This window comes from Streptomyces sp. NPDC047085, from assembly GCF_040643735.1.
In the GTDB taxonomy this organism is placed as follows: domain Bacteria; phylum Actinomycetota; class Actinomycetes; order Streptomycetales; family Streptomycetaceae; genus Streptomyces.
On record NZ_JBEYUW010000006.1, the window covers coordinates 169,510 to 225,458 of the forward strand.

Genomic DNA, 55,949 nt, shown 5'->3' on the forward strand with positions numbered 1-55,949 from the left:
AGTATCGGTCCCCGCTGCCGCCCGGGGAGCGGGGCTCGTGCGCCCCCGGCGCGGTGTCGGCCCGCGGTCTCAGACGAGGGCGACGACCAGCAGGGTGAAGGCGGCGATGATGACGGCGACGCGGACGTAGTGGTAGCGGTCCCAGCGGCGCAGCTGCTGCTTCCAGTCGGCGGGCCGGTTCTCGGGGGTCCAGGTCTTGTTCCGGTTGTTGATCGGGACGAGCAGCAGGATCGACATGACCACGCTGACGATCAGCAGGCCGGCGGCGGTGACGACGAGCCCGGCGCCGTGATGGTGCCATCCGGCGACGGCCCAGATCGCGCTGAGGACGAGCGAGCCGATGTACCAGAACGGCATCAGGGCGCCGAGCATCCGGCCGCCGTGGGCGTGGCCGAGCTGGCCGCTGTCCTCGGGAAGGGCGTCGAGGATCCGGTTCATGATGAAGGCGACGGAGAACTCCACCCCCACCATCAGGCCGACGACCACGGTGGTGAAGACCTCGAGTGCGTTGAGTATGATGACCCCTCCTGATATCTAGCATTGCTAGCCGATGAGGCAACGCTAGTACTACTGTCGCTCGCTTGTCTAGCACTGCTAGGATCGACTCATGTCGGTACAGGAACGCAAGCAGCGCGAACGGGCGGACCGCGAGCGCCTCATCGTGGCGGCGGCCCGCGAACTCGCCGAGCAGCAGGGCTGGGACGCGGTCACCACCCGCCGGCTCGCCGAGCGCATCGAGTACAGCCAGCCCGTCCTCTACAGCCACTTCCGCGGCAAGCGCGAGATCATCGGTGCCGTCGCCCTCAAGGGCGCCACCGAGATGGCCGCGGCACTGCGGGCCGCGACCGTCGGCGCGGAAGGCCCGCGCGAGCGGGTCGCCGCCCTGGCCCGCGCCTACCTCGACTTCGCCGAGCGCAACCCGGCGGTCTACGACGCCATCTTCCAGCTCGACGGCGGCCTGGCGTACGCGCAGGAGGACACCCCGGAGCCTCTGAAGGACGCCTTCGCCGCGCTGATGGAGACCCTCGCCGAGGTCGCCGGGAACGGCATCGACCCGGGGCTGTTCACCGAGGTGTTCTGGGCGTCCCTGCACGGGATCGCCACCCTGACCCGCGCGGGCCGCCTGCTGCCCGAGTACGCCGAGCCGAGGGTGGAACTGCTGGTGGACCGGCTCGCCGTGATCTGACAGACCGTCCCAACGGGTGCCGCGGTGCTCATCGATCACGACCCGATAGATACGCGCCCTGGCCCGAATCCCGGGGGCACCCGCCGGGATTATTCGCGGGCACCCGTCGGACGGCCGGTCCTAGGATCGCCGCCATGACCGCACAGATGATCGACACGCTCCACGGCACACGCGTCCTGCGCTGCGCCCCCGACGGCCCGCCCCTGGACGGGGAGGGCGCGGCGCTCGACCTGATCGGCGACGCGTACGGGCACGACGTACAGCTGATCGCGGTGCCCGTGGAGCGGATCCCGGACGCGTTCTTCCAGCTGCGGTCCGGCGTCGCGGGCGCGGTCGTCCAGAAGTTCGTGAACTACCGCCTGTGCCTCGCCGTCCGCGGCGACATCTCCCGCCACGTCGCCGAGAGCACCGCCCTGCGGGACTTCGTGTACGAGTCCAATCAGGGGAACCAGCTGTGGTTCCTCGGGGGCGTCGAAGAGCTGGACGAGCGACTCCGGAAGTAAAGACGACAGAAGATGTCCGGCTTACCCGTGACGGTGGAGGACGACAGCAGTCGTACCGCACGGGAGGTCGGACATGTCAGGGCCGCTTGAGGGCAGGGTCGCGCTGGTCGCCGGGGCGACCCGGGGCGCCGGACGGGGGATCGCCGAGGAACTCGGTGCGGCCGGCGCCACCGTCTACGTCACCGGCCGCAGCACCCGCGCCCGCCGCTCCGAGTACGACCGCCCCGAGACCATCGAGGACACCGCCGACCTCGTCACCGCGGCCGGCGGACACGGCATCGCCGTCGCCGTCGACCACCTGGACAGGTCCGCCGTACGGGGCCTTGTGGACCGCATCACCGGCGAACAGGGCCGCCTCGACGTCCTCGTGAACGACATCTGGGGCGGCGAGAAACTCTTCGAGTGGGACACGCCGGTGTGGGAGCACGACCTCGACAACGGGCTCCACCTGCTCCGGCTCGCCGTCGAAACCCATGCCGTCACCAGCCACTTCGCGCTGCCCCTCCTGCTTCGCCACCCCGGCGGCCTGGTCGTGGAGGTCACCGACGGCACCGCCGACTACAACCGCCACAACTACCGCGTGAACCTCTTCTACGACCTCGCCAAGGCCTCCGTGCTGCGCATGGCCTTCGCCCTCGGCCACGAAGTCGGCCCGCGCGGCGCCACCGCCGTCGCGCTGACCCCCGGCTGGCTGCGCTCGGAGATCATGCTCGACGCCTACGGCGTCCGCGAGGACAACTGGCGCGACGCCCTCGACCGCGAACCGCACTTCGCCATTTCCGAGACCCCGCGCTACGTCGGCCGCGCCGTCGCCGCCCTCGCCGCCGACCCCGACGTGGCCCGCCACAACGGACAGTCCCTCTCCAGCGGCGGCCTCGCCCGGACGTACGGCTTCACCGACCTGGACGGCAGCCGCCCCGACGCCTGGCGCTACCTGGTCGAGGTACAGGACGCGGGCAAACCGGCGGACGTGACGGGATACCGGTGACCGTCTCGACTAACGGACGCCGGAAAGCCGGAGGCCGGACGCCGGATGCCCGAATGCCCGAATGCCGGAGGATCACGACGCAGACGTACGACGTCTGTCGCGGTGATCGCCCGCGCCTCTACGGTCACCCCATGACCGATCTCGACCGCTTCGCAGGACACGGAGTTCTCGTCACCGGCGCGGCCCGCGGCATCGGCGCGGCCGTCGCCCGGCGGCTGGCGCAGGAGGGCGGACGGGTCCTGGTGACCGACCAGGACGCGCCCGAGGCGGAGCGGACCGCCGCCGCCCTACGCCAACAGGGCCTCACCGCCGAGGCGTTGGCGTGCGACGTCGCGGACCGGGCGGCCGTCGAGGCGGCCGTCGCCCATGCCGTCGCCGCCTTCGGCTCGCTCGACGTGCTGGTCAACTGCGCCGCCCACTGCACCCCGGACGTACCGCTGTTCGAGGACGACCCCGACGACGCATGGGACCGCGACCTCGACATCACCCTCACCGGCGCCTACCGCTGCTGCCGCGCCGCCCTGCCGTACCTCGCCGCGTCCGGACGCGGCGCCGTCGTCGGCATCGGCTCCGTCAACGGCCTCCAGGACTTCGGCAACCACGCCTACGGCGCGGGAAAGGCCGGCCTCGGCTCCCTCACCCGGACCCTCGCCGGGCACGCGGCCGCCCGGGGTGTCCGGGTGAACCTCGTGGTGCCGGGCACGGTCCGCACCTCCGCCTGGGAAGGGCGCGAGGACGAACTCGACGCCGTACGCCCGCTGTACCCGCTCGGCCGGGTCGGCGAACCCGAGGACATCGCGGCCGCGGTGGCCTTCCTCGCCTCCCGCGACGCCGCCTGGATCACCGGCACGACGCTCGTGGTCGACGGCGGACTCACGGCCGTGAACACCGGGTTCCGTACGACTCTCAGGCAGCCCGGAGCCTGAAGTTCACTGTTTCGTCACAGCGTGGCCGGAACCACAACCGTCCGGCCGGGGGACGGGTCTAGTAGGCGGAGACCGCGGGAATCGCGCAGGGACACACCCCGGGGCAGGCCCCGGGGACATGGGGAGAAGGGGAAGAGGGCGAGATGGGGGACATACGTAGGAGAGGTGTCGTCGCGCTGGGCGTCACCGGGCTGATGGCGCCGCTCACGCTCGCGTTGGGCGCGGCACCGGCGCAGGCCGCGAGCTGCACCACGCAGGCGGGGCCGTACCAGAAGCAGGTGGAGAAGTTCCTCGGCCGGCCGGTCGACGGCAAGCAGTCCGCCGCCGACTGCAAGGCCATCCAGGCCTTCCAGAACAAGCACGGCATCACGCCCAACATCGGCTACGCGGGTCCCGTCACCTGGGGCGTGATGGACCTGATGAACAAGCAGAAGGCCGTCGGGACGAACCCGAACAAGGACGGCAAGTGCCCGGTGAACAAGGGCCGTATCGCCTGCGTGAACCTCACGCTCCAGCTGAGCTGGGTCCAGGACGGCAACAAGCTCGTCTACGGCCCGGTGCCGGTGCGCACCGGACGCAACGGGTACGAGACCCGCACCGGTCTGAAGAAGATCTACTGGCGGGACATCGACCACGTCTCGAACATCTACAACGTGCCGATGCCGTACAGCCAGTTCTTCGACGGAGGCCAGGCCTTCCACTCGGTGAACCTCAGCATGTGGAACCCGCCGGGCTCGCACGGCTGCGTCAACATGACCACGACGGACGCCAAGAAGTACTGGTCGCTGCTGAAGACGGGCGACGACGTCTTCGTGTACGGCCGCAAGCCGGGCACCTGATCCGGACCGGGCGCCCGGCAGCCGAGCCCGCCCGGGTTCGGCTGCCGGGCGCGTCGGATGGCGGGACTCCTGGATGTGGCGGGTGCCACAGCGCGCGAGTGGAGTGGCGGGAGACACACTGCGCGGGATCATCCGCGCCTGGTCCTGGGGTCGGCGCGCACCTGAACTCCCGCTGCCGTTGGACACATTGACGTGATGAGTAACACGGTCCGAAATGTCCGCATCGGGTGTACTTACTCACAGCGCCTTCACCTCGGTCGGCATATGCTTCACAGCATGTCCACCACTGTTGAAGCCGTCTCCGAGCGATCGGCCGCGGAGGTCAACGAGGAGATCCGGGCCCTGTGGCGCCGGTCGGGCGGGACACTGACCACCGAGCAGCGCGCGGAGTACCAGCGCCTCGTGATGGAGTGGGCCGCCGCGGCCCCGCAGTCCAACCGGGCGGCGTGAACCCCGCGGGCCCTGAGGGCCGCACCGCCACCCTCCCGTCCGGAAGGCCTTGAAGGCCCCCGCCGCCGTTCGCCGCCGTTTCGTCAGCTCTAGATCACCGATCAGTGTCAGATCACTGGTCAGCCCCAGATCACTGGTGGCCGCAGATCATCGATCAGCCCCAGGTCGTCGAGTAGTACCGCTGGTAGGCCCTGCGGTCCTGCTCGGCGCGGATGTACCGGGTCGCCACCAGGGCGATCAGACTGCCCGCGACGACCAGCAGCCCGGGACCGACGTTCCGGGTGTCCGTGAGCCGTGCCAGCAGCGTCTGCCCCTGCGTGGTGCCCGTCACCGGTGCCGCGGAGCCGGGGGAGACCGCGTTCGACGCGCCCGCGCCCTGCGTGGCCGGTGCCGAGGGGGCGGGGGAGGCACCCTGCGCGCCGCCGGCGCTACGCGCTGCGACGAGGAGCCGCACGTTCAGCGCCGACAGCGCCTTGGTCACCGGCTGGAAGAACGTCGTCCCGCCCGTGGTGCAGTCGCCGTTTCCGCCCGAGGTGACCCCGAGCGCGACCCCCTCCGAGAACAGCGGGCCGCCGCTGTCGCCCGGCTCGGCGCACACGTCGGTCTGGATCAGCCCGGTGACGGTGCCCTCGGGATAGTTCACGGTCGCGTTCAGCGCGGTCACCTGGCCGTCGTGCAGCCCGCTGGTGCTGCCGCTGCGGAACACCCGCTGCCCGACGGCCGGATCGGCCAGCCCGGTGATCAGCACTCCCTTGCCGCCGCCGATCGCGACCACGTCCGCGCCCTCACCGGCCTTCCCGGAGGCGTACTGGACGAGCGAGAAGTCGTTGCCGGGGAACGCGCTGTTCACCGTCCGGCCCAACTGCTGGTTGCCCTGGTTGTCGGCGAACCAGATGGATCCGGACGGTCCGCAGTGTCCGGCCGTGAGAATGAAGTCCCGCTGACCGTCGGTGACGTTGAAGCCCGCCGAGCAGCGGCCACCGGTCGACAGGATGGGCTGGGCCCCGTTGAGCCGCGTGGTGAACGTGCCCTGCGTGCGCTCCATGTGCACGAAACCGCCGATGCCCGCGGCGACCCGCGTCATCCGGGACCAGTCGTCCGCCGACACCGTGCGGTCCGCGAGGACGACGACACGGTTGGTGCGGTAGTCCACCGACCACGCGGTGCCCGCCACGCGCGGAGCCGAACGGAGCGTGGCGGTGGCCGACTTCAGCTCGTTCATGCTGTGGTCCACGACCTTCGCCACCGCCCCGGCCCGCTGTACCTCCGCGGCGGCCGTCGGGTCCGTGACCGCCACGACCGGCCGGCCGTCGGCACCGATCCAGCTGCCCGCCGTCCGTGCCGCGCCGAGCCTCGCCACCAGGGCGGCGCCCGGGTCACCCGCCGAACCGGCCGAGCCCGTCGAACCGAGCGTCCTCGCGGACGCCGGGGGAGTCTCGCTCGCCATGGCCGCCTGGGCGACCATCGCACCTCCCAGAAGGAGTCCGCCGACCGCCGCCAGCCGTGTCACTCGCCGGACGACCCGTCGTCGTGCGTGCCTCATGCATGGCTCCCGAACCCCGAACGCACGGTGCCCCTGCCGGCACCGCGGGGCCCTCCGGTCGTCGAGCGCCCGGACAGTGGTACGTGCGCCGGGCCGACGGCGTTCACCGACGACGTTGACCGATGACGTGAACCGACGGCGTGAACCGATGACGTGAACCGATGGCGTTCAGCGACGACGTTCACCGACGGCGACGGACTTCCCGACGCCCGGCACGCCGCCGGGACGCCCGCGCGATCAGTTCTTGCGTGCGACCCCGCCGAACATGGCGACCTCCTCCGGCTCGGGGTCCTGGTCGCCCTCCGGGCGCCAGCGCGAGCAGGACACCACGCCCGGCTCCAGCAGGTCGAGGCCGTCGAAGAAGCGGGCCACGGCCTCGGGGGTGCGCTGGGTCAGCTTCGGCGTGCCGTGCTCGTTCCAGAACTTCACCGCCTCGTCCACGTCCGGCATCGAGGGGCTGGTGATGGTGTGCGACAGCACCAGGTGGCTGCCGGACGGCAGCCGGTCCGTCAACTGCCGTACCAGGCCGAACGGGTCCTCGTCGTCGCCGATGAAGATGACGACGCCCAGCAGCATCAGCGCCACCGGCTGACTGAAGTCCAGTGTCTTCGCCGCGTGTTCGAAGATGGCGTCGACGTTGCGCAGGTCCTCGTCCAGGTAGTCCGTACGGCCCTCGGGCGTGCTGGTGAGCAGGGCGCGGGCGTGCGCGAGGACCAGCGGGTCGTTGTCGACGTACACGATCCGGGCGTCCGGCGCGACGCTCTGGGCGACCTCGTGCGTGTTGTCGGCGGTGGGCAGCCCGGTCCCGATGTCCAGGAACTGCCGTATGCCCACATCGCCGACCAGATGGCGCACGGCACGGCCCAGGAACAGCCGGTCGGCGCGTGCGTACTCGCCGATGCCCGGATGGAGTTGGCGGATCTGGTCGCCGGCGGCGCGGTCGACCTCGTAGTTGTCCTTGCCGCCGAGCCAGTAGTTCCAGATCCGGGCGGTGTGCGGCTGGTCGGTCTTGATACGGGCGCGCAGCGACACGGCCACGTCGTTGGTGGCGGCCGGGTTGTCGGTCACGTGGGTCAGCTCCTGGATGCCGGAAGAGACAGGGACGCCGTTCAAGACGCAATCTAGACGGCCGAGTTGATCTCTGCCGCACGTCCGGGGCATTCCGCGCCCGCGCCGAGCCGCGACCGGCGGCCACGCCGGTACTGCCCCGTGGTGGCTCCGCGGCGGATCACCGGCGGATCACCGGCGGTCCGGCCCCGTTTCCGGTGGGACCCCGGCCGCCTATCTTGGGCCTCATGACCAGCATCCCGCAGGAGACACCCGGTGAACCGGACCCGCTGCGCGCGCTCAGCCTGGAGCGGCTGCGACGTCGTACGAGCATGAAGTGGCGCGACGTGCTGCCGCTGTGGGTGGCCGAGATGGACGTTCCGCTCGCCGAACCCGTCGTCCGCGCCGTCACCGACGCCCTCGCCCTCGGCGACACCGGCTACCCGGCCGGCACCGCCTACGCCGAGGCGCTGGCCGGCTTCGCCGCCAAGCGCTGGAACTGGGACGGGGTCGCCGTGGAGCGCACCGCGATCGTTCCGGACGTCATGCTCGGCGTGGTCGAGATGCTCAAACTGGTCACCGGACCGGGCGATCCGGTCATCGTGAACGCGCCGGTGTACCCGCCGTTCTACCAGTTCATCGCCCACATGGACCGCCGGGTGGTGGACGCCCCGCTCGGCGCCGACCTGCGCATCGACCTCGACGTCCTGGAGGAGACGTTCCGGACGGCTACCGCGACCGCGGACAGCGGCCGGGCGGCCTTCCTGCTGTGCAGCCCGCACAACCCCACCGGCACCGTGCACACCGCCGCCGAACTGGCCGCCGTCGCCGACCTCGCCGAACGCCACGGCGTCCGCGTGGTCGCGGACGAGATCCACGCCCCGCTCGTCGCCCCTGCCGTCACCTACGTGCCGTACCTGAGCGTCCCGGGCGCCGAACGCGGCCTGTCGCTGATGTCCGCATCCAAGGGCTGGAACCTGGCCGGCCTCAAGGCCGCGCTCGCCCTCGCCGGACCCGGGGCCGCCGCCGACCTCGCGCGGATGCCCGAAGAGGTCAGCCACGGCCCCAGCCACCTCGGCGTCATCGCCCACACCGCCGCCCTGAGCGAGGGCAGCGGGTGGCTGGACGCCCTGCTCGCCGGCATCGACGCCAACCGGCGCCTGCTCACCGCCCTGCTCGCCGAGCACCTGCCCGGGATCCGTCACCGTCCTGCCGAGGCCACCTATCTCGCCTGGCTGGACTGCCGGGCCCTCGGCCTCGGCGACGACCCGGCCCAGGCCTTCCTCGACCGCGGTCGCGTCGCCCTCAGCTCCGGCCTCCCCTTCGGCACCGGCGGCACCGGGCACGTGCGCCTGAACCTGGGGACCTCGCCCGAGATCCTCACCGAGGCGGTACGGCGCATGGCGACGGCACTGGACTGACCGGGCAGGGGACCGCGCGGCACACGCCCCACCGCGGCGGGAGCGTGCCGCCTCCTAGACTGCGGGCATGGACGACACGCTCCTGGCCCGGCTCGGCGCGGGCAAGTACCTGCTGGTCACCAGCTATCGCAAGGACGGCACCCCCGTCGCCACCCCGGTGTGGGTCGTCCAGGACGGCGACGGCCTCGGCGTGTGGACGGCCGCCGACAGCTGGAAGGTCAAGCGGATCCGGCGCCGCGCCGACGTCCTCGTCGGCCCCTGTGACCTGCGCGGCCGCCCCACCGGAGACCCGGTCCCGGCCACCGCCGAGATCGCCGACCCGGCCACCACCGCCCGCTACCGCTCCCTCATCGCCCGCAAGTACGGCATCGTCGGCCGCCTCACCCTGCTGGGCAGCAGGCTGCGGCGCGGCCTGGACGGCACCGTCGGGATCCGGGTGACCCTGAAGCCCTGAGGAGGCCGCCGCCTCCCCAGGGCTCCGGGCGGCTACGACGCGTCGAGCACCGTGCCGTTCAACTCCAGCCCGCCGGGCTGCGGTTCACCCGTCCGCTCGTCGAGCTGCTGGAACCGGACCGACTCGGCGGACTCCCGCACCCGGTCCTTGACCGTGGGGATGGTGACGTCCGCGCTGGTGCTGCCCGCCGGGATGTTCACCCACAGGTAGAGACCGCCCTCGACCTTGGACAGGGGCCGCTCCGGGTCCGGCGAGGCGCCGGTCGTGTCCCGCAGCCAGCGCGCGGACACGTCCTTGGTGGACAGCTCGGGGGAGACCGGGACGGCGGCGAACAGCGCGCCCATGTCCACGTCGACGGCCTCGGACAGCGACACCCGCCACTTCAGGGACTGCCCCTCGGTCACCCGGTCGGCGAGCGGCGTGACGGTCATCTTCGGCGCCGGGTCGTCGTCGTGCACGGTGATCCCGCCCCGGTACGAGCCGACCACCGCGCCCCGGACCGCCTTGACGAGGACGTCGTACGACACGTCGGTGCCGTAGCGCGTGTTGCCCTTCACCTCGATCGGCACGTCGATGTCGTGGCCGCCCGCATGCACCGTGACCAGCCGGTCCCTGACCCGGCCGGTGGCCGGGTCCACGACGTACACCCGGACCTGACCGCTGCCGTGCCCCGACACCTCGACCGGCACCCGGTACGTGCGCACACCCGAGTCGCCCTCGTCCACGGTCGCCCGGCCGACGTCCACCCGCGGCAGATCGGCGGCCTTGACCGCCGGAAGACCGGAACGCCAGCCCCATGCGTCCATCAGCCAGGCCCGGCCGGAGGCCGAACGCGGGGTCAGCTCAAGGGACTTGATCCGGTGCAGGTCGAGCCCGGCCCGGCCGGCCGCCGTCAGCGGCACCCTGATCTCGCGCGCCCAGTACGACGCGGTGCGCTCGCTGCCGGGCAGCCCGTCGACCGTGACCTTGCCGAGGACCGCCTTGCGGCCGGCGCTGTCGGTGACGGACACGTCCAGACGCGTGCCGCGGGAGTTCGGCGGCACGAACAGCCGCAGCGCCAGACTCTTGTCACCGGCCAGCGACAACGGGGCCTTCGGGCTCACCCGCACCGGAGTGCCGGCGTGCGTCCAGTGCAGCGCGACCGCGTTCCGGCCGGCCTCCCGGTCCGTCTCCCACTGCGCGAAGTGCGGCGAACTGCCCTTGGCGCCCTGGCCCAGACAGGCCTTGGCCGGGGCCGGATCCACCGCCGCGCACAGCTTGCCGCCGGTCACCGACACCCCGGCGTCCGGCAGGAACCCCGCATCGCGGCGCCCCCCCACCGCGTGGGTGAGGACACGGGCCGGGTCCGCCGACGGCGCCCGCCTGCCGGAACCGTCCAGCAGCGGCCGTACCTTGTCGTCACCGGCGAGGAACAGCCGGGCGGCGGCCGCGATGTACGTCGAACCGGCCCGGTGCTGCTGGTCCGCGGTCAGCCGGGTGGCGGCCCGCTTGCCGCACACCGGGTCGTGGTGCTGCGGGTCGTCGGAGAAGTCGTCCTCGGCGGGCGCGGCCGCCTGCCCCGGCGTCCACTCGGAGTTGAAGAAGTTGTGGTTGGCGCCGATGACGTAGACGGCACTGTGCAGCGCGGTGCCACCGCTGACCGCGCGCGTACCGTCGACGTACACCTCGCCCTGCAGGTCGGAGACGTCACCGTCGCAGCCCGGCAGGATCGTCGCCGACGGCACGTCGGGGACCGGGTTCTGACCGAACACGGTGGGGCCGATCAGGACCAGACCGCGGATCTTCCAGCGCACCGGCCCGTGGTAGCCGTCCTGGGCGGCGGGCGGCGGGTACAGGCTGTCCATCGCGGCCCGGCTCACGCCCTCGCCGCCGCGCGAGTGCCCGACCAGCAGCACCTTGGACAGGTCGGCGCGGGGCGCGTTCCTTACGACGTCCGGTGCCGTCCCGGGATGCGCGGCCCAGTCGGCCCAGCGCGCCAGGTGCAGCCGGACCAGCGTCGAACGCGCCTGGGCGCCGCCGTCCTCGGCCGCCCAGTCCTGGCCGTTGATGCCGTTGGCGGAGATCGACACGGTCATATAGCCCTGGGAGGCCAGGAGTTTCTGGTCGCGCAGGTAACCGCGGTGGCTGGGCACCGGCTTGGTGCCGGGCTTGCAGGGCCAGTCGCCGCTGGTGTCCTGCCCCTTGTAGCAGGTGTAGTGGCGGCCGTGCAGGAACAGCGCGAGCGGGCGGGGGCCACGGGCGCCGGTGGGTGCGACGACCACGGCACGCATCTCCACCGGCGCGGACAGCCCCGGTATGCGGACCGGGTCGAGCCGGTACTCCCCGGTCGTGGTGCGGTACGAACCCGGCTTGCCCGGGTCGACGCCGTTGGCCGGCAGTGGCGCGGGCGGCTGGACCGCGGGGGTCGTCGAGGCGCTGTGCCCGCTGTCCAACCGCCGTCCACCGGACCAGACCTGCAGGCCGTGCAGCTCACCGGCCCGGGGCGCGGCGAGCGGGAGCCGGAAGGTCCGCCCGTCCGGGCCCGGCCGCGGAATCCCCAACAGGCGCCCACCCGAACGGAACTCGACGCGTGCGTCGCCCATCGGTATCGGCCGGTCCGAGCGCCACACCAGCTGCGGCGCCGAGCGTCCGTTCGCGATCCCCCACCCTGGTGGCAGTGTCCCGTCGTCCGCGGCCGTCAACACCCTTGTCACCGACGATGGTTGGTTCTGCGCGACTGCCACCCCTGGAGACGCGCCCGCCACCGCGAGTAACGCGGCGGCGGAGACCCATATGCGCCGGGCACGGACCACTGTTCCTCCTCGAACCCCGACCTCGGGCATCCCGGCCGTCCCGGGACGCCCCTCGCCCCCGGAGGACGGGAGGAGGGGTCTGTGGGTTGCCTGTGAAGAGGAAGTGATGGATCACATCGGCATGTTGGAAGGGACCGTATGCCGCGCGTGGAGGCTACGGCCGCTCGGTCCCGGGCGGCACCGGAGTGGCCTGGTGGTAGTACATCCGCCAGCCCGACTCCGCGTCGCGCAGGCGCCAGAGGGAGCTGCGGCGGACGTGCCGGCCCTCGATGACGGTCTCGTAGGTGAGGTGCACGAGGCCCGGGGCAAGGAGGACGCCCTCGATGTCCGAGGGCTCGTAGAGGGGGCCCTCCTCCGTGCTGCCCGCCAGGTCCGGCAGCGCGGCCAGCATGTCCGCGAGCGTCCAACGCCTGCCCGAGGCGCCGACCTCGACGAACTCCGGATCGAGCAGCTGCCGGGCCAGGTCCCGCGAGGCGCGCACCCGCGGGTCCATGAGCCGGAGTTCACCCTCGATCGCCGCGCCGACCTGCTCCGCTTCGGATGCCGCTGCCGTTGCCTTGTTCATGGCCGCATCTTTGTGCAGGTCGCCGGGCGGGCGCGAGTCCGCCCGGGGGGTGGCGGGTACGAAATGGAATATTCAGGGACTTATGGTACGAAAGGGGCGCAGGTGGGCGCGGGGTGCGTGCGTGTCAGGTCCAGGCGCGGTACGGCTCGTCGACCAGCTGGAAGACCGGCTCGCCCCGGACCGGGTCCTTGGCCGTGGACAGGCGCACCCGGTCACCGCTGTGGATGCCGACCGGCGGTCCCATGACCCGGCCGCGCACGACGAAGCCTTCGCTCATCTCGATCAGCGACACGTTGCGGGCCGCGGGCGTGTTCCGATGCACCACGGTGGAGTGGCGGACCGTGCCGGTGCCCTCGCTTCGTTCCGTGCGCAGTTCGCTGCCCTGGCACACGGGACACAGCAGCCGGTGGTACATGGCGGTGCCGCACCAGGTGCAGCGCTGGAAGTGGATGGCGTCCCTGGAGTCCGCGGAAACGGGGTCGAGGAGACCCGTCGCGAAGCCGGCCGCCGGATGCGCGGTGCTTGCTGAGTGGTGGTACACGCTGGTCAACTCCCTGCGCTCGGCCGGAATCCCACGTGCGGGCGCGAACCGCGCACGCGTGTGCTCGGTTGTCGTGCCGCCGTGCACGTCCGACAGAGTATGGCACTCAGTGTCACTCGTAAAGGCACTGCGTACCCCGAATCTGCGAAGTTTCAGGGGACGCGGGGATCCGGCGCCGAGGAGCGGGGGTGAGGAGAGTAAGGGGGTGGGGAGAAGCCCGCGCCGGGGAATCAGGCGCGGCCCACCACGGACTCGAACTCCTGCACCACCCGCCACAGTGGAGCGTCCCGCCGGGTGACGAGGACGACCACGTCGTCCGGACCCTCGGCCCATTCGCTCCCGGGCACAGGCGTCGCACTGCCCGGCGCGAGGCCGGAGGCGGGGGAGGGGGCGACGGCGGAGACGGCGACGGGAGAGAGCGTGGCGGCGCGAGCCGGCCGGCCGAACGTGGTCTGGACATACCGAAGTGCGTGATCCACCGTGGCGCCCGCGTCGCCCGTGCCGTCCGACCGCAGCCAGGAGCGCAGGGCGTTGTTGTGCGCGGCGACGACCGCGGCCGCGATCACGTCCGCGTGCAGGGTTCCGTCGGGGCGGCCGGCGAAGCGCTCCCTCAGGTATTCGGCGAGCGCGCGCTCGTAGCGCCACACCACCGACAACTCGTAGGCGCGCAGCCCGGGCACCTGCTTGGTGAGGCGGTAGCGCTGTACCGAGAAGGTCGGGTTCTCCGCGTACATCCGCAGCACCAGCCGGGCCGCGTCGCACACCCGCCGCACCGGCTCGGCGTCCTCGGCGCTCGCGGCCAGGAACGCGGTCATGTCGGCCAGGCACCGCTCGTGGTCGGGGAAGACCACATCCTCCTTCGAGGGGAAGTAGCGGAAGAACGAGCGGCGCCCCACTCCCGCCAGCGCCACGATGTCGTCCACAGTGGTCTGTTCGTACCCGCGTTCCAGAAAGAGCTGGAAGGCCGCCGCGACCAGGGCGTCCCGCATCGGCGGCTTCGCGGTCGGTGCCGCGCTGCTGGAGCTCATGAACGGGAACGTAGCACCCGAAGCGCCGGCGTGACACTCAGTGCAATTCCAGAGCCGTCGTGGGGGAACTGAGTGCTGCCAGGCGCTCAGGGCGAGCCCACCGTCCCAGCACCCTGGGCCCGCCCTGAGCAGCCACCCGAGCACCGGAACGATCGAATTGATTGAAAACGATCGATACGATTGCGGGCGTAGAGTGAGCCCACTCGGGATCACCGTTCCGGATCACTGTTCCAGGGGGAGCCCCATGCGACTGCACGTCGACCAGCGCCACGAGCGGGTGCTCGAACTCGTCCGGGAGCGGGGCAGTATCCGTGTCGCCGAACTGGCCGCCGAACTCGGTGTCTCCGCCGTCACCTTGAGGCGTGACGTGGAGACCCTGGCGACCCAGGGCCGGGTGCAGCGGCTGCACGGTGCCGTGGTCTGGCCGGGGGACAGCGAACCCGCCCCCGAACGGCGGCCCGAGCCCGCCGAGGGCGCCGTGGTCGGCATGATCGTGCCGACCACGAACTACATCTTCGCCGAGATCGTGCGCGGCGCCCGCGAGGCCGTCGGGGCCATGGGGGGCCGGCTGGTGCTCGGAGTCTCCGGCTATGTCGACACCGAGGACTCCGTCCAGGCCGAACACCTGGTCGCGGGCGGTGTCCAGGGGCTGCTGGTGGCGCCCAGCTGGTTCGGTGGCGTCCCCGAGGACGGGCAGGAGAAGTGGCTCATGGAGTGCGGGGTGCCCGCCGTCCTGGTCGAGCGCTTCGCCCGCCCCGGCAATCCCGCCGCGGAACTCGACCGGGTCCGCACCGACCGCGCCCAGGGCGCCGCCGTCGCCGTCGGTCACTTCGCCGCCCTCGGGCACCGCCGGATCACCGCCGTCCTCCAGGAAGGGCCCCACGCCGACCAGATCAGCGCCGGCCTTCAGGCGGCCGTGCGCTCGCGCGGCATTGAGGTCGACACGGACGCCCCGAGCGTCCGCGAACGCGGCGACTACGACGTGTCCGTCGAATACCTGGTCCAGGCGGTGCGCAAGCGCGGCGTCACCGCCGCCCTCGTGCACAGCGACGAGGACGCGATCGTGCTCGTGCCCCGCCTCCAGGCGCGCGGCGTACGCGTCCCCGACGACCTCGCTCTCATCGCCTACGACGACGAGGTCGCCGGACTCGCCGACGTCCCCCTCACCGCCATCGCCCCGCCCAAGCGCTCGGTGGGCGAACTCGCCGCGAACCTCCTGCTGCGCCGCATCGCCGAGCGGGCCGGCGCACAGCCGCCGAGCCCGCGGCAGCACATCGACCTGCTCCCGGAGCTGCGGATCCGCTCCTCCTGCGGCGGCCGGACGGCGGGCGCCGACCGTCTCTGACCGCACCGGTCAGCCGTGCGAGCGAATCGATCGTCCAGCGATTGTATTGATTATTTCGCACGAACGCTCTTGACGTTGATCGTGTCTGCACAAAAGATGTCCTGCGACCGCCTCTTCCCGTACGAGGTCTCGTAGGAGCCGTGCCATGACGCGTACGTCACGTTCGCTCGGGGCTGACCGCCGGCGCGGTGAAGTGACGGTGACCGTGACCCACACCCCCAGCCATGACCCCACCCGCCCCCGCACCGTCCTCGCCATGGGCACCGACATCCACCGCTCCCTCCTCACCGACGGCGCCCTCGACCGACTGCACACCGTCGCCCGCGTCGACACGACCACAACGATCACGACGATCATCGACGCGAGCCCTGCCGAAGCACTCCGACTCGCCCACGCCGAAGTGCTCTTCACCCACTGGGGCGCGCCCCCGCTCACCGAGGAGGCACTGCACCGCATGCCCCGGCTGCGGGCCGTCGTCCACGCGGCCGGCTCAGTGAAACACCATGTCACCGACGCCGTCTGGCAGCGCGGCATCACCGTCTCCTCCGCGGCCGCCGCCAACGCCCTCCCGGTCGCCGAATTCACCCTCGCCGCCATCCTGTTCAGCGGCAAGCGCGTCCTCGACATCGCCCGCGCCTACACCCGCGCCCGCCGACAGCCCGACGTGCTGCCGTACTTCAGCGGCCACGGCAACCACCACCGCACCGTCGGCGTCGTCGGCGCCTCCCGCGTCGGCCGCCGCGTGATCGAGCTGCTCCGCCCGTTCGACCTGCACGTCCTGCTCCACGACCCGTACGTCGACCCCGCCGAGGCCCGCGCCCTCGGCGCCGAACCCGTCGGCCTGGACGAACTCGCCGCCCGCAGCCACGTGGTGACCATCCACGCCCCCGAACTCCCCGAGACCCGGCACATGTTCGACGCCCGGCGCCTCGGCCTCCTCCAGGACGGCGCCACCCTCGTCAACACCGCCCGCGGCTCCCTGGTCGACACCGACACCCTCACCGCGCACCTGCTCACCGGACGCATCGACGCCGTCCTCGACGTCACCGAACCCGACGTACCACCCGCCGACTCACCCCTCTACACGCTGCCGAACGTGCTGCTCACCCCGCACATCGCCGGCTCCCTCGGCAACGAACTGGGGCGTATGACCGACTGGGCGGTCGACGAGGTCGCCCGTTACGCCCGCGGCCTGCCCTTCGCGCACGACATCGGCCCCGAGGAACTGACCCGCTCCGCCTGAGCCCGACAACGACACTCCCACCCTGTCCGGCCCCTGCCTGGCCGCAGCCAGCGTCCTCGCCGTCCCGTCGTACACGCCGATCACCCCGGCACCCCGCCGCACCGTCCGCCGCGGCCTCACGGGCATCGGCGTCGAGGACCTGTGGGCGGCCGGACTGGCCACCGCGCCCGCGTGACGGACCGCACCCGCGTGACGGACGGGCCCCGTGACGGACCGGGCCTGCCGGTGGACACCTGCACCCTGCGACGTAACCTTTCTGCACCATCTTTCCCGCACCGCCGTCGCCGCCCGGCCCAGCGCCCGTACCGGCCCGCCCGAGGAGACCCCATGCCCGCCGACCGCCCCCGCCTGCTCTACGTCACCGACCTGGCGTACCCGGCCCGCGGGCGCCGCTACGGCGACGAGGACGTCTTCCTCACCTCCCGGCTGCGCGCCCACTTCGACCTGGCCCTGTGCCACCCGCTCGACGCGGCCGCGCTCATGGACGGCTACGACGGCGTCGTCGTCCGCAACAGCGGACCCGTGCTCGGCTACCAGAAGGAGTACGACGCCTTCCGCGCCCGGGCGCTGAGCAGCGGAACCCGGGTGTACAACCCGCTCACCGGCAAGGCCGACATGGCCGGCAAGCAGTACCTGCTGGACCTGACCGAGGCCGGCCACCCGGTCATCCCCACGGTCGACCGTGCCGCCGACCTGCACCGGCTGCCATCGGCCCGGCGCTACGTGGTCAAGCCCAAGTTCGGCGCGGACTCCCTCGGCCTGCGCACGCTGCCCGCCGCCCGGATCGCCGACGCACCCCTCGCGGACGGCAGCGTCCTCGTCCAGCCGTACGTCGACTTCACCTACGAGGTCTCCTTCTACTTCGTCGACGACGACTTCCAGTACGCCCTGTACGCCCCCGACCCCAAGCGCCGCTGGGAGCTGAAGCCCTACGCGGCCACCGCCGCCGACCTGGGGTTCGCCCGCCGGTTCATCGACTGGAACGGGCTCGGCCACGGCATCCAGCGCGTCGACGCCTGTCGCACCCCGGAGGGCGACCTGCTGCTGGTCGAGCTGGAGGACCTCAACCCGTATCTGTCCCTGGACGCCCTCCCGGAGGCGGACCGGGATGCCTTCGTGAGCGCGCTGACGGCGTCCCTGAGCCGCTTCGTCCAGGGGGCGGTCAGCCCAGCCTGACGGTGATCCGCTGGGTCGCGCCCGCCGTCCGGGTCAGATCCCCGGCGAGGCCGGTCAGGACGGCGTCGCGGAGACCGCTGTCGCCGGTGAGGCCGGTGCCGGGCTGGCAGTAGGCCTGCGCGAGGGTGTCGAGACGGGTGTAACTGGTGTTCATATTGCCCGAGAAGCCGTACGACTCCCGGTCGGTGTCCGGGTCGGGGTCGGTGTACACCAGGTCGGGCCAGAGCGAGCCCGGGGGCCGGGGCCATCGTGGCGAGCAGTCCGCTCGCCGTGGTCCCGAGGTCGGTCAGCCGGGACGTGAAGGGTTCGGCGGCGGGGTCGAAGCCCTCGCCGAGGATCAGGGTGCGCCACTTCGCTCGGAGCGTCGCGAATTCGTCCGGTGCCGCGAACGCCCGGGGGTGAGCCGAACTTGGACTCAAACGCCGGGCAACACCTTGGAAAAGTACCGCCGAGAACCGGCCGGAGGCCTCATCATGGGCAGTTGCCCCGCGGCTCACCGCCGGGCGCACCTCGCTGCACGTACGTCGCAACACGTACGTGGCAGCACGCACCTCGCACCTTGCACCTCGTACCACGATCGAAGGCCACGCCGATGACCGGCTCCCGCATCCCGGGCCTGCTGATGCCCGCCGCCTTCCTGCTGGCCCTGGTCGTCGGCCTCGTCTGGTACTGGTGGCACCGCGACGACTGATCGAGGCTCAGCGGCCCGGGCCGCGGGAGGCCAGCGCCTCGGAGACCGCGCGGACACTGCGCGCGATGTGCTGAAGCTGCATCAGCTCGGCGGCGTACAGCTTGATCGTGTGCTCGATGACGGACTCGGGCAGCCCGAGGACGGGCAGTTCGGCGCGCGCGGTCTGCAGGGCCGTCCGCGCCACCCGGATCTCCTGCTGGACCTGGATCTGCGCGTGCCGGGCGAGCAGCACGGGGTGCCGGATCAGCGCCGGATAACTGGCGTAGCGGGCGGGGATCAGGTCGCGCAGCCACTTGGCCGCCGAGCGTTCCCAGTCGTAGCTGCCGGGCGTCTTGACCTGGCAGGGCCAGTCGGGACTGATGCGCGTGGTGGTCAAGGGCATGGTCATCGCTTCCGGTGTGCGGCGTCGAGGGGGTGGTCCGACGGGTCTTGGGGCGGCCCCGGCCTAGGGGATGACCGGGACCGCCACGGGCGCCTCGCCTGGGCGACGCGCCTGCGAACACCCCGTGCGCCGCCGTGGGTAGGGAACGGCGGCCCTGGGTGTCCGTTCGAGGGCCCCGGGCGTCGGGAACCGGCACCGCTGGTGTGCTTGCGTGCGCATCGGCTGTCCGTCGGCTTTCTCGGGGCGGTGGCGAGCGGTGAGCTCGTCGGTGCGGACCACGCCCCTGAGTTCGACCGGGTGCGATCCGTGAGCAGTATTTATATATGCCGACCGCTTTGCAAGACGTATGAAAACATTCATGCGCGCTTTGTGGTGGATGATCCCCGTACGCGCCCCGGAAGCTCAGTCCTTCATGAAGAACTGCTGCTGGTCGGCCACCTGCTCGTACTTCTCCAGACGGCCCTGAGTGCGCTCCGGATCGGCGTCGGTCATGGCCTGCAGCAGCGCGGCGGCCATCAAGCCGGGCGCGGCGTAGGAGTCGAAGACCAGACGGGAACCGGTGCCGGTGGCGAAGATGACGTCGGCCTCGTCGGCGAGCGGGCCGAGCGCCAGATCCGTGATCAGCGCGACCTTCAGGCCCGCCTCGCGGGCGACCCGCAGCGCGGTGAGCGTCTCCTGCGCGTGCCGGGGCATCGCGAACGCCAGCACCCAGGTCCCGCCGGCCTCGCGGGACTGGAGCAGCGCGTCGTAGGCCACGCTGCCGCCCCGGGTCACCAGCCGCACATCGGGGTGGATACGGCGGGCGGCATAGCCGAAGTACTCCGCCAGCGACACCGAGATGCGCAGACCCAGCACGGTCAGCGGGGTGGAGCGGGAGAGCTCGCGGCCGACGCGGATCACCCGGTCGGGGTCGGCGAAGTCGCGGCGCAGGTTCTCCAGGTTCTGGATCTCGGCGTCGACGGCCGCCTGGAGTTCGTTGGCGCGGTTCTCCTCGCCGGCGCCGCCGGGCAGCGTGCTCAGCGCGATCGACTGGAGCTTCTCACGCAGGGCCGGGTAGCCGCTGAAGCCGACGGCGGCGGCGAAGCGGGTGACGGAGGGCTGGCTGACGCCGACGCGGTCCGCCAGCTCGGTGATCGACAGGAACGCGGCCTCGGTGATGTGCTCGATCAGGTACTGGGCGACGCGACGCTGCCCCGGGGACAGGCGGGGGCCGTCGAAGAGTTCCCTCAGCTGGGAGGTCGGCGACGCCTCGGCCTCCGGGGCGGTTTTGCCCGAAGTGATCGCCGATGCCTGGGCGCGTGCCTGCTGCGGTGAGGGTACTGGTCCGTCAACTTTGTCTCCCACGATCATTCAACATAGCTCACCGACCACAACGATTAGGGAGTTGTGATCGGTCGGCGGGCTCATCGCCGGTACAAGGTGATCGAATGACCCACTTGATCGACCGGACGGCTCGTTTCGATCAGTTCGGCCAGCTCGCCCCGTGCCTTGGCGACCGCGGAGTCCGACACGACCAGCAGCCCGTGCACCCGGTCCGGGGGCACCGCCCGCGGATCGGAAGCGTGGATGCCGTAGTACGACGGCACCCCGCTGCCCTTGTAGACCAGCCACACCCGCTCGCCCCGGTAGCGCTCCCGGAGCCGGTCGGCGAGCCGGCCCAGGTCCTGCCCCCAGTCCACGTTCGCGTCGTGCAACAGCCGATGGGTGTGCGCCGGCCCGCCGAAGGCCTCGCTGGAGTACGGCAGGTAGTACGGGAACGCGCGCAGCGAACTCACCGCCACCAACAGCACCAGAGCCCCGGTCAGCGGCCCCGCCCACCGTCGGCGCAGCGTGAGCACGCACGGCCCCGCCACCGCGAGGAACATCGGCACGAACAGCGCGTACCGGGTCCCGAAGTCCCGCGAGCCCGTCATCGCCGCGGCCAGCAGTACCGCGGGCGGCAGCACCAGGTACGGCGCCGCCGGGCGCAGCCGTCGTACCGCCACGGCCGCCACGCACCCCGTCACACCCAGCGCGAGCAGCCCGAGCGGTGTCTTCACCAGGAGAGCGGCCGGCAGGTAGTACCAGAGCGAGCCGGTGTAGAGCCGGCCGAACAGAAAGCCCTGCCACGGCTGGTCCTCCAGGGCGAACTGCACCCTCATACCGGCCCGGTACGCCGGCGGCAGCGGCAGCAGTTCCGTCAGGCGCCCGCGCAGCCCGTGCAGCCCGCGCAGTGCGTGAACGGCCGGCACCGGCTCGGCGGGGGTGAACCGCAGCCGGGGATCGACCGCCAGATACGCGGCCCACACCACGGCGACCGCCACCAGCGCCACGACCACCGCACCCGCGAGCCCCGTCAGCACCCTGCGCCGACGCCGGACGTCCGGCCGGGCCCACACCGACACGAGCGCGAGTCCCATCACCACAGGCACCGCCGGCAGCGCGCTCATCTTGGTCGCCACCGCCGCACCGAGGGCAGCACCGGCCAACGGCACGTACAGCACCGGCCGCCGCCGCGCCCGCCACACCAGCCAGGCCGACGTCAGCACGAACCCGGCCGCCGGCACGTCCAGCGTGGCCAGCGAGCCGTGCGCGATCACGTCGGGGGAGAAGGCGTACAGGGCGAGCGCCACGAGCCCGCCCGCCTCCGTACCCGCCACCTCACGCGCGAACCGCCACACGACCAGCCCGAACAGCAGCGTCAGGGTGATCACCGGCAGCCGTGCCCACAGCACCAACCGCCAGGGATCGTTGCCCGACTCGTACAGCAGATGCCGGCCCACGTCACCCTGGGTGCCCGGGTACGACGGGTCGTAGTGCGGGTCGGCCACCGCGACTCCGGCCGCGATCAGCAGCTTGCCGAGCGGCGGGTGCTCGGGGTTGTACCGCAGCCGGTGCTCGTGGAGGTAGTCGGTGGCGGTGGCCACGTACACCGGCTCGTCGATCGTGGGCGTCTGCTCGACGGCTGTCGTGATCATCGCGGCGGCCATCTGGGCCAGCAGCAGCCCCACGAGCACCGGTACCAGCCACCGCCTGCGGCGGCGCAGCCCGGCATACGCCGCGTGCAGACGGCCCCGGAGCGAGCTCGGGGCGGGATCGTGGGCGCCGGAAGCCCTGGGTGCGTCGAGAGCCTCGGGCACATCACATGCCTCGGGCGCATCACGTGCCTCGGCCGGCAGGACCGTCTGTCCTGCGGCTGAGACCGTGCGCTGTTCGCTCGCCATCATCCGCCCCGCGAGTCGTCCTCGTACCGACAGACCTTCTGCCGCGCCTACGGGTACGGCCCGCACCGGGGCGCGGTTCACCAGCCCCTCAGGGTTCCCCGGCCCCTCGGGCGGTGACGGGGACGGGGACAGGCACGGAAGCCGGTCAGCCCTGCCCGGCGGCCGACCGGGTCGGCGGCACCGCGCACGGCGAGGGGAGCGCGCCGGCCGGGACCACCAGGTCGGCCCGGTCCCGTGTCGTCGCGATCAGGTCGGCGTTGCGCTCGTCCGTGCCCAGGACCCAGGCCAATGCCGCCTCGGGGCCCTTGCCGAACTCCTCGTGCCGGGCCACCAGCCGCCGTACCCGCTCCTCCTCGTCGATCTCGCAGAACCACACCTCGTCCAGGCACGGCCGCACCCGGGCCCACGAACCCTCGCGCAGGAGAAGGTAGTTGCCCTCGGTCACCACCAGTCGTGCGGTCGGCGGCACCGGAATGGCGCCCGCGATCGGCTGCTCCAGCACCCGCTCGAACCCGGGCGCGTACACCACCTCGTCGGTGTCCTCGCGCAGCCGCCGCAGCAGCGCCGCGTAGCCGGCCGCGTCGAAGGTGTCCGGCGCGCCCTTGCGGTCCCGCAGGCCCAGCCGGTCCAGTTCGACGTCGGCGAGGTGGAAACCGTCCATGGGCACGTGCGCCACCCAGGGCGGCCCGCCGTCGTTCAGGGCGCGCACCAGCCGCTCGGCCAGTGTCGTCTTGCCCGAGCCCGGACTGCCCGCGATGCCGAGGAGCGCGCGCCGCCCGTCCCGGGTGAGGGCGCGGGCACGCAGGAGAAGGTCGTCGAAGGTCAGCGCCACAGTGGAGAGTGTGTCACCGGCGCCCCGCACGACGCAGGGCGCCCGCCACCCACCACCCGCGCCCGCGTGGTGCGGGGACGCGGAGAGACGCGCGGGGAAGAGTGCTGGGTATGACTCACCTCGGTCTGCCCGACACCATCCTGGCCTGTCTCTTCGACCTCGACGGCGTCGTCACCAAGACGGCCGTGGTGCACGCGGCCGCCTGGAAGGAGACCTTCGACGCGTTCCTGCGTGCCTACGAGGGCGAGTGGGCGCGGCCGTTCGACGAGGTCGCCGACTACGACGAGTACGTCGACGGACGCCCGCGCGCCGACGGAGTCCGCGCCTTCCTCGACGCGCGCGGCATCCACCTGCCCGAGGGCACCCCCGACGACCCGCCGGACACCCCGACCGTGCACGGCATCGGCAACCGCAAGAACGCCCTGCTGCTGGAGAAGATCCGGTCCGGCGGGGTCGAGGCCTACGACGGCACGCTGCGGTACGTGGACGCGGTCCGCGCGCAGGGCCTGCGCACCGCGATCGTGTCCTCCAGCGCCAACTGCCGCGAGGTGCTGCGGGCCGTCGCTTCCGAGGACCGCTTCGACGTACGGATCGACGGCGTGGTCGCCGCCGAGCGGAACCTGCCGGGCAAGCCCCGCCCCGACACCTTCCTGGCCGCCGCCCACGACCTGGGCGTCGAGCCGGCACGGGCGGCGGTCTTCGAGGACGCGCTGGCCGGCATGGACGCGGGCCGCGCGGGCGGCTTCGGGTACGTCGTCGGCGTCGACCGCACCGGACAGGCCGACGCGCTCTACGCGCACGGCGCGAGCATCGTCGTGAAGGACCTCGCCGAGCTGGGAGACGAGCGGTGATCGCGGACCGGTGGACCGGTCACGCGCTCAGGTCAGCACGCTCGTCAGGAGGGTGAGCAGGTCGCGGGTGGCGTCGGCGGCGCCGAGGGCCGGGAGAACGCCGAGGGCGAGGACGGCCAGGGCGGCGGATCGCAGATGCGGGGGCGGTGCCGTCTGCAGGGCGGCGATGCGGCGGGTGACGGCGCGGTCGGTGAAGTTCAGGGCGCAGCCGGGCCGGGCGCCGCCCGCGGTGAGCGCGGCGCGGGCCAGGGCGCGGGCGGTCGTGCGCCGGTCCCCGACGTCGTCCGCGGCCCGCTCGTCCGCCCACCGCTCCACGAGGAAGGTCACGGCGGCACGGACCGGGGCGAGCAGCGGGTTGGCCGCGGCGGCCAGTGTCGTCGCGGTCACCAGCGTGCCGTGCCGGTACGCGAGATGGGCCCGCTCGTGCGCGAGCAGCACCCGTCGCTCGGCCGGTTCCAGCGCGCACAGCATCGCCGAGGTCACCACGATCCGGCCCGGCCGGCCGGGAACGGCGAACGCCTGCGGCACCGGGGACGCGGCGACGACCAGCTCGGTGTCGGCCGGCTGGCCCGCGCACAGGCGCCGCAGGGCCCGCCGCGTGGCGCGCTCGCAGCGGATCGCCCGGTACACCCGGTGGACGACGACCAGGAGGGCGACAAGCGCCGCGACGCCGACCAGTTCGGGCACCGGGTCGACCAGCCGGCGGCCGTCCTCCCGGGCCTCCGCGATCACCGGCGGAGCGTCTCCGAGCAGCGCGGCGGCCAGCAGCATCAACGACCAGGTGGTCGCCGCGGCGGTCAGCACGGCGGCGCAGGCCAGCACGCGCGCGGCGAGCGCGGGGGCCACGCGCCGGCCGATCACCGGGCTGACCAGGGGAAGCAGCACGGACAGCAGCAGCGGGGTGTAGACGTCGAACCTCATGCGCCGCCTCCGGCGAGCAGTTCGCGCAGCGCCCGCTCCTCCTCGGCACTCAGCCCGGTCACGAACTGCTGGAGCGCCGCGATCGGGTCCGGACCCCGGTCCAGGGCCTCGTGCATTGCCTCGGCGGTCAGCTCCGCCGCGTTCTTCGCCGGCCGGTACGCGCCGCGCCGCCCGTCGGCGTCCCGCAGCACGAGCCCCTTGTCGTACAGCCGCTTGAGGATGGTGTGCACGGTGTTGTAGGCGAGCCCGCCGCCGATCTCAGCCTGGATCTCCGCCGGGGTCAGCGGCCGCTCGGTGGCCCAGAGGGCGGCCAGCACCTCGCTCTCCAGCGCCCCGGCGCTGCGCCGTTCCGCTCTGCCGGGGGACCCTGTGCCAGCCATGCCCCAACCTTACAGCGCGTAGGGCCGTGGCCCGGATGGCGGTATGTGTCCGGCGGACGCGCGCGATCCACGCTAGTTTGTCCATGTTTTCCCTGAGCTCTTGCGTTCCCGAGTTCTTCCCTCGCTTTGCCCCCTCGTTTCTCCTGCGTCCTGCTTCCTTCGGGTCTCCCCGAGCCTCCCCTCGGCCCTACAGGCTGTAGGGTGACAACGGCCCTACAAGGTGTAGGGGTTGAGGGGTGATGATGGCCGACAGCGCGCACGCCACACTCGACGCCGCCCGGCGCGAGCGCTCGCGCCGCATGTCCGCGGGCACCGCGCGCGACCGCGCCACCCGGCCCCTCGCCCTGGTCGCCGCCGCCTTCGCTCTCGCCCAACTCGTCCTCGTCCGCCCGGGCATGGGCCTCGGCTGGGACGAGACGGTCTACGTCAGCCAGGTCAGCGGACACGCCCCCGCGGCCTTCTTCAGCGCACCCCGCGCGCGGGGCGTCTCCCTGCTCGTCGCACCGATCGCCTCCTGGTCGTCCTCCACCGCCCTGCTGCGCGTCTACCTCGCCGTCCTGTCCGGCCTGGCCCTGTTCCTGGCCCTGCGCGCCTGGCGGGGCCTGTTCCCGGCACGCGTCCTCGCCCTGGCCGGCGCCCTGTTCGCCTCCCTGTGGGTGACGCTCTTCTACGGCCCCCAGGCCATGCCCAACTACTGGGTGGCCGTCGGCGCCCTCGCCGCCGTCGCCTGCTTCCTGCGCGCCGGAGCCGACCGGGGCGCGTGGTGGGGCCTGGTCGCGAGCGGGGCGCTGATGGCGTGGATGCGGCCCACGGACGCGGTCTGGGCCACGCTGCCGCTGCTCGCCCTCGGCCTCGCCCGCCGCCACCGGCGGGCCCTGCTCGCCCTCCTCGCCGGCCTCGTGGCCGGTGCCGCCGAGTGGGTGATCGAGGCGTACGTCGCCTACGGCGGCCTCGTCCGGCGCCTGTCCGACGGCTCGGCGATCCAGGGCGGCCTCGGCTTCCACCTCGCCGTCGTCGACCAGCTGCGCAGCCTCGGCGGGCGGGCCCTGTGCCGGCCGTGCACCGGCGCGCTGCCCCACCCCCTGGTCACCGTGTGGTGGTTCGCGCTGCCCGTGTTCGCCGCGCTCGCCCTGGCGTTCGCGGTCCGCGCCCGGCGCACGACGCCCACCCTGCTTCCCCTCGCCTGCGCCGCGACGGCCGCGGTGCCCTACCTGTTCCTGATCGGCTACGCGGCGCCCCGCTTCCTGCAGCCCGCCTACGCCCTGCTCGCGATCCCCGTCGCCGACGCGCTCGTCCGCCTGACGACCGCGCCCGACGGGGGCCGGCGGCGGCTCGCGACGGCCCTGGTGGCGCTCGGGCTCGCCGTCCACCTCGCGGTGCAACTGGGCGTGCTCGTGAGCCTCGTGGACCGCACCACCGCCGCCCACCAAGCCTGGTCCCGCACCGCCATCACCCTGCACAGCCTCGGCGTGCGCCCGCCCTGTCTGCTCACCGGGCACGAGGCCATCCCGGTCGCGTTCTACACCGGCTGTTCCTCGGCCGCCACGTCCGGGCACAACGCCAACAGCACGGCACAGGCCATCGCCGACACCGCACGCCACAGCCCGGTGGCCACCCTGGTGGCCCAGGGCGACCGGCCACCCGGGTACGCCCGGCACTGGCCGTCCGTGCCGCTCGACGGACTGCGCCTCTACTACGCCGTACCCGAGGCCGGTTGATGACCGGGCACGCCGAGGAGGCGGCAGCGGAGGACGCCGATGAGCGATGCCGATGAACGACGCCGATGAACGACACCGGGTGGAGGCCGTATGAGTCGGCAGGTGGCGGAGGCCGCGGGTGACCGGCCAGCGGTCGCGGAGGCCGCACAGGGCACGGTGAGGCTGGGTGGAGGTCGGCGCATGACTCGACACGCCGGGTGGAGGCAGGGGATGAACCGTCAGGTGGCGCATGGCCGAGGGGTGACCCGTGAGGTGGTGCGGAACCGCCGGGTGACCCGGCCATGGTCGCACCGGCCGGCATGGTCGCACCGGCCGGCATGGTCGCACCGGCCGGCATGGTCGCACCGCCCGGAATGCTCGTACCGCCCGGGATGGTCGCACCGGCCGGGATGCTCGTACCGGTTGGAGTGCTCGTACCGGCCGGGCAGGACACGGCAGGGCGCGGCGGGGGCCTTCGCGTGAGCGGGCCGGTCGCGGCGGAAGCCGCTCACGAGGAGCTCCGGCCCGCCGAGGGCCCGCTGCTCGCGTCCCCCGGGGGCCTCGCCGGGGTCGGCCTCGGGCGGCGGCGGGCCTACTGGCACAGTGCCGTCTGTCTCGGTGTGCTGCTCTGCGCGGTCTACGTGGGGCGGCGGCACTGGCCCGCGGTGCGGACCGGGGCGGAGCGGCTGGCCGTCGCCGACCAGGGGTGGCTGCTGGTCGGCGCCCTGGCGGCCATGGGCACGTGGGCGGCCTCGGCGCTCGCCCAGCAGGGTGCGGTCACCCGGCGGCTGCCCGGACCGCGGTTGGTCGCCGCGCAGTTCGCGGCCTCGGCCGCCAACCACCTGCTGCCGGCCGGAGTCGGCGCGGGCGCGGTGAACCTTCGGTTCCTGATGCGCTGCGGGTTGCCCGCCTGCCGCTCGGCCGGCGCGCTCGCCGTCAAGGCCGGCGCCGGCGCGGTGGTCCGCCTGGCGCTGATCGTGCTGCTCGCCCTCGCCTGCCCCGGCCTGCTGCGCGTCCCGCACGTCTCGCCGGCCGCGCTCGCCGCCGGGCTCGGCGCGGTCGCCCTGCTCGCCGCGCTGGTGGCCGGCCCGCTGTGGCCGCGCTGCCACCGCGCGGTGACGAGCGTGCTCGCCGACATCCGCGCCGTGCACGCCTGCCCTACCCGCGCGGCGGCCCTGTGGGGCGGCTCGCTCGCCTTCGCCGCCTTGCACTCCGTGGTGGTCATCGCCGTCGCCCAGGCCGTCGAACTGCCGTTGCCCCCGCTGCAGACGGCCCTGCTCTACCTCGCCGCGAGCAGCGCGGCCGCCCTGCTGCCCACCCCCGGCGGCCTCGGCTCACTGGACGCCGCGCTCGCCTTCGCGCTGACCGCGTCCGGCGCCCCCGCCGCCACGGCCGCCTCCGCCGTGCTCGGCTACCGCCTGCTCACCGTCTGGCTGCCCCTGGTGCCGGGCCTGGTGGTGCTCGCGGTACTGGTCCGGCGCAAGGCGCTGTGAACGGGCGGGAGTTTCCCCGCCCCCCGCACCAGGTAGGACACCGGTGTCGCGATGCGCCACAGGGATGCGCCACAGGAGGGGGAGCGACATGTCGGGACACGACACAGGGACGCGGCCGGCCGGGGAGTTCTTCACGCCCGGGAGCTCGTCCTTCACCGAGTTCCTGGCCGCCCACCGGCCCGGACTGCTGCCGACCGCACCGCCGTTCCCGGACGGCGTCCGTGCGGCGCCCGACCGGTTCCCGCACGGCACCACGGTGCTCGCCCTGACCTTCCGCGACGGCGTCCTGATCGCCGGCGACCGCCGCGCCACCATGGGCAACCTCATAGCCCAGCGCGACCTGGAGAAGGTGCACCCCGCGGACGATCACACCGCCGTCGCCTTCGCCGGCACCGTCGGGCTCGCCGTGGACATGGTGAAGCTCTACCGGGTCGAACTGACCCACTTCGAGAAGATCGAGGGCACCCCCATGACCCTCAACGCCAAGGCGACCCGCCTGGCCACCATGATCCGCCAGAACCTCGGCCAGGCCATGCAGGGCCTCGCCGTCGTCCCGCTGCTCGTCGGCTACGACCTCACGGCCCCCGATGGCGCACACGGCCGCATCTTCGGCTTCGACGTGGCCGGCGGCCTGTACGAGAAGCGGGACTTCCACGCCGAGGGCTCCGGCTCGCCGTACGCCCGGGGCGCGCTGAAGAAGCTGTTCACCCGGGGGATGTCCCGCCGGGAAGCCGCCCTGGCCGCCCTCCACGCGCTGTACGACGCCGCCGACGACGACTCGGCCACCGGCGGCCCCGACCTGAACCGCCGTATCTATCCCATCGTCTCGGTCATCACAGAGGACGGATTCGAGCGGCTGCCGCAGGCGGAGACGGAGGAGCTGAGCCGCGAGACGGTCGCCCAGCGCCAGGACCGCCCGGACGGACCGCACGCCACTCCCTGACACCGCTCCTTCTCGGACACCTGACCCACCCGCCGGTCCTTCCCGCGTGTCGGCGGTCAGGATGCGTTCAGGAAACCGGTGGCAGCGTCGGTGCCATGACATCAGAGACCTCTCCGGCCTCCGTGGCCGACGCCGGAATCACGGCCCCGGGGCGCCGGGGCCGCTGGAACAAGGTGCCCGAAGTCACCGTCTACTTCTGGGTGATCAAGGTGCTGTGCACCACCGTCGGCGAGACCGCCGCCGACCTGCTGAACGAGAAGGCGGGCCTCGACCTGACCGGCGTATCGCTGCTGATGAGCGCACTGCTCGCGGTCGTGCTCGTGGTGCAGTTCCGCACCAAGGCCTACCGCGCCGGCGTGTACTGGACGGCCGTCGCCCTGATCAGCGTCGTCGGCACCCTGGTCAGCGACAACCTCACCGACAACATGGGCGTGGCGCTGGAGACGACCACCACCGTCTTCGGGATCGCCCTCGTGATCGTCTTCGCCGCCTGGTACCGGGTCGAGCGCACCCTGTCGATCCACCACATCGACACCGGCCGTCGCGAGGCCTTCTACTGGCTGGCCGTGCTGTTCACCTTCGCGCTCGGCACGTCGGCCGGCGACCTGGTCGCGGAGCGGATGGACCTCGGCTACTGGGTGTCCGCCCTGCTGTTCGCCGCGGCGATCGCCGCGGTCGCGATATCCCGGTTCACACTCGGCCTGAACGCCGTGTGGAGCTTCTGGATCGCCTACGTACTCACCCGCCCGCTCGGCGCCTCCGTCGGCGACTACCTCTCCCAGCCGACCGGCGACGGCGGCCTGGGCCTGGGCACCGTGGTGACCAGCGCGCTGTTCCTCGCCGTCATCCTCGGCCTCGTCGTCTTCCTGTCGGTGACCCGCAAGGACGTCACCGAGGAGCGGGCCGCCGAGCAGGCCGTGCGGCAGGCCGCCTGACGGGCCCGTGGCGCGGAGCTTGCGGCGCAGACGGGTCAGGTACTGGTCCAGGGTGTTGTCGCTGACCCGCGCGCCCTCCGGCCAGCCCGCGCGGACCAGGTCGCGGCGGCGGACGAGATCGCCGCCCGCCGCCGCGAGCGCGGCCAGCAGCCGGAACTCGGTCGGTGTCAGCTCGATCCGGGTGCCGTTCACGGCGGCGCTGTGGCGTACGGCGTCCAGGACGAGGCCGCCGGCCGCGGCGGACGCCCCTGGGGGAGCGGACCGGCGCAGGGCGGCCCGCAGCCGGGCGGCCAGCTCGGCGAGGTGGAACGGCTTGGGCAGATAGTCGTCGCCGCCGGCGGAGAAGCCGGACAGCCGGTCCGTCAGCCCGTGCCGCGCGGTCAGGAAGACCACCGGGCCGAGGAAGCCGTTCGCCCGCATCGCCTGGCACACGTCCCTGCCGTCCGCGTCCGGCAGTCCGACGTCGAGCACGGCGGCGGCCACGTCGGAGCCGGCCAGCCGCAGGGCCGTGGCACCGTCGGCGGCGGTCAGCGTGTCGAACTCCTCGTCGTGCAGTCCGCGGCGCAGCACGTCACGCAGGGCGTGATCGTCCTCGACGACCAGGATCTTGGGGCGCATGCTTCTCCAACGGCGCGTCGGCCGTGCCGGGGTCGGGGGAGTGATCCGGCTCGCCGGCGGCGCCCACGCCACCGGTGCCGGTGAGGAGGCGGTCCGGCAGCCACCAGACCGCGGCGCACAGGCACGTGCCGAGCCAGCCCACGGCGAACAGCCAGCCGCCGAGCACATCGGTGAACCAGTGCACGCCGAGGAAGACCCGGGTCAGGCCGACCCCGGCGCCCCAGCAGCCCACCGCCAGACACAGCGGAAGGCGGCCGCGCCGGGCGCGCAGGCACAGCGCGAGGATCACCAGACCGGCCGTCAGGGCCGACGTGGTGGTGTGCCCGGAGGGGAAGGACCAGCCGGAGGCCTCGGTGCGCCACTCGAAGGACGGCGGGCGGGGCCGGTCCACCAGCTTCATGACGCCGTACCGCACGGCCTGGCCGGCGGCCAGACACGCGGCCGCGAGCAGCGCGGCCATCAGCCGCTGCCGCCGGGTCCGGCCCGTGAGCAGCCCGGCCAGCACGACCACCGCGTACGGCACGAGCCCGGTGCCCGTGTTCGTCAGTCCCCGGGCCGCGGCCACCGCCATCGCCGGGCGGTGGGCGACGGACCAGTTCAGCAGGCCGCTGTCCAGGAACAGCGGCGCACCGCCGCGGCCCGAGACGACCAGCGCCAGCACGGCGAACGCCGCCCAGGCGCCGAGCGCGGCACTCCCCGCCAGTTCCGCGATGCCCTTGCGGTTCATGACAGCAGCAGCGGGCGCAGCCAGGTCCCCGCCAGTCGTCCGGTCAGCCCGCGCGGCGCGTGCCGCAGCACGGTCATCACGAGGAAGGCGACCAGACCGCCGACGGCGGCCCCGAAGAGCACGTCGTGCGGGTAATGGACCCCCACCCAGACCCGGGAGGCCGCCATGGCCACGGCGCACACGGCGGCCACTACGCCCAGCCGGCGGGAGACGAAGAAGAGGGCGACGGCGGCCGCGGCCGCGATCGCGGCGTGATTGCTCGGGAAGGCGTAGTCACCCCGCGCCGGGCACGCCTCCAGCGTGCGGAAGGGCAGATGCCGGCAGGGGCGGTCCTCCCTGACCAGCAGCTTCAGCCCGGCGTCGGCGCCGTACGCCACCACGACCGCCACCGGGACGGCCAGCGCCGTCATGGCCGCGTCGGCGCCGGCCCGCCGGGCCCGCCACCAGCCCACGACCATGAGCAGCGCGAACACGGCCAGGCCGAAGTCCGACCACACCGTCACGACACCGTCCAGCCAGCCGGGCGTGCGGCGGGCGAGGTCCACCAGGCCCCGGTACAGCGAGCCGTCGACCGACGAGCCCGTGAGCGCGAGGTTCATCAACGAACCTCCCGTGCGGCCTTGCGGGAGCGCAGCACCTCGGCGGCGAGCGGGATCAGCGACACGAGCACGATCAGCGCGACCATCGGCAGCAAGTACTTGTCGACATTCGGGATCGACGAGCCCAGCGCGTACCCGCCCAGCGTGAGGCCGAGGCTCCACACCAGGCCGCCGGCCACCTGCCAGAAGGTGAACGTGCGGGCCGGCACGCCGAGCGCACCCGCCATCGGGTTCAGCACCGTGCGCACCACCGGCACGAAGCGGGCCAGGACGATCGCCTTCGCGTATCCGTACCGCTCCAGCAGGACCTCGGCGCGCTGCGCGCCCTCGTGCAGGCGGGCCGACCGGCTGCGGGCCAGCAGGGCCCCGCCCGCCTTTCTGCCCAGGAGATACCCGCACTGCGAGCCGACCAGGGCGCCCACGGCCGCCGCGACGAGCAGCGGCCCGAGCGACAGGTGCAGCCCCTGACCGGAGGTGCCCGTGCACAGCAGGCCCGCCGTGAACAGCAGGGAGTCTCCCGGCAGGAAGAAGCCGATCAGCAGGCCGGTCTCGGCGAACAGCACCACGCCGACGCCCACCACCCCGAAGGCGGCGAGCAGGGAGTGGGCGTCGAGCACGTTGACCGCGAGCTGCGACGACAGGTCTGAGGGAGTGGCCATCGCCGCACGCCCTTTCCTTTTGCCTCGACTACGTGGTTCGACAGCATCCGACTACACATGTGTAGACGGTCTACCGAACTGTAGACGACTCGCGGCCCAGGAAGGTTCCGGCGCGCTTTCCCTTCTCGTAAGAAAGGCCTGCCGCAGGCTTCACTGCGCATGACCGCGGCTCCATGACGCGGCAGGAGTGGACCGGGGGCGGCGGCATGGCCGCCTCCGTCCTCGCGCCGCACGCCCGGATCACTCGCCGAGATGGTCGATCTGCCGCAGCTTGTTCGTCGCGTCCAGCGCGGCCACCTTGTACGACTCCGCCAGCGTCGGGTAGTTGAACACCGCGTCGACCAGATAGTCCACCGTGCCCCCGCACCCCATCACGGACTGCCCGATGTGGATCAGCTCGGTCGCCCCGGAGCCGAAGCAGTGCACGCCGAGCAGCGTGCGGTCCACCGGTGAGACCAGCAGCTTCAGCATGCCGTGGGAGTCCCCGATGATCTGCCCCCGCGCCAGCTCCCGGTATCGGGCGATGCCCACCTCGAACGGCACCCGGTCCTCGGTGAGCTGGTCCTCGGTCCGCCCGACGAAGCTGATCTCCGGGATCGTGTAGATGCCGATCGGCTGCAGGTTGTGCATCCGCCCGACCGGCTCCCCGCAGGCGTGGTACGCGGCCGCCCGGCCCTGCTCCATGGAGGTCGCCGCGAGCGCCGGGAAGCCGATGACGTCACCGACGGCGTAGATGTGCCCGACCTCGGTGCGGTAGTGCTCGTCGACCGTGATCCGGCCGCGCGCGTCGGCCGTCAGCCCCGCCTTGTCCAGGTCGAGGCCGGCGGTCAGTCCCTGGCGGCCCGCCGAGTACATGACCGTGTCGGCGGGGATCTTCTTGCCGCTCTCCAGCACGGTGAGGGTGCCCCGGGAATGCCGTTCGACGGCCGCCACGGTCTCCCCGAAGCGGAACGTCACCGCCAGGTCCCGCAGGTGGTACTTGAGCGACTCCACCACCTCGAGATCGCACAGGTCCAGCATCCCGGGCCGCTTCTCGACCACCGTCACCTTGCTGCCCAGCGCGGCGAACATGCTGGCGTACTCCATGCCGATGACACCGGCGCCCACGATCACCATGGAGCGCGGCACCCGCTCCAGCGAGAGCACGTTGTCGGAGTCCATGATGGTCCGCCCGTCGAACTCCACGCTCTCCGGACGGGCCGGCCGGGTGCCGGTGGCGATGACGATGTGCTCGGCGCTCAGCAGCCGGTCCTCGCCGGTGGCGTCGTCGCGCAGGGCAACGGTGTGCGGATCGACGAAGCGGCCCGTGCCGGAGTACACGGCCACGTGGTTGCGGGAGAGCTGGCTGCGGACCACGTCCACCTCGCGGCCGACCACGTGCCGGGTGCGCGCGGTCAGGTCTGCGACGGTGATGTCCTCCTTGAGGCGGTAGCTCTGCCCGTACAGATCGCGCTGGGTGAGACCGGTCAGATAGAGCACGGCCTCGCGCAGGGTCTTGGACGGGATGGTGCCGGTGTGCAGGGAGACGCCGCCGAGCATGTCGGGGCGGTCGACGACGGCGACCCGGCGGCCGAGCTTGGCCGCGGCGATGGCGGCCTTCTGCCCGCCGGGTCCGGATCCGATGACGAGCATGTCGAAGTCGGGCACCCTCGGGAGTCTGGCAGCCGCCGTGCTCCCCACGGAAGGCCCCTGCGCCGCACAGCCTGCTCTCAGTGGCCGATGCAGCCGACTCTGCTGACGCGCACGGCCTCCTCAGCCGCGTGCACCCGCTCAGCAGCTGTGTGCGGGCGCACGCCTCAGCAGCCGTGCGCCGGTACACCTCCGCAGCCGTGTCCGCGCACGCCTCAGCAGCCGAATGCCCGCACACCTCAGCAGCCCTGTCTGCGCACACCTGGGCAGCCGTTGCGCACCCTCGGCATCCGACGCGCGCACCGATGCCCGGAGCGGGCCGGTGCCGGCGTGCCGGACACCGCGGGCTCGCCCGGTCAGGCCCCCGTTGTCGTGTGGTTCCCGGACCGCCCTACGGCAGCAGCCTCTCCACGGCCGCCGGGCCCTCGGTCTCCAGCTTGCGCCGCGCCCAGTCGAGGTTCTTCGGAGTGACGTCCCTGCCCGCCGCCATGACCAGGTCCTCCGGGGTCACATTCTTCGGGGGAGCGGAGTGGAGCAGGGCGTCCGGGGTGATGTGGTCCTCGGATGAACGGGACCCTTCGGGTGTTGTCATCGACATGATGCCTCCTCCTCGGTCCGGATGACCGCATCCGTGCCGGTGCCGCCGAACGGGGCACACTCTCACCATTGCCCTCCTCGGCGCACCCTGCATCCGGAGGGCGCCGCGGGCCAGGTGAGGAGCGCTTGCCCGGGCCGCGGGAATTCACACACATCTAAGCTGGAAACAGCCCGCCCACCACACCGGGAGGCCGCAGCGATGGCCGAGACGTTCTTCCAGCCGGATCTGTCCGGGATGCCCCGCTACCTGCCGATCGCCGAGCACGGCCTCATCGGCGACCTGCGCAGTGTCGCCCTCGTCGGCAGCAACGGCACCATCGACTGGTACTGCTGCGGGTCCTTCGACGCCCCCAGCGTCTTCGCGGCCGTCCTGGACGCCGAGCGCGGCGGCCGCTTCGAACTGGCCGCGGCGGTACCGGCGCGCACCAAGCAGTTCTACTTCCCCGACACCAACGTGCTGATCACCCGGTTCTTCACCGAGGACGGCGTCGGCGAGGTGCAGGACTTCATGCCGGTCAGCGGCGCGGAGTGCGGCGCGGAGGTCCGGCACCGGCTGATCCGGCGCGTGGTGTGCGTCCGCGGCACCGTGCCCTTCCGGGCGCTGATCGCCCCCCGCTTCAACTACGGCGCCGACCCGCACACCCTGCGCGATCTGGGCGGCCTGGTGGTCTTCGACTCCGCCGACCTGTCCCTGGCGCTCACCGCAACGGTCGCCCTGGAGTACGACGGCCGGGACGCGTGGGCCGACTTCAAGCTCAGCGAGGGCGAGACCACCGTGTTCGCCCTGGACCAGGTCGGCGAGCACGTGCCCCCGCGCGGCTGCGCGCACCAGGAGGCGGAGCACGAGTTCAACGCGACCGTCGCCTACTGGCGGCGCTGGCTGCAGCAGTCCCGCTACCGCGGCCGCTGGCGCGAGATGGTGCACCGCTCCGCGCTCACCCTCAAGCTGCTCACCTACGCCCCCACCGGCGCCATCGTCGCCGCGCCCACCACCAGCCTGCCCGAGCAGCTCGGCGGCGAGCGCAACTGGGACTACCGCTATGTGTGGGTGCGCGACGCCGCCTTCGCCGTCTACGCGCTGCTGCGGCTCGGCTTCAGCAGCGAGGCGGAAGCCTTCATGAAGTTCCTGACCACCCACATCAGCCACGGCGACGGCGCCGCCTCCGGCCCGCTCCAGATCATGTACGGCATCGACGGCCGCGCCGATCTGCCCGAACGCGAACTGCCCCACCTGGAGGGACACCAGGGCTCCGCCCCGGTCCGGGTCGGCAACGCCGCCGCCGACCAGCTCCAGCTCGACATCTACGGCGCCCTGATCGACTCGATCTACCTCTACGACAAGTGGGCCCAGCCCATCTCCAGCGGCCAGTGGGACGACGTGTGCCACCTCGTCGACTGGGTGTGCGACCACTGGGACCAGCCCGACGAGGGCGTGTGGGAGACCCGCGGCGGCCGCAAGAACTTCCTGTACTCGCGGCTGATGTGCTGGGTCGCGATCGAGCGGGCCATCCGCCTCGCCACCCACCGCGGGCTGCCCGCCGACCATCGCCGCTGGCGCCAGGCGCGCGACGCCATCTACCGGCGGATCATGGACCGCGGCTGGTCGGAGCAGCGGGGCGCCTTCATGCAGACCGAGGACGGCGACGTGCTCGACGCCTCCGTGCTGATGATGCCGCTCGCCAAGTTCATCGCCCCCACCGACCCCAAGTGGCTGTCCACCCTGGACGCGCTCACCGAGGACCTGGTCTCCGACTCCCTCGTCTACCGCTACGACCCCCAGGCCAGCCCCGACGGACTCCGCGGCGACGAGGGCACCTTCTCCATCTGCTCCTTCTGGTACGTCGAGGCACTGGTCCGGGCCGGCCGGCTCGACGAGGCCCGGCTGGCCTTCGAGAAGATGCTCACCTACGCCAACCATCTCGGCCTGTACGCCGAGGAGATCGGCCGTACCGGCGAGCAACAGGGCAACTTCCCGCAGGCGTTCACCCATCTCTCCCTGATCAGCGCCGCGTTCAACCTCGACCGCGCCCTCGGCTGACCGCCGCCCCGCTCAGCCGAACCGGGAACTCGGCACCGGCCCGGCCGAGTCGAGGCGCCGCCGCGCGCCGGACAGCCAGGTACCGCGCACGGCCGCGGCGAACGCGGCGAACGCCTCGTCGGGATCGGCGGGGCCCTCGCCGTCCCCGGGATCGGCGGCGGGATCGGCCGCCACGATCCCGGCGGCGATCTCCGCCTCCGGGCGGTCGTCCGCCGGGCCCCGCTCGACCCCGCCGTCCGCGCCCTGCCGCAGCCGCTCGCCCCAGGGCGCCACCACCGACTGGTGCAGCAGCGCCACGCTGTCCGCCGCGACGGGCGGGGCGTCCGTCCAGCAGCTCGCGTGCTCGTGCAGCACCTGCCCCGGCACCCGCTCGACCAGCTGCCCGAGGATCTCGGGGCCGTCGTCGTGGGCCGCCAGCGCGTTGAGGTCGTACGCGACGACCACCGTGTCCTGCCGGTCGGGCGCGAACGGCTCGCCCGGAAGCTCCAGCACCCGCGCGGCGGCCAGGCCGAGGATCCGGGAGTCGCGATCGGGCAGCAGCGACACCGACCGCGGCCGCGCCTCGGCCGCCGCCAGCAGCGCCCGCAGCCGCAACAGGCCCCGCAGGCACAGCGCCGGGTCGTCCTGCAGCCAGGCGTACCGGCCGGTCATGCCCGCCGCGAAACCGAACGGGGAGAGCGTCCCGAGGACCGTGCCGCCGATCACGTACTGCCAGCCGCGCAGATCGGTCAGGTCCAGGGAGCCCGCCCGCTCGGCGTCGGCCGCGCGCAGCAGCATCCGGTTCTGCCGGTCGCGCGTCGGCTGCCACAGGGCGTCCTCCGGGTCGTCCAGCAGCGCGTGGTGGTGGCGGGCCATGGCCAGATCGCCCGCCATGAGCGCGTTGAACACCAGCAGATAGCGGTCCGGCCACGCGGTGAACCGGTCCTCGTGCCGGGCCAGTTCGGCCATCGCCTCCCGGTGCCGGCCCTCGTCCTCGTACGCCGACACCAGCTCCCGCAGCGCCGCGAGCGAGCCCTCGCTGCGGCGCAGGGCCTCGCGCAGGGCGGGGATCGCCAGATACGACACGCCGCGTTCGACGCAGGCGTACCCGAAGTCGTAGAGCGCCTGGGCCCGTTCGGGGGCGGCGGTCAGCGCGGCCGCCGCCTCAGCCAGGTCGTCGAAGCCGGCCGCGGCGGCGGCCCGCCCCACCACCAGCGCCACCTCGCCGAGCGGCTGCTCCTCCCCGGCGGCCCGCAACTGCCGCAGCGCGCCCGGCACATCACCGGAGTCCAGGGATTCCCAGGCCTTGAGGAGTTCGGGGGACTTCGGTCGGCGATTCCTGCGCGAGAACATGGCGGAGATCATCACCCGCCCGACGTCATGTCCTCAACACAATTCCCGCGCAGGGCTACGGCAGCGGCTGCTCCGCCCAGATGATCTTGCCGGTGGGGGTGTAGCGGGTGCCCCAGCGGTCGGCGAGCTGGGCGACCAGGAACAGGCCCCGGCCGCCCTCGTCGGTGGTCGCCGCGTACCGCAGATGCGGCGAGGTGGTGCTGTGGTCGGAGACCTCGCAGATCAGCGTGCGGTCGCGCAGCAGCCGTACGCCGATCGGGGGGCGGCCGTAGCGGATGGCGTTGGTGACCAGCTCGCTCAGGATCAGCTCCGTCGTGAACGACAGCTCCTCAAGACCCCACTCGGCCAGCTGCGCGGTGATCGCGGAGCGCACCTCCGAGACGGCCGCCGGGTCGGACTTCACCTGCCACTCGGCGACCCGGTCGGGGCCGAGGACACGGGTGCGGGCCACGATCAGCGCGACGTCGTCGCTGGGCCGGGCCGGGAGCCGGTCGAGCACCGTGCGGCAGGTGTCCTCCGGCGAGGCGCCCGGCGCGCGGCCGAGCGCGTCCCGCAGCAGTTCCAGACCCTCGTCGATGTCCCGGTCCCGGTCCTCCACCAGCCCGTCGGTGTACAGCACCAGCCGGCTGCCCTCCGCCAGCTCCAGGTCGGCGGTCTCGAACGGCAGCCCGCCCAGGCCCAGCGGGGGCCCGGCGGGCACGTCCGGGAACTCCACGGTGCCGTCCGGGTGCACCAGTGCGGGCGGCGGATGACCGGCCCGGGCGATGGTGCAGTGCCGGGACACCGGGTCGTACACCGCGTACAGGCAGGTCGCCCCGGTGACGGCGGCGGCGCCGTCGGCCGGGGTCTCGTCCTGGTCGATACGGCCCACCAGCTCGTCCAGCAGGCCGAGCAGTTCGTCCGGCGGCAGGTCCAGCGCGGAGAAGTTGTGCACGGCCGTGCGCAGCCGGCCCATCGTCGCCGCCGCGTGCAGCCCGTGCCCCACGACGTCCCCCACCACGAGGGCGATCCGGGTGCCGGACAGCGGCAGCACGTCGAACCAGTCGCCGCCCACCCCCGCCTGTGCCGGCAGATAGCGGTAGGCGATCTCCAGGGCGTCCTGCTCGGGCAGCGACCGCGGCAGCAGGCTGCGCTGGAGCGTCACCGCCATGCTGTGCTCGCGGGTGTAGCGGCGGGCGTTGTCGATGGACACGGCGGCCCGCGCCGCCAGCTCCTCGGCGAGGGCCAACTCCTCGGCGTCGAACGGCTGCGGCTTCTCCGACCGCCAGAAGGTGGCCACCCCGAGGACCAGGCTGCCCGCCCGCAGCGGCACGGTGATCAGCGAGTGGATGCCGTACGCGATGATCTGCTCGGTGCGCTCCAGGTCCTGGGCCTGCCAGCCGGGCGCCTCGCTCAGCCGGGGCTCCACCACGGACTGGCCCGTCGTCAGACTGCGGGCCTGAGGCGAGGTCGCCACGAACCGGATGCGCTCGCCCACCGGGTACAGCGGGACGTCCTCGCGGATGCCGCTGCGGGCGGCCCGGCGCAGGGCGGTACCGGGTTTGGGCTCCTCGCCGTTCAGCACCGCGTCGAACAGGTCCACGGTGGCGAAGTCCGCGAACCGCGGTACGGCGAGCCGGGCCAGCTCCTCGGCGGTACGGGACACGTCCAGGCTGGTGCCGATGCCCACCCCGGCGTCGTACAGCATGTTCAGCCGCTCGCGGGCCACCTCGGCCCGGCCGGACACGGCGCGCAGCTCCGTGGAGTCGCGCAGCGTGGTGACGCTGCCGGGCGGGCCGCCGCGCAGGTCCGTGGGGCGCTGGTTGATGGCCAGCAGCCGGTCCTTGACCAGGTGCACCTCGTCGGTGGCGACCCGCCCGGAGGCGAGCAGCCCCGCCGTCTCGTCGTCCAGCCCCAGGTCCAGCACATGCCGCTGCTCGGCGTCCTCGGGCAGCTCCAGCAGCCGCTGGGCCTCGTCGTTGGCGAGCAGCAGCCGGCCGTCCCCGCCGACGATGAGCACGCCCTCGCGCACGGCGTGCAGCACCGCGTCGTGGTGCTCGTACATCCGGGTCATCTCGTACGGGCCGAGCCCGTGCGTCTGGCGCAGCAGCCGTCTGCTGACCAGGGCGGTGCCGGCGGTGGCCAGCGCGAGGGCGGCGGCGGCCGCCGCGAGCAGCAGCGGCACCTGCTGTTCGGCGGCCCCGCCGACGTGCGCGGTGGTGATACCGGCCGACACCAGGCCGACGACCTTGCCGCCGGCGTCCTTCACGGGCACCACGACCTGCACGAGCGGGCCCAGGGTCCCGTTGACCTCCTCCACGACCGTGCCGCCGGCCAGGGCCGGCCCGATGGTGCCGACGAACTTCTTGCCGATCCGGTCCGGCTTGGGGTGCGTGTAGCGGATGCCGTCGGTGTTCATCACGACGACGAAGTCCACGCCGGATCCCTTGCGGGCGGCCTCGGCACGCGGCTGGAGGATCGCGGTCGGGTCGGGGGCGCGCAGCGCGGCGGCCGTGCCGGGCGCGTTGGCGAACGTCTCGGCGACGGCCAGGGAGCGGTTGCGGGCCTCCAGATCGCTGTCGTGCCGCACTTGGAGGACCTGCGCCACCACGGCCGCGACGACCAGCAGCAGCACGATCACGACCTGCAGCACGAACACCTGTCCGGCGACGCTCCGCCCGGTCACCGCCGCGCGCAGCACCCCGGGCCGGCCACCGTTCGGCCGCTGCGGGGAGAGCGGCGCACGCGGATGCCCGAACGGACGGGGCGGCCGCGTGTCGGGCCGGCCGGGCAGTCGCACCATGAGCCCATGTCTACACTGCTCCGCCGCGACAGGCGAGGGCGTTGACAGAGGTGAGGGTGAGATCGGGGACGGCTGTCGGGCGGGCGGGTGGAGCGACCGTTTGGCGGGACGGGTGATCACGGCTGGGGCGGGCGGTGGGGGGCGTGACCGGTGGCGCGTGATCATGGCCGGGGCGGGCGGTGGGGGCGGCCGGTTGCACGTGATCATGGGTGGGGCCGGACCGGCGCCTCGTGGGCAGCGCGCGTGGGCGGACGGGGCGTGGCGGTGGGCGGCGTGCCGTGCTGGGGCTGCGGCTGTCGGGGGGGGAACGGGGTCGCGCCGGGCCGCGCCGTCTGTCGGTGGGGCGTGTTGTGGGGCCGGGGTGCGGTGTGCGTCGGTGGGGCGTGTTGCGGGGCCGGGGTGCGGTGTGGGTCGGTGGGTTGCGTGTGTCGGGCCGCGGCGGGCGTCCGGGGTGGGTGGGGTCAGGGTCTGTGGGGGGCTGCGGGGCGGCGGGTGGCGAGGAGGAGGGCCACGTCGTCGGGGCGGTCCTTGGCGTGGCGGGGGGCCGCGGTGAGGCGGTCGGCCACGCCCGCGAGAGACCGGCCGCCGCGTCGGCCCGAGGTCGCGCCGGCCCGGGCCAGGGCCAGGCGGAGCGCGGTGATGCCGTCGTCGATGTCGATGCCGGGGCGTTCCACCAGGCCGTCGGTGTAGAGGGCGAGGATCGCGTACGGCTCCAGCGTCAGCTCGGCCACCGGGTAACGGGCGTGCGGGTCCACGCCCAGGACCACGCCGCCCGGCAGGTCCAGCACCCAGGTGTGCCCGTCGGGGGAGCGCAGCAGCGGCGGCGGATGGCCCGCCCGGGCCGCCCGGGCGCGGCCGGTGCCCGGGTCCAGCCGGACGTAGCAACAGCTCGCGAACTGGCCGGGGTCGAGGTCGATGAGCAGGTGGTTCGTCCCGCTCATCACCTCGTCCGGCGGCCGGTCGCCGAGCGCGAAGGCGCGTACGGCGCTGCGCAGCTGGCCCATGGTGGCCGCCGCCTGCACGCCGTGTCCCTGGACGTCCCCGATGACCAGCGCCAGCCCGTCGCCGGACTCGACGACGTCGTACCAGTCGCCGCCCACGTCCATCCCCTGAGTCCCCGGCAGATAGCGGCCCGCGGTCTCCACCTGCGGGTGGGCCGACAGCCGCCGGGGCAGCAGGGCCTGCTGGAGCCCGCGGGCGAGGGCGGCCTCGCTGTCGTAGCGCTGCGCCCGTTCCATCGCGTGCGCGATCAGGCCGGCGAGCGCGGTGAGGACCGTACGCTCCTCGGTGCTGAAGCCGCGCGGCCGGTCGAAGCCGAGGATGCAGGTGCCGACCGGGCGGCCGGAGGCGATCAGCGGCAGGAAGGCGCGGGCGCCCTGCTCGGCGTCCAGCGCCAGCCCCGGGTAGGCGGCGGCCAGTTGCGGCATGGACTCGAAGAACAGCGGCCGGCCGGTGGTGAGGGTCTCCACGCCCGGGATCTTCGCGTCCAGGCTGACGCCCTCGAAGGGCGCGAGGAAGCCCTGCGGGAACCCGGTCTCCCACGCCAGGTAGAAATGGCGGTCCTGGAGCAGGTAGATGGCCAGGCGGCCGCCGCCGAACGCGGGCAGCAGCTCCTTCATCACGACCGCCGACACCTGCCGGGCGGTCACGGCGTCCGTGAGGGCGATGGCGAGGGCGATGGGCCGGTACACCGGCGCCATCGAGTGATCGCCGGGCATGGTGTCCTCGGGGGCGTGCCCGGGGAGCGGGGCGGGTTCCCCGGGGACCGGCTCGACGGTGGCGTCCACGCGGCTGGCCGGGACCATCGTGCAGGTGAGGATGTCGGGGCCGGGGTGGACCGACAGCGCGAGCCAGTCACCCTCGTCGGGCGTGTCCCCACCGTTCGACGGCCGCCGGACGTGGAAGTGCACCGGCTCCGGGGACAGGTGCGCGCCGCGCAGATGGTCGTCGTACGGCGACCCGGCGAGCCACGGCATCGCGTCCCACAGCGTCTGCCCGAGCAGCCGGGCCCGGTCCTGTCCCGTCAGGCGTGCCGCGGCCGGATTGGCGTAGACGACGTGCCCGAGCCGGTCCAGGCAGAACACCCCCTGCGGCAGCAGATCGGCGGCGGCGTCCGCCGACGCGGACGGACCCGGGTCCAGTACGACCCCGCCGACCAGCGTTCCGCCGCCCCCCTCCGGCCACAGGTCCAGCAGCCGCAGCGAGCCGTCCTCCGCACGCAGGCTCAGCGGTGCGGGCGGCGCCTTCCCCGCGGCGGTCTCGCGCAGTGCGGCCAGGACCTCGTGGGCCTCGGAGGGGGACACCGCCTCCGCGAACGCCGGCCCGGTGCCGGTGAACTCGCCGGGCGGCAGGCCGAGGAGCGTGTGCAGCCGGTCGTCCGCGTGCACCTCCGAGGTCGCCGGGTCCCAGGTGAAGCGGCCCACGCGGGCCTGCGCCGAGCGGGTGGCGGGCGGCCGTGCGCACAGCGGTGCGCCGTCCCAGGCGACCACCGTCTCGTCCCCGTCGGCGAGGCCCAGCAGCTCCGCCCCGAGCCCCTCGGCGAGCCGGGTGAGCACCTCCCGGTCCGGCAGCTCGTCCACGGTCTCCGTCGTCGAGGGCCGCAGCACCGACAGCACGCCCAGCGGCTCGGATCCGCCCGGCACGGGCAGGTGCACCGACCCGAACGGGAAGGGCAGGCCCGCCGCGAACTGGGGGTACCGGCGCACCGTCTCCGTCGCGTTCGGCAGCACCACCTGCACGCCGAGGCGATAGGCGTCGGCCATCGGGAACGGCCGGTCGACCTGGAGCCGCCACCAGGGCCGGAACAGCGGCCCCGGCAGCCCCACGAGCACCGCGAGACGCAGCAGCCCTGGGGTGCCGGCGCGCAGATAGATGCCCGCCACGCGGCCCCCGGCCGTGTCGAGCGCGCCGGTCGAGGCCTCGACCAGCAGCGCGGCCAGCCGGGCGCGCGTACGGTCCGCCAGCTCCCCACTCCCAGTCATCGGACCTACCTTGTCCCGCGCACCGTCGGGTGGGTGACAAGGCAAGAATGCGCCACCTGAGCGGCGGAACGCACCTGGGGCCGTCTCGGAGGCCGCACCGCGGCCGGCCACCCGGCCCCCGCCTGCACCGTCACGCCCTGCGTCATGCCGCGTGCCGTAACGCTGAGGCGCCGGTGCGGCCCGCAACCTTCTCCTGGAGCCGAGATGACCACCCGCTCTTCGACCACCCGTTCCGACGACTCGGACATAGTCGCCGACCGTCCCCTGGAGGACGTCGTCCGGCTCATCACCCTGCTGGAACGCTCGCCCGAGCATGCCGCGGCCTGGGCCGACACCCTGCGCGCGGCGGGCGTCGACCGGTCCGTCGAGGAACTCGCCGAGCTGATCGGCCGGCTGGCAGAGGGGCGCCCCGAGGACGCCCCCACCGAACCGAACCCGCCACCGGAGCCCCCCGCCTCCCTGAGTCCACGCCCCCGCCCGCAGCGCCCCTGCCTGTGGCGCCGCTGCCTGCGGCTCCCTTGTCGGCGGCGCCCAAGCCCGCCACCTCCTCGACCGCCAACTCACGACTGCCGTGCCTGCGAACGGCGGTCCCATGAACGGCAAGCCTGCGAACGGCACGCCGTCGACGGACAAGCCCGCGAACAGCAAGCCCTCGGCCGGGAGGCCAACGTCCTCCGCGTCCGCACCCTCCACGCGCGGCCCGGAGACCGGCACGGCGAAGGGCGCCCAGGCCTCCACGGCCCTGGCCTGGTGCGCGCGTGTGGCCGCGCCGGCCGTGCTCCTGTGCGGGGTGGCCCACGCTCCGCGCTACCGGACGGGACCGACCCCCGGCGTCCTGACGGCCACTCTGCTCGCGTCCGGGTCCTGTGCGCTGCCGGCCCTCGCGCTGCTGGTGCGGGCGTCGCAGGTCCGGCTGGTGGCGGCGGCGGCCGCGCTCGCGTCCCTGGCGGTGCTGCTGACCGGGCTCACCGCAGTGAACATCCGCCGCGGCGACGGTACTTGAGTCAGCCTCCGTCCGTCGCGCCCACCGGGCGCAGCACCAGGTGGCCGTCCTCGCGGGCGGCAGCCATGGCGAACGGGAAAGTGTCCGCCTCCAGGCACATCGCCGCGTCCCCGGGGTGGACACCCGCCCAGCCCAGCCGCACGGCCTCGGCGAGCCGGGCCGCGCCGTCGGAGTGCCGGGCCCGGTCGAGGTACGGCGCGGGGTCGGCCTCGGCCGAGGCGGCGCGGGCCGCGATGTACTGGGCGCAGGCCAGATCCTCCTCGGCCCGCCCGCCGTCCCCGGTGACGACGAAGGTCACCGCGTCCGGGCCGACCCGCCGCAGCACCTCGGCCGTCGCGCCGGCCACCACGAAGCTCGCGCACAGCAGCAGCCGCGCGTCCGCGACCGCCAGCGCACCGGCCGTTCCGGCGGTGGTCTTCTGTACGACCGTACGGCCGCGCACGTCGAGGGAGCGCAGCTGGACGGGCGAGTTGGCCAGGTCGAAACCCGGCACCGGCGCACCGTCCTGGAAGGCCAGCCAGCCAGGATGACGGGCCTTCAGATCCAGGGCCTCCTCCTGCGTGCCGGTGAAGACGATCTTCTCCGCGCCGCGCCGGAACGCCCAGGCGGCCACGGTGAACGCGCGCATCACGTCGACGACCACGGCGACGTCCGGTGATGCCGGAGCGGAGGCTATGCCGGTGTAGGTGGGCTGCATCGATCGATTGTGCGACACACGGGACCCGCCGCGTCAGGGAGCGGCTGTCCCGGCGCCGTTCAGAATTCGCCGGCCTCCGGTGGCAGCGGCCGCGCGGCGCGCAGGCTGCGCAGCGCGAGGAGCAAGACGCCGATGTCGTCCAGGTAGACCGGGTCGGGCAGCAGATCGGCGGGCAGCACCAGGTACAGGACCGCACCCCAGAACACCCAGCGCGGCCCCGTGGGCAGCCCGGCCCGTTGCAGGGTGCGCCGGGTCCGGACCAGCCGCACCAGCAGGACGACGGCGAGGGCCAGCAGCAGCACCGCGACGACGACGGCGGCGGCGATCAGCAGCTGGATCGTGGTCGCATCCATGCGGCCTCCTGTCCTTCGGGTCCTGCGGGTCCTGCGGGCGCCGGACCGGCTCCCCTCGATTGTCCTCGCCCGTCCCGGCTACGACGGCCGGTCCGTGCCCTCGTCACCGGGCGCGTCGTCCGGCGGGGGTGCCGGGCGCGGCGTCCTGGGCGTGAACCGGAGCCGTTCGAACGTCCGCGTCAGCTGGTGCAGCGGCGAGGGCGTCCGGGCGGTGCCGGGCCGCTGCTGGGGCAGGGCCGGTGCGGGCGTGTCGCGGTATGCGGCCAGCGCCTCGTGGGCCTGCTCGGCGGCCTGCCGGTACAGGTCCCGGGACTTCGTCATGGCGTCCAGCGCCTCGGCGTACATCGCCACCCGCCGCCGCTCGCGCTCCAGCTCCTCCTGGACGGTCATCAGCGTCCAGTTCTCGCGCAGGTCCGTCAGCGCCTCCTCGGCGCCCTGCGGCAGTGGCCGGGGAAGCGCGACGAAGTGCCGTACGGCGTCGAAGAGTTCGGTGGGCTCGGAGCCGTCGAGGAAGACGCTGCGCACACGGTGCTCCCGGCCGTCGTAGCCGTCCGGGGCGGGGTCCGGGGGCAGCAGGACGGCGCCGCCGCGCGGCACTTCGACGCCGAGGTCCTTCAGGGCCCAGTTGACGGCGCGCAGCTGCTGCGGTGCCGCCCGGTGTTCCACCACGCGGTGCCGCAGCCCCGGCGGCAGCAGCCGGGCCAGCGGCAGTCTGCCCTGCTCGTCCGGGGTCATCGCCTCGTGCACGACCAGGTTGACGCACCAGGCCTCGCGGGCCGCCTCGCGCAGCCGGCGCCGCATGTCCTTGTCGTCCTCGGGCAGCGCGTTGACCTGCCGGAAGCGCAGCCCGGGGACGGTGGGGTGATGGTCCCAGTCACCGTCGTAGCCCGGCGCCGGGCCGCCCTCCGGCCAGAACAGGGTGGCGGGCGAGGGCCACGCCTCGTCCCACGGCCGTTCCGCCTCCGCGACCAGCGTCCACGCGTACTCCTCGCGGCGGCTCTGCCCCGGTACGAGGGTGAGCCGGGCCCGCACGGTGACCGTACCGGCGGCCCGCCAGCGCGCCTCGAAGATCCGGTCCGCCGAACCCTCGGGCACGGGCGGCTCGGCGAAGTCGTCGATGTCCCCGCTCTCTCTGTGCCGGCGCAGTGTGCGGCGGACGAGGTCCTCGGTGGCGGGGCCCGTGTGGCGGCCGCGGGCCGCCCAGAGGGTCGGAGGGATGGTGGCGCGGTCGGTGGCGGAGTTCGACATGAGCCAATCTGCTGATGGGGGCGGGTGCGCCTCCAGTATCACCGTTAGGGGGTGCGCCGGGTCGGCCGGGTCCCTCGGGCGGCGCGTCGTGTCGGACGTACGCCCCCGCGTACGGCGCCCGCGCAGACACCGCCGCGCGCGGCACGCTGCCCCCGCGCGCCCCGCGTACCACGTGCGCGCCGCGCACCCGGGGAGCGCGGCACGCACATCGGGCGACCGCTCTTCACACGTCCCCGGCCCGTCGCCCGGCGCCCAGAATGGTCCGGCGAACGGGGCCCGTCCACCCATCCGCTTCGGGACGGGCCCCGTTCCCCGTGCGCGGCGGGCGGCCGCCCCACGTGGCGTGAGTGGCGGAAAGCCGTCGGCCTGTCTGCTCGATATATATCGGAAGCCGAGATATTCTGGCCGCATGGCATCGAGGAACATGACCCGAGCGGCGTTCTTCGTCCTCACCGCGCTCGCCGACCAGCCGCGGCACGGCTACGGCATCCTGCGCGAGGTGGAGGAACTGTCCGACGGGGAGGTGCAGTTGAGAGTCGGCACCCTGTACGGGGTGCTGGACCGGCTGACCGCCGACGGACTGATCGTGCTGGACCGGGAGGAGGTGCAGCAGGGCCGCCTGCGGCGCTACTACCGGCTCACCGACGACGGAGTGGCCGCGCTCGACGCGGAGGCGGAGCGCATGGCCGCCGGTGCCGGCGCGGCCAAGCGGCGCATCGCCGAGGGCCGCCGCGCCGGCGGCACCGCCGATCCGGCCCCCGGGTCCGCGACCGGCCTCGAACACCCCACGGCACCCGGACTCGCGGGAGGCTTCGCATGACCACACTGCTGGAAGCCCGCTACCGGGCCGTTCTCCGTCTGCTCCCCGCCTACTACCGGCGCGAGCGGGAGGAGGAGATGGTCGAGACGTACCTGTGGGACATCGACCGGGACACCCAGGACCAGAGCCGCCCCACCCTGGGCGAGGTGGCGAGCGTCGCGGCCCTCGCCGTGCGCAGCCGGCTCGGTGCCCCCGGCGCGCCCCACCGCTACGCCACCCTCGGCTCGGCCGTCCGCCTCTTCGCCCTGTCCGCGATCCTGCTCCAGGCGGCCTCGGCGGTCGTCGAACTGGTCCTGGAGGTGACCTGGGCGGCCAGCCGGGGCGGTACGGGCCGGCATCTGCTGCTGTCGGAGTTCACCGACCACGGCGTGCGCGCGGCAGTGATCACCGCGGCGCAGTGGTTCCTGCCGCTGCTGTGGGCGGCCGCGTACTTCGCCCTCCTCCACGACCGCCGCCGGCTCGCCCGGACGTGCGCCCTGATCGCCGCGCTGCCCAGCCTCTGGCCCCTGCTCGGCTCGCTCGTGAGTGACATGGTCCCGGCGGACCCGCTGTTCGCGGTCGCGTTCGCGCTGTTCGCCTGGCTGCCGGCCCTCGCGCTCTGTGCCGCCCACCACCGCGACGCACCCCCGGCGCGGCTGCCCGCGGGCTCACCCGGGCTGGTCTTCATGGCCAGTTGTGTGCTGATGGGCGCCTCCACCGTGATGCTTCCCGCCCTGCCCGACCTGGCCTGGGCGCCGGCGAACTGCTTCCTCGTCGGCGCGCTCGGCTGGCTGGTGTGGCAGGCCCGCCGTAGGGACGGTGCCTCGTCGGGCGGCGCGTTCGCCCTGGCCGCTCTCGGCCTGCTCGTGCTCGCGGTACGGATCGTGAGCCTCTACCCCTGGCTCCATGTGTCCGTACCCGGCGCGTTCGTCGGCGGCGCGCTCGGCCAGGCCGCGGCGCTCGCTCTGCTGATCGTGGCGCTGGCGGTGGTCGGCCGCCGGGATCTCACCACCCGCTGACCCGGCTGACTCCTTCGTCTCCGGGGGTGGCTGACCCCTGTGTCCCTTGGGTGGCTGAGCCTTGTGTCCCCGGGTGTACCCGCTCCGGTTCAGTGCGGATACGCCCGGGGCGGCCGCTGCCGGGGCAGCTCCTCGCGGAACTCCGCGATCACCGAGCTGATCTGCCGCATCAGCACCGTCCCCTCCAGCCGGTCCAGGTAGAGGTTGCGGCGGGCCAGGGCGGGCAGGTCGACGCAGAAGTACAGCGCCATCAGCGGGTTCACGAACAGCTCGCTGCCACGCGTGCGCTCGGTGAACCGGACGTCCCCGAAGTCCCCACGTACGGCCGCCGCGACGGAGCCGTGGACGATGCTGGGGTGACCCGCGTGGCATCGCTGGGCGTGATCCACCGCGTCGAGGTAGAGGGCGCCCTCGTGGCTGTCCCGGGGCAGCGAGAACGCGCCCAGATAGCCGCCCTCGCGGTCCAGGGCGGCGAGGTTCTCCAGCACCAGGGCGTGGTTGACGCCGTGATACGCGTCCACCCCGAAGCCCAGGCAGGCCACCAGCCGGTGCGGGACCTCCTCCAGCCCCGCCACCGCGGCCAGGCTCGCCATGTCCTCCTCCGGCGTGCCGAGCCCGTGCTCGTCGCCGCGCATGAGGATGTCGGTCCCGCCGTCCACCAGGACGATCGCGTCCACCCCGCCCAGGTGTGAGAGCAGCTCCCGGTAGGCGGCCCGCAGGGGATCGACACCCGTCTGCGGAAAGGCGTACACGGTGTCCGGCAGTTCCCGCTCGCCGAGCCACCGGGCGAGCGCGCGCTCGGGGAAGTAGTCGCCGCGCAGCGGGGTGTCCGGGCGGACGGCGGCGACGTCCGGCGCCACCCAGGAGTCCGGTCCGAGCCCGTACAGGTCGGCGAAGGACAGGTTGGCCAGATGGACGTCCTTGCCGGCCGCCCGCAGCGCGAATGCCAGGGGCAGGCCGGCGTAGACGTCGAAGCCGCCGCCTGCGCCGGCGACGAGGATCCGGCGCGCCTCGCGCAGACGGCTGAAGAGCGCGGGTTCATGGAGAGAGAACACCGCTGGACCCTAACAAGGCCGATCGGCGGCCCAGTTGGGGTCCAGCGGTGACGATGACGCTCCAGCGGTGAGGGGGCGACCGAGGAGGGGCTTGCGCGCCGGGGGCCTACGCGCCGCTCTCCCGCAGCATGTCCTCGCGCTCGACGATCTTCACGCGCTCGCGGCCCTGCGGCTCGCCCAGCGCCCGCTCGGCGGCGTCCAGCTTGTACCAGCCCTCCCAGGTGGTGAAGCGGACCTCCCGCTCGGCGAAGAAGGCGTCCACGGCCTCCGGCTCGGGCGAGGCGGGGGTGTGCAGGCGGCCGTTCGCGAAGTCGTCCAGCAGGTTGGCCACGGTCTCGTTGGCGTCGCCCTTGGTGTGGCCGATGAGGCCGATCGGGCCGCGCCGGATCCAACCGGTGACGTACGTCGACTGCAGGTGGGTTCCGCCCTCCTCGACGACCCGGCCGCCCTCGTCCGGGACGGTGCCGGAGTCGGCGTCCCACGGCAGCTTGGGCAGCTCCTCGGACAGGTACCCCACGGCCCGGTAGACGGCGGTGACGTCCCAGTCCTTGAACTCGCCGGTGCCCTTGACGTTGCCGGTGCCGTCGAGGGCGGTCCGCTCGGTGCGCAGGCCGGTGACCTTGCCGTCCTCGCCGAGGATCTCCGCGGGCGACTCGAAGAAGTGCAGGAACAGCTTGTGCGGCCGGTCGCCGATGTCGCGGATGGCCCAGTTCTCCAGGGTCTTGGCGACCATGTCGGCCTGCTTGTTGCCGCGCCGGGTCTCGATCGAGCCCGCGTCGTAGTCGATGTCCTCGGGGTCGACGATGACCTCGATGTTGGGGGAGTGGTCCAGCTCCCGCAGCTCCATCGGGGAGAACTTCGCCTGCGCCGGGCCGCGGCGGCCGAAGACGTGGATCTCCAGCGCCTTGTTCGCCTTCAGGCCGTCGTACACGTTCGGCGGGATCTCGGTGGGCAGCAGCTCGTCCGCCGTCTTGGCGAGGATCCGGGCCACGTCGAGGGCCACGTTGCCGACACCGAGCACGGCGACCTTCTCGGCCTCCAGCGGCCAGGTGCGCGGCACGTCCGGGTGGCCGTCGTACCAGGACACGAAGTCGGCGGCGCCGTAGGAGCCGTCCAGGTCGATGCCGGGTATGGACAGCGCGCGGTCGGCCATGGCGCCGGTGGAGAAGATCACCGCGTCGTAGAAGGCACGCAGGTCGTCCAGGCTGATGTCGGTGGGGTAGTCGACGTTGCCGAAGAGACGGATCTGCGGCTTGTCGAGCACCTGGTGCAGGGCGGTGATGATGCCCTTGATGCGGGGGTGGTCGGGGGCGACGCCGTACCGGATCAGGCCGAACGGGGCGGGCATCCGCTCGAAGAGGTCGATGGACACGCCGGGGTCGGCGGCCACCTCGGACTTGAGCAGGGCGTCGGCGGCGTAGATCCCGGCGGGGCCGGCTCCGACGATGGCTACCCGCAGCGGGCGCGGCATGATCAGGTTCCCTTCGAGCGTGAAACATCGACTCGTCGGGAAGCCTAAACTAAGGCAGCCCTAAGTTAGTACGCGGGTCCGGTCTATGACCCCATAAGTCGATCTTATGAGATGTCCAGTGGATGCTTATGGCTCGTGAGTGGCCGACGCTTGGTCGCGGCCATCGCGTGCGTCACGCGGGCCGGATCACCCGATGGATCGCCTGCTCGCCGGCGCCGTAGATCGACTCCTCGCGGATGGACGACCCCGGGCCCGGGGCGTGCACCATCATGCCGCCGCCGACGTACAGGCCGACGTGCCGGTCGTCGTCGAAGAACAGCACCAGGTCCCCGGGCTGGATGCCGGCGAGGGTGATCGGGGTGCCCGCCAGCGCCTGCTGGTGCGCGGCGCGGGGCAGCGTGACGCCGGCCGCCTTCCAGGCTCCCTGGGTGAGGCTGGAGCAGTCGTAGGAGTCCGGCCCGGTCGCTCCCCACACGCAGGGCTTGCCGATCTGTGCGCGGGCGAAGTCGATGGCCTTCGCGGCGGGCGTGAGGGGGCTGGGGGCGGGGGTGAGGGCGAAGGAGCCCGTGTCGGTGAGGGGGTCCGGCTCGGGGACGGGGGTAGGGGCGGCGACAGGGATGGGTGTGGGGGCGGGGATGGACTCGGGGCCGGGGACGGGGATGGACTCGGGGGCGGGGGTGGCCCAGGTGTCCTGCGTGGGTGCGGTCAGGGCGGCGGCCGGGAAAGGGGTGGACAGTTGGGCGGCGTACCGGGACAACAGATCCTGGGCAGCCGCGAGTTTGCGCCGGTTGGTCGCCTTGGCGTCCGAGAGGGAGGGGCGCTGGGGCGCGTTGACGGGAAGCATGGCCGTCCCCGACGCACCCGTGCCGAGGGGTGCCGGCGCGGTGAGTCCGAGGGGCTCCGCCCGGCCCGAGTCGGCCGGCTGCACCGCGTCAACGGCCGGCAACTCCGCGTACATGCCGGGGAGTTCCATGGATCGACCGACGGGAAGCTCCGCCGGTCGGCCGGGAGGCAGTTCCGCGGGCGCTGTGCTCGGCAGGCTTGTGGTCCCTGCCTTCAGCGCGAGCGGTGATTGTGCGCTCGGCTCCGCGGGGGAGTCGCCCGCCGTCAGCTCGGCCACCGCGCGGCCTCCGCCGCGTCCGGTGGACCCGGCGGGCAGGGCGGGCAGTCCGCCGGCCGGGAGCTCCCGCCCGGTGCCCGGGCGGCCGTCGTCCGAGCGGTTGCCGGTGCGGGCCGGACGCGCGGAGTTTTCGGGCAGCCGGTCGGCGGGCAGGACGGCCGGCATCGTCGGGCCGAGCTTCGTACGGGCCGCGTCGAACCACTGCCGGGCCACCGCGTCGAGCGCGGGATCCGAGGGCCGGCCGGGACGCTTGGCCAGAGGTACGCCCCGCCCGCGCGTGGCCACCGCCATCGCCCGGGTCGCGTTGTACATCCCCGTCGCGTTCTCGGCCTGGTTGTAGAGGGAGTCGATCCGCTGCCGCACCTCGTCGCGCTCCGGCCCCATGGGAGACGCACTCCTTCCTTGCCCCGTAAGGCAGTCGGGCCGATGTACCGGGAGTCGGTCGAGTCTCCCGTCCCGGACGTCGCTGCGGTCTCACGAGCAGCGGGAGCCGGGCGGCCTGCCGGGCGTCAACCTAGCCAACTTGTGTCCCTCGTGTGAAGGTTGAAGGGCGGAATGTCCGATACATATTTGTGATGTTCGCCGTGGTGTTCGAGGGGGAAGACTGGGCGCTCCATAGGGCGGGTCCGGCCGGCCGGGCGTCGTGCGGTGGGTGACTGCGGGTGGTGTGACCCGGTTTGCCTGTGAGGTCTGCGTGAATTCCCGATCCGGTTGAACACCGGTGCGCCGCCCCGCGTATGGGTGCGGGGGACCCCCATGCCCGGCCGCCGTCCGCACGACGTCCGACCGGCGCCCGACCGACCACGACACACAGGGGAACGACCTTGGAACGCAACCGGCGCAGACGCCCGACCGGCGTACGACGCGCGACCTTCGCCGCGGTCGCCCTGATGCTGGGCGGGGGTGGCCTCGTCGCGGCGAACGTCTACGCCTCGGCCACGGAAGGCGGTTGGGGCGGACAGTCCGGCCCCGACGCGACCGGACAGGTCAGGTCCGCGGGCATGGCGACGATCGACTGCCCCGACGTCGGCAGCAGGCTCACGGCGGTGCCGGACGGGGCCCGTGCGGACGTCGACCGTGAACTCGCCCAGCTGGACCAGCAGATCGCGGCGGCCTACCAGCAACTCCAGGGTTCGGCCCAGGCCGTCGCCCAGGACCCCGGCGCCGCCGACGAGCCGATCATGAACCCGCTGAAGGAGAAGCGGGCGGAGACCCTCGCGCGGATCGCCGACGCCATCGACCGGGTGGGGGACCGGCCGGAGGGGCTCGACGCGCTGGCCGCCTGCACCCTGCGCCCCGCCGAGAACGGCACGGGTACGGGCGACACGGGCAGCGGCGGGGACGGCGGCAGCGGCCAGGCCACCGCGAGCCCGGGCGACGGCGCCCAACAGAACGGCGGCCAGGGCCAGAACGGCGATGCCGGCGCGCCCGGCGCGGGCCAGGGCGGCAACGGACCCGTCGTCTCCGACTACGCCGACATCACCTCCGTACAGCCCAATGTGCCCAACCCGCCCCAGCAGGCCGACGCCTCGCGCGGCACCTTCACCTCCGACTGCGGCGTCAACGCGAACGGCCTGTTCAACTCGGACAACGTGATCGTGGCGCCCGGCGTCTCCAACGGCGCCCACCACTTCCACGACTACATCGGCAACCAGTCGAACAACGCCTTCGCCAGCGACCAGGACCTGGCGAACGCCAAGACCAGCTGCGTGGACCAGGGCGACAAGTCCACGTACTACTGGCCGGTCCTGCGCCTGCAGAACGGCACGCAGGAGCGGGACGCCGGCGCTCCGGGCGGCGGCACCGAGGGCAACGCGGGCCAGATCGTCACGCCGAAGCAGGTGACGCTGACGTTCGTGGGCAACCCGCGCGGCAAGGTCACGGAGATGCCGCGCCTGCTGCGCATCATCACCGGCGACGCCAAGGCCTTCGTCAACGGGCCCGGCAACGCCAACGCCTCCTGGAGCTGCACCGGTTACGAGGACCGGCAGCTGAAGGACAAGTACCCGCTGTGCCCGTCCGGCAGCGACGTCGTGCGCACCTTCCGCTTCCAGAGCTGCTGGGACGGCCGGAACACCGACAGCGCCAACCACCGCACCCACGTGGCCTTCGCCGCCCCCGACGGCTCCTGCCCGGCGGGCTTCGAGCCCATCCCGCAGCTGGTGCAGCGCATCGTCTACGACGTCTCCGCGCCGAGCCTGGACGACGGCGGGCGGACGGTACCGCTCTTCGCGGTGGACTCCTTCCCGGAGCAGCTGCACAAGCCGGTCACCGACCACGGCGACTTCATCAACGTCTTCGACGACGGCCTCATGCGCGAGATGGTCGACTGCATCAACTCCGGCCGCACCTGCGGCCCGCGCGGCGGCGACGACTCCGGTACGACGGCGAGCCCGAGCGCCGACCCGGGTACGAGCACCGCTCCGGACACGAGCACCGCTCCGACCACGGCACCCGCCTCCCCCGACCCGGCCCAGAGCCCCGCCGAGGAGCCGAGGACCGACCAGTCCAGCGCACCGGCCAACACCACCAAGCACGATCAGCGGGGCGGCGACGGCGGGAAGGGCACGAACCAGCAGCCCCGCAAGCCGTCCGCGTCCACCGACTCCGACAGGGGGCGGGGGTCCGCCTCGTCCGCCTCACCCGCCCGGTCCACAGGGTCCGGGTCGGGCGGAGGCGAGGTCGGTCAGGCCACCAGTTCCGCCCCGCCCCAGGCCGGCGGCGCGGGCGGGCAGACCACGCCCCCGCTCGCGCAGCCGGAGCCGCAGGCGGTGCAGGGAGGGCTCGCGGAGACAGGGGCTCACCTGTGGCCCGCGGCCATCGGCACGCTCCTGGCCCTGTCCGGCC

The 55,949-nt window shown here is 73.2% G+C and carries 48 protein-coding genes and 2 pseudogenes (1 of these 50 running past the window's edge); 21 read left to right on the forward strand and 29 right to left on the reverse strand.

What is annotated here, in order from left to right; all coding sequences use genetic code 11:
• Positions 1–69 precede the first annotated feature (69 nt).
• Positions 70–516: a DUF1772 domain-containing protein gene (locus ABZ865_RS22045; RefSeq protein WP_361233621.1), complete on the reverse strand. Its 447-nt coding sequence runs from the start codon at positions 514–516 to the stop codon at positions 70–72.
• 91 nt (positions 517–607) lie between these two features.
• On the opposite strand from ABZ865_RS22045, the gene ABZ865_RS22050 reads away from it, so the two are divergent.
• The 6 genes from ABZ865_RS22050 to ABZ865_RS22075 all read left to right on the forward strand — a co-directional run bounded on the left by ABZ865_RS22050 (position 608) and on the right by ABZ865_RS22075 (position 4,892).
• On the forward strand, positions 608–1,186 hold the full coding sequence (locus ABZ865_RS22050; protein WP_361232726.1) for a TetR/AcrR family transcriptional regulator: 579 nt from the start codon (positions 608–610) through the stop codon (positions 1,184–1,186).
• Positions 1,187–1,320: 134 nt separating this feature from the next.
• A complete protein-coding gene (locus tag ABZ865_RS22055; RefSeq protein ID WP_361232729.1) occupies positions 1,321–1,689 on the forward strand; it encodes a DUF4180 domain-containing protein in 369 nt (122 codons plus the stop codon).
• A 73-nt stretch (positions 1,690–1,762) separates the two neighbouring features.
• A complete protein-coding gene (locus ABZ865_RS22060) occupies positions 1,763–2,677 on the forward strand; it encodes an SDR family oxidoreductase (protein WP_361232733.1) in 915 nt (304 codons plus the stop codon).
• 131 nt (positions 2,678–2,808) lie between these two features.
• Positions 2,809–3,603, forward strand: coding sequence for an SDR family NAD(P)-dependent oxidoreductase (locus ABZ865_RS22065; protein WP_361232736.1), 795 nt, complete (start codon positions 2,809–2,811; stop codon positions 3,601–3,603).
• 143 nt (positions 3,604–3,746) lie between these two features.
• Entirely contained in the window at positions 3,747–4,442 is a 696-nt protein-coding gene (locus ABZ865_RS22070) for a L,D-transpeptidase (RefSeq protein ID WP_361232740.1), read from the forward strand.
• Positions 4,443–4,706: 264 nt separating this feature from the next.
• Complete coding sequence (locus ABZ865_RS22075; RefSeq protein WP_361232743.1) at positions 4,707–4,892, forward strand: hypothetical protein; 186 nt, start codon at positions 4,707–4,709, stop codon at positions 4,890–4,892.
• Positions 4,893–5,046: 154 nt separating this feature from the next.
• On the opposite strand, the gene ABZ865_RS22080 is transcribed toward ABZ865_RS22075, so the two are convergent.
• Together ABZ865_RS22080 and ABZ865_RS22085 are read right to left on the reverse strand one after the other, a co-directional pair.
• The gene (locus ABZ865_RS22080) at positions 5,047–6,435 is read right to left on the reverse strand and encodes a S1 family peptidase (RefSeq protein ID WP_361232746.1); all 1,389 of its coding nucleotides are present in this window, start codon (positions 6,433–6,435) and stop codon (positions 5,047–5,049) included.
• 237 nt (positions 6,436–6,672) lie between these two features.
• A complete protein-coding gene (locus ABZ865_RS22085; RefSeq protein ID WP_361232749.1) occupies positions 6,673–7,503 on the reverse strand; it encodes an SAM-dependent methyltransferase in 831 nt (276 codons plus the stop codon).
• A gap of 227 nt (positions 7,504–7,730) precedes the next feature.
• Between ABZ865_RS22085 and ABZ865_RS22090 the strand changes: the two genes are divergently transcribed.
• Together ABZ865_RS22090 and ABZ865_RS22095 are read left to right on the forward strand one after the other, a co-directional pair.
• Positions 7,731–8,903, forward strand: a complete 1,173-nt coding sequence (locus ABZ865_RS22090) for an aminotransferase class I/II-fold pyridoxal phosphate-dependent enzyme (RefSeq protein ID WP_361232752.1) — start codon at positions 7,731–7,733, stop codon at positions 8,901–8,903.
• 67 nt (positions 8,904–8,970) lie between these two features.
• Positions 8,971–9,357, forward strand: a complete 387-nt coding sequence (locus ABZ865_RS22095; RefSeq protein WP_361232755.1) for a PPOX class F420-dependent oxidoreductase — start codon at positions 8,971–8,973, stop codon at positions 9,355–9,357.
• Between the two features lie 32 nt (positions 9,358–9,389).
• Here the strand turns inward: ABZ865_RS22095 and ABZ865_RS22100 are convergent, their stop codons facing one another.
• The 4 genes from ABZ865_RS22100 to ABZ865_RS22115 form a co-directional block, all read right to left on the reverse strand.
• Positions 9,390–12,149, reverse strand: a complete 2,760-nt coding sequence (locus ABZ865_RS22100; protein WP_361232758.1) for a hypothetical protein — start codon at positions 12,147–12,149, stop codon at positions 9,390–9,392.
• A gap of 154 nt (positions 12,150–12,303) precedes the next feature.
• Positions 12,304–12,714, reverse strand: coding sequence for a DUF4440 domain-containing protein (locus ABZ865_RS22105; protein ID WP_361232761.1), 411 nt, complete (start codon positions 12,712–12,714; stop codon positions 12,304–12,306).
• A 124-nt stretch (positions 12,715–12,838) separates the two neighbouring features.
• Positions 12,839–13,255 carry a hypothetical protein gene (locus ABZ865_RS22110; RefSeq protein ID WP_361232764.1) on the reverse strand — a complete coding sequence of 139 codons (417 nt, stop codon included), beginning with the start codon at positions 13,253–13,255 and terminating at the stop codon, positions 12,839–12,841.
• Between the two features lie 230 nt (positions 13,256–13,485).
• Positions 13,486–14,283 (reverse strand): TetR family transcriptional regulator, encoded by a 798-nt coding sequence (locus ABZ865_RS22115; RefSeq protein ID WP_361232767.1) that lies wholly within the window; start codon positions 14,281–14,283, stop codon positions 13,486–13,488.
• Between the two features lie 244 nt (positions 14,284–14,527).
• Here ABZ865_RS22115 and ABZ865_RS22120 point away from each other — a divergent pair, with 244 nt between their 5' ends.
• The 3 genes from ABZ865_RS22120 (at position 14,528) to ABZ865_RS22130 (ending at position 18,047) form a co-directional block, all read left to right on the forward strand.
• A complete protein-coding gene (locus ABZ865_RS22120; RefSeq protein WP_361232771.1) occupies positions 14,528–15,628 on the forward strand; it encodes a substrate-binding domain-containing protein in 1,101 nt (366 codons plus the stop codon).
• A 256-nt stretch (positions 15,629–15,884) separates the two neighbouring features.
• Positions 15,885–16,871, forward strand: coding sequence for a hydroxyacid dehydrogenase (locus ABZ865_RS22125; RefSeq protein WP_361233624.1), 987 nt, complete (start codon positions 15,885–15,887; stop codon positions 16,869–16,871).
• Between the two features lie 327 nt (positions 16,872–17,198).
• Complete coding sequence (locus ABZ865_RS22130; protein WP_361232774.1) at positions 17,199–18,047, forward strand: hypothetical protein; 849 nt, start codon at positions 17,199–17,201, stop codon at positions 18,045–18,047.
• Positions 18,048–18,093: 46 nt separating this feature from the next.
• Here ABZ865_RS22130 and ABZ865_RS22135 read toward each other — a convergent pair.
• The 5 genes and pseudogenes from ABZ865_RS22135 to ABZ865_RS22155 form a co-directional block, all read right to left on the reverse strand.
• Positions 18,094–18,424: pseudogene (locus ABZ865_RS22135) on the reverse strand (lyase); the annotation flags it as partial.
• Positions 18,425–18,745: 321 nt separating this feature from the next.
• On the reverse strand, positions 18,746–19,126 hold the full coding sequence (locus tag ABZ865_RS22140; protein ID WP_199843316.1) for a hypothetical protein: 381 nt from the start codon (positions 19,124–19,126) through the stop codon (positions 18,746–18,748).
• Between the two features lie 396 nt (positions 19,127–19,522).
• Complete coding sequence (locus tag ABZ865_RS22145; RefSeq protein WP_361232777.1) at positions 19,523–20,470, reverse strand: MurR/RpiR family transcriptional regulator; 948 nt, start codon at positions 20,468–20,470, stop codon at positions 19,523–19,525.
• 53 nt (positions 20,471–20,523) lie between these two features.
• A complete protein-coding gene (locus ABZ865_RS22150; protein WP_361233627.1) occupies positions 20,524–22,167 on the reverse strand; it encodes a phospholipid carrier-dependent glycosyltransferase in 1,644 nt (547 codons plus the stop codon).
• 301 nt (positions 22,168–22,468) lie between these two features.
• A complete protein-coding gene (locus ABZ865_RS22155) occupies positions 22,469–23,155 on the reverse strand; it encodes a nucleoside/nucleotide kinase family protein (RefSeq protein ID WP_361232780.1) in 687 nt (228 codons plus the stop codon).
• Between the two features lie 110 nt (positions 23,156–23,265).
• Between ABZ865_RS22155 and ABZ865_RS22160 the strand changes: the two genes are divergently transcribed.
• Positions 23,266–24,006: a beta-phosphoglucomutase family hydrolase gene (locus ABZ865_RS22160; protein WP_361232783.1), complete on the forward strand. Its 741-nt coding sequence runs from the start codon at positions 23,266–23,268 to the stop codon at positions 24,004–24,006.
• Positions 24,007–24,033: 27 nt separating this feature from the next.
• Here the strand turns inward: ABZ865_RS22160 and ABZ865_RS22165 are convergent, their stop codons facing one another.
• On the reverse strand, positions 24,034–24,927 hold the full coding sequence (locus ABZ865_RS22165) for a M48 family metalloprotease (RefSeq protein ID WP_361232785.1): 894 nt from the start codon (positions 24,925–24,927) through the stop codon (positions 24,034–24,036).
• Positions 24,924–25,307: a BlaI/MecI/CopY family transcriptional regulator gene (locus ABZ865_RS22170; protein ID WP_361232788.1), complete on the reverse strand. Its 384-nt coding sequence runs from the start codon at positions 25,305–25,307 to the stop codon at positions 24,924–24,926. Before ABZ865_RS22170 ends, ABZ865_RS22165 begins: the two co-directional genes overlap by 4 nt.
• 242 nt (positions 25,308–25,549) lie before the next feature.
• On the opposite strand from ABZ865_RS22170, the gene ABZ865_RS22175 reads away from it, so the two are divergent.
• From ABZ865_RS22175 to ABZ865_RS22190, 4 genes are all read left to right on the forward strand, one after another.
• On the forward strand, positions 25,550–27,025 hold the full coding sequence (locus ABZ865_RS22175) for a hypothetical protein (RefSeq protein ID WP_361233630.1): 1,476 nt from the start codon (positions 25,550–25,552) through the stop codon (positions 27,023–27,025).
• 518 nt (positions 27,026–27,543) lie between these two features.
• Positions 27,544–28,497 (forward strand): lysylphosphatidylglycerol synthase domain-containing protein, encoded by a 954-nt coding sequence (locus ABZ865_RS22180; RefSeq protein ID WP_361233632.1) that lies wholly within the window; start codon positions 27,544–27,546, stop codon positions 28,495–28,497.
• A gap of 88 nt (positions 28,498–28,585) precedes the next feature.
• On the forward strand, positions 28,586–29,440 hold the full coding sequence (gene prcB / locus ABZ865_RS22185; RefSeq protein ID WP_361232791.1) for a proteasome subunit beta: 855 nt from the start codon (positions 28,586–28,588) through the stop codon (positions 29,438–29,440).
• Positions 29,441–29,535: 95 nt separating this feature from the next.
• Positions 29,536–30,375 carry a hypothetical protein gene (locus tag ABZ865_RS22190; protein WP_361232793.1) on the forward strand — a complete coding sequence of 280 codons (840 nt, stop codon included), beginning with the start codon at positions 29,536–29,538 and terminating at the stop codon, positions 30,373–30,375.
• 12 nt (positions 30,376–30,387) lie between these two features.
• On the opposite strand, the pseudogene ABZ865_RS22195 reads toward ABZ865_RS22190, so the two are convergent.
• From ABZ865_RS22195 to ABZ865_RS22220, 6 genes and pseudogenes are all read right to left on the reverse strand, one after another.
• A pseudogene (locus ABZ865_RS22195) lies at positions 30,388–30,993 on the reverse strand (response regulator transcription factor); the annotation flags it as partial.
• Positions 30,947–31,720, reverse strand: a complete 774-nt coding sequence (locus ABZ865_RS22200) for a phosphatase PAP2 family protein (RefSeq protein ID WP_361232796.1) — start codon at positions 31,718–31,720, stop codon at positions 30,947–30,949. The gene ABZ865_RS22200 and the pseudogene ABZ865_RS22195, both read right to left, overlap by 47 nt.
• Complete coding sequence (locus ABZ865_RS22205) at positions 31,717–32,319, reverse strand: phosphatase PAP2 family protein (RefSeq protein ID WP_361232798.1); 603 nt, start codon at positions 32,317–32,319, stop codon at positions 31,717–31,719. Before ABZ865_RS22205 ends, ABZ865_RS22200 begins: the two co-directional genes overlap by 4 nt.
• Positions 32,319–32,978, reverse strand: coding sequence for a DedA family protein (locus ABZ865_RS22210; RefSeq protein WP_361232801.1), 660 nt, complete (start codon positions 32,976–32,978; stop codon positions 32,319–32,321). Before ABZ865_RS22210 ends, ABZ865_RS22205 begins: the two co-directional genes overlap by 1 nt.
• A 240-nt stretch (positions 32,979–33,218) precedes the next feature.
• On the reverse strand, positions 33,219–34,625 hold the full coding sequence (gene sthA, locus ABZ865_RS22215) for a Si-specific NAD(P)(+) transhydrogenase (protein ID WP_361232804.1): 1,407 nt from the start codon (positions 34,623–34,625) through the stop codon (positions 33,219–33,221).
• A gap of 373 nt (positions 34,626–34,998) precedes the next feature.
• Positions 34,999–35,205, reverse strand: coding sequence for a hypothetical protein (locus ABZ865_RS22220; RefSeq protein WP_361232807.1), 207 nt, complete (start codon positions 35,203–35,205; stop codon positions 34,999–35,001).
• Positions 35,206–35,403: 198 nt separating this feature from the next.
• Here ABZ865_RS22220 and ABZ865_RS22225 point away from each other — a divergent pair, with 198 nt between their 5' ends.
• Entirely contained in the window at positions 35,404–37,242 is a 1,839-nt protein-coding gene (locus ABZ865_RS22225; protein WP_361232810.1) for a glycoside hydrolase family 15 protein, read from the forward strand.
• Between the two features lie 12 nt (positions 37,243–37,254).
• Here ABZ865_RS22225 and ABZ865_RS22230 read toward each other — a convergent pair whose 3' ends face one another.
• From ABZ865_RS22230 to ABZ865_RS22240, 3 genes are all read right to left on the reverse strand, one after another.
• Complete coding sequence (locus ABZ865_RS22230) at positions 37,255–38,574, reverse strand: hypothetical protein (protein ID WP_361232813.1); 1,320 nt, start codon at positions 38,572–38,574, stop codon at positions 37,255–37,257.
• 55 nt (positions 38,575–38,629) lie between these two features.
• Complete coding sequence (locus ABZ865_RS22235) at positions 38,630–41,356, reverse strand: SpoIIE family protein phosphatase (protein ID WP_361232816.1); 2,727 nt, start codon at positions 41,354–41,356, stop codon at positions 38,630–38,632.
• A 461-nt stretch (positions 41,357–41,817) separates the two neighbouring features.
• Positions 41,818–44,337 carry a SpoIIE family protein phosphatase gene (locus tag ABZ865_RS22240; protein WP_361232819.1) on the reverse strand — a complete coding sequence of 840 codons (2,520 nt, stop codon included), beginning with the start codon at positions 44,335–44,337 and terminating at the stop codon, positions 41,818–41,820.
• Positions 44,338–44,929: 592 nt separating this feature from the next.
• Here ABZ865_RS22240 and ABZ865_RS22245 point away from each other — a divergent pair.
• A complete protein-coding gene (locus ABZ865_RS22245) occupies positions 44,930–45,340 on the forward strand; it encodes a hypothetical protein (protein WP_361232822.1) in 411 nt (136 codons plus the stop codon).
• Position 45,341: 1 nt separating this feature from the next.
• Here ABZ865_RS22245 and ABZ865_RS22250 read toward each other — a convergent pair whose 3' ends face one another.
• The 3 genes from ABZ865_RS22250 to ABZ865_RS22260 all read right to left on the reverse strand — a co-directional run bounded on the left by ABZ865_RS22250 (position 45,342) and on the right by ABZ865_RS22260 (position 47,638).
• Positions 45,342–46,037 carry a 2-phosphosulfolactate phosphatase gene (locus ABZ865_RS22250; protein ID WP_361232825.1) on the reverse strand — a complete coding sequence of 232 codons (696 nt, stop codon included), beginning with the start codon at positions 46,035–46,037 and terminating at the stop codon, positions 45,342–45,344.
• Between the two features lie 59 nt (positions 46,038–46,096).
• The gene (locus ABZ865_RS22255; protein ID WP_361232828.1) at positions 46,097–46,390 is read right to left on the reverse strand and encodes a hypothetical protein; all 294 of its coding nucleotides are present in this window, start codon (positions 46,388–46,390) and stop codon (positions 46,097–46,099) included.
• A gap of 78 nt (positions 46,391–46,468) precedes the next feature.
• Complete coding sequence (locus tag ABZ865_RS22260; RefSeq protein ID WP_361232831.1) at positions 46,469–47,638, reverse strand: hypothetical protein; 1,170 nt, start codon at positions 47,636–47,638, stop codon at positions 46,469–46,471.
• A gap of 424 nt (positions 47,639–48,062) precedes the next feature.
• Here ABZ865_RS22260 and ABZ865_RS22265 point away from each other — a divergent pair, with 424 nt between their 5' ends.
• Together ABZ865_RS22265 and ABZ865_RS22270 are read left to right on the forward strand one after the other, a co-directional pair.
• Positions 48,063–48,458 carry a PadR family transcriptional regulator gene (locus ABZ865_RS22265; protein ID WP_361233635.1) on the forward strand — a complete coding sequence of 132 codons (396 nt, stop codon included), beginning with the start codon at positions 48,063–48,065 and terminating at the stop codon, positions 48,456–48,458.
• Positions 48,455–49,456 carry a hypothetical protein gene (locus tag ABZ865_RS22270; protein ID WP_361232833.1) on the forward strand — a complete coding sequence of 334 codons (1,002 nt, stop codon included), beginning with the start codon at positions 48,455–48,457 and terminating at the stop codon, positions 49,454–49,456. Before ABZ865_RS22265 ends, ABZ865_RS22270 begins: the two co-directional genes overlap by 4 nt.
• Before the next feature lie 89 nt (positions 49,457–49,545).
• On the opposite strand, the gene ABZ865_RS22275 is transcribed toward ABZ865_RS22270, so the two are convergent.
• The 3 genes from ABZ865_RS22275 to ABZ865_RS22285 all read right to left on the reverse strand — a co-directional run bounded on the left by ABZ865_RS22275 (position 49,546) and on the right by ABZ865_RS22285 (position 53,486).
• A complete protein-coding gene (locus ABZ865_RS22275; protein ID WP_361232836.1) occupies positions 49,546–50,511 on the reverse strand; it encodes a DUF1152 domain-containing protein in 966 nt (321 codons plus the stop codon).
• A gap of 106 nt (positions 50,512–50,617) precedes the next feature.
• Positions 50,618–51,982: an FAD-dependent oxidoreductase gene (locus ABZ865_RS22280; RefSeq protein WP_361232839.1), complete on the reverse strand. Its 1,365-nt coding sequence runs from the start codon at positions 51,980–51,982 to the stop codon at positions 50,618–50,620.
• 172 nt (positions 51,983–52,154) lie between these two features.
• Entirely contained in the window at positions 52,155–53,486 is a 1,332-nt protein-coding gene (locus ABZ865_RS22285; protein WP_361232841.1) for an NlpC/P60 family protein, read from the reverse strand.
• Positions 53,487–53,992: 506 nt separating this feature from the next.
• Between ABZ865_RS22285 and ABZ865_RS22290 the strand changes: the two genes are divergently transcribed.
• Positions 53,993–55,949: the 5' portion of a DUF1996 domain-containing protein gene (locus ABZ865_RS22290; RefSeq protein WP_361233638.1), read on the forward strand. It continues 38 nt past the right edge of the window; 1,957 of the gene's 1,995 nt are visible here — the first part of the coding sequence; it begins with the start codon at positions 53,993–53,995; its stop codon lies off the right edge, out of view.

What these genes read in the sequence shown, in the direction of transcription:
- ABZ865_RS22050 (WP_361232726.1), top strand. Translation starts at nt 608, where the DNA reads ATGTCGGTACAGGAACGCAAGCAGCGCGAACGGGCGGACCGCGAGCGC.
- ABZ865_RS22055 (WP_361232729.1), top strand. Translation starts at nt 1,321, where the DNA reads ATGACCGCACAGATGATCGACACGCTCCACGGCACACGCGTCCTGCGC.
- ABZ865_RS22060 (WP_361232733.1), top strand. Translation starts at nt 1,763, where the DNA reads ATGTCAGGGCCGCTTGAGGGCAGGGTCGCGCTGGTCGCCGGGGCGACC.
- ABZ865_RS22065 (WP_361232736.1), top strand. Translation starts at nt 2,809, where the DNA reads ATGACCGATCTCGACCGCTTCGCAGGACACGGAGTTCTCGTCACCGGC.
- ABZ865_RS22070 (WP_361232740.1), top strand. Translation starts at nt 3,747, where the DNA reads ATGGGGGACATACGTAGGAGAGGTGTCGTCGCGCTGGGCGTCACCGGG.
- ABZ865_RS22075 (WP_361232743.1), top strand. Translation starts at nt 4,707, where the DNA reads ATGCTTCACAGCATGTCCACCACTGTTGAAGCCGTCTCCGAGCGATCG.
- ABZ865_RS22080 (WP_361232746.1), bottom strand. Translation starts at nt 6,435, where the DNA reads ATGAGGCACGCACGACGACGGGTCGTCCGGCGAGTGACACGGCTGGCG.
- ABZ865_RS22090 (WP_361232752.1), top strand. Translation starts at nt 7,731, where the DNA reads ATGACCAGCATCCCGCAGGAGACACCCGGTGAACCGGACCCGCTGCGC.
- ABZ865_RS22095 (WP_361232755.1), top strand. Translation starts at nt 8,971, where the DNA reads ATGGACGACACGCTCCTGGCCCGGCTCGGCGCGGGCAAGTACCTGCTG.
- ABZ865_RS22105 (WP_361232761.1), bottom strand. Translation starts at nt 12,714, where the DNA reads ATGAACAAGGCAACGGCAGCGGCATCCGAAGCGGAGCAGGTCGGCGCG.
- ABZ865_RS22115 (WP_361232767.1), bottom strand. Translation starts at nt 14,283, where the DNA reads ATGAGCTCCAGCAGCGCGGCACCGACCGCGAAGCCGCCGATGCGGGAC.
- ABZ865_RS22120 (WP_361232771.1), top strand. Translation starts at nt 14,528, where the DNA reads ATGCGACTGCACGTCGACCAGCGCCACGAGCGGGTGCTCGAACTCGTC.
- ABZ865_RS22125 (WP_361233624.1), top strand. Translation starts at nt 15,885, where the DNA reads ATGGGCACCGACATCCACCGCTCCCTCCTCACCGACGGCGCCCTCGAC.
- ABZ865_RS22130 (WP_361232774.1), top strand. Translation starts at nt 17,199, where the DNA reads ATGCCCGCCGACCGCCCCCGCCTGCTCTACGTCACCGACCTGGCGTAC.
- ABZ865_RS22140 (WP_199843316.1), bottom strand. Translation starts at nt 19,126, where the DNA reads ATGACCATGCCCTTGACCACCACGCGCATCAGTCCCGACTGGCCCTGC.
- ABZ865_RS22145 (WP_361232777.1), bottom strand. Translation starts at nt 20,470, where the DNA reads ATGATCGTGGGAGACAAAGTTGACGGACCAGTACCCTCACCGCAGCAG.
- ABZ865_RS22160 (WP_361232783.1), top strand. Translation starts at nt 23,266, where the DNA reads ATGACTCACCTCGGTCTGCCCGACACCATCCTGGCCTGTCTCTTCGAC.
- ABZ865_RS22165 (WP_361232785.1), bottom strand. Translation starts at nt 24,927, where the DNA reads ATGAGGTTCGACGTCTACACCCCGCTGCTGCTGTCCGTGCTGCTTCCC.
- ABZ865_RS22170 (WP_361232788.1), bottom strand. Translation starts at nt 25,307, where the DNA reads ATGGCTGGCACAGGGTCCCCCGGCAGAGCGGAACGGCGCAGCGCCGGG.
- ABZ865_RS22175 (WP_361233630.1), top strand. Translation starts at nt 25,550, where the DNA reads ATGGCCGACAGCGCGCACGCCACACTCGACGCCGCCCGGCGCGAGCGC.
- prcB (WP_361232791.1), top strand. Translation starts at nt 28,586, where the DNA reads ATGTCGGGACACGACACAGGGACGCGGCCGGCCGGGGAGTTCTTCACG.
- ABZ865_RS22190 (WP_361232793.1), top strand. Translation starts at nt 29,536, where the DNA reads ATGACATCAGAGACCTCTCCGGCCTCCGTGGCCGACGCCGGAATCACG.
- ABZ865_RS22200 (WP_361232796.1), bottom strand. Translation starts at nt 31,720, where the DNA reads ATGAACCGCAAGGGCATCGCGGAACTGGCGGGGAGTGCCGCGCTCGGC.
- ABZ865_RS22205 (WP_361232798.1), bottom strand. Translation starts at nt 32,319, where the DNA reads ATGAACCTCGCGCTCACGGGCTCGTCGGTCGACGGCTCGCTGTACCGG.
- ABZ865_RS22210 (WP_361232801.1), bottom strand. Translation starts at nt 32,978, where the DNA reads ATGGCCACTCCCTCAGACCTGTCGTCGCAGCTCGCGGTCAACGTGCTC.
- ABZ865_RS22220 (WP_361232807.1), bottom strand. Translation starts at nt 35,205, where the DNA reads ATGTCGATGACAACACCCGAAGGGTCCCGTTCATCCGAGGACCACATC.
- ABZ865_RS22225 (WP_361232810.1), top strand. Translation starts at nt 35,404, where the DNA reads ATGGCCGAGACGTTCTTCCAGCCGGATCTGTCCGGGATGCCCCGCTAC.
- ABZ865_RS22230 (WP_361232813.1), bottom strand. Translation starts at nt 38,574, where the DNA reads ATGTTCTCGCGCAGGAATCGCCGACCGAAGTCCCCCGAACTCCTCAAG.
- ABZ865_RS22235 (WP_361232816.1), bottom strand. Translation starts at nt 41,356, where the DNA reads ATGGTGCGACTGCCCGGCCGGCCCGACACGCGGCCGCCCCGTCCGTTC.
- ABZ865_RS22240 (WP_361232819.1), bottom strand. Translation starts at nt 44,337, where the DNA reads ATGACTGGGAGTGGGGAGCTGGCGGACCGTACGCGCGCCCGGCTGGCC.
- ABZ865_RS22245 (WP_361232822.1), top strand. Translation starts at nt 44,930, where the DNA reads ATGAACGGCAAGCCTGCGAACGGCACGCCGTCGACGGACAAGCCCGCG.
- ABZ865_RS22250 (WP_361232825.1), bottom strand. Translation starts at nt 46,037, where the DNA reads ATGCAGCCCACCTACACCGGCATAGCCTCCGCTCCGGCATCACCGGAC.
- ABZ865_RS22255 (WP_361232828.1), bottom strand. Translation starts at nt 46,390, where the DNA reads ATGGATGCGACCACGATCCAGCTGCTGATCGCCGCCGCCGTCGTCGTC.
- ABZ865_RS22260 (WP_361232831.1), bottom strand. Translation starts at nt 47,638, where the DNA reads ATGTCGAACTCCGCCACCGACCGCGCCACCATCCCTCCGACCCTCTGG.
- ABZ865_RS22265 (WP_361233635.1), top strand. Translation starts at nt 48,063, where the DNA reads ATGACCCGAGCGGCGTTCTTCGTCCTCACCGCGCTCGCCGACCAGCCG.
- ABZ865_RS22270 (WP_361232833.1), top strand. Translation starts at nt 48,455, where the DNA reads ATGACCACACTGCTGGAAGCCCGCTACCGGGCCGTTCTCCGTCTGCTC.
- ABZ865_RS22280 (WP_361232839.1), bottom strand. Translation starts at nt 51,982, where the DNA reads ATGCCGCGCCCGCTGCGGGTAGCCATCGTCGGAGCCGGCCCCGCCGGG.
- ABZ865_RS22285 (WP_361232841.1), bottom strand. Translation starts at nt 53,486, where the DNA reads ATGGGGCCGGAGCGCGACGAGGTGCGGCAGCGGATCGACTCCCTCTAC.